The 47,740-nt window shown below is 42.6% G+C and carries 40 protein-coding genes, 7 tRNA genes, 1 other RNA gene and 1 pseudogene (1 of these 49 running past the window's edge); 24 read left to right on the forward strand and 25 right to left on the reverse strand.

The window, feature by feature from the left end:
• Nucleotides 1-753 carry the 5' portion of a LacI family DNA-binding transcriptional regulator gene (locus tag BMI76_RS01775; RefSeq protein ID WP_075345909.1) on the reverse strand. 240 nt of this gene lie to the left of the window's left edge, so only the first 753 of its 993 coding nucleotides appear in the window; its start codon is at nucleotides 751-753; its stop codon lies beyond the left edge, outside the window.
• A 245-nt stretch (nucleotides 754-998) separates the two neighbouring features.
• On the opposite strand from BMI76_RS01775, the gene BMI76_RS01780 reads away from it, so the two are divergent.
• From BMI76_RS01780 to BMI76_RS01805, 6 genes are all read left to right on the forward strand, one after another.
• The gene (locus tag BMI76_RS01780; RefSeq protein WP_075345910.1) at nucleotides 999-1,970 is read left to right on the forward strand and encodes a dihydrodipicolinate synthase family protein; all 972 of its coding nucleotides are present in this window, start codon (nucleotides 999-1,001) and stop codon (nucleotides 1,968-1,970) included.
• Nucleotides 1,971-1,996: 26 nt separating this feature from the next.
• Nucleotides 1,997-3,277: an Nramp family divalent metal transporter gene (locus BMI76_RS01785; protein WP_142355022.1), complete on the forward strand. Its 1,281-nt coding sequence runs from the start codon at nucleotides 1,997-1,999 to the stop codon at nucleotides 3,275-3,277.
• Nucleotides 3,278-3,420: 143 nt separating this feature from the next.
• Nucleotides 3,421-4,815 (forward strand): oxaloacetate decarboxylase subunit alpha, encoded by a 1,395-nt coding sequence (locus BMI76_RS01790; protein WP_075345912.1) that lies wholly within the window; start codon nucleotides 3,421-3,423, stop codon nucleotides 4,813-4,815.
• 18 nt (nucleotides 4,816-4,833) lie between these two features.
• Complete coding sequence (locus BMI76_RS01795; protein WP_075345913.1) at nucleotides 4,834-5,136, forward strand: OadG family protein; 303 nt, start codon at nucleotides 4,834-4,836, stop codon at nucleotides 5,134-5,136.
• The gene (locus BMI76_RS01800) at nucleotides 5,133-5,480 is read left to right on the forward strand and encodes a biotin/lipoyl-containing protein (protein WP_075345914.1); all 348 of its coding nucleotides are present in this window, start codon (nucleotides 5,133-5,135) and stop codon (nucleotides 5,478-5,480) included. The genes BMI76_RS01795 and BMI76_RS01800 overlap by 4 nt, the downstream gene beginning before the upstream one ends.
• Nucleotides 5,481-5,494: 14 nt before the next feature.
• Nucleotides 5,495-6,622 carry a sodium ion-translocating decarboxylase subunit beta gene (locus BMI76_RS01805; RefSeq protein ID WP_075345915.1) on the forward strand — a complete coding sequence of 376 codons (1,128 nt, stop codon included), beginning with the start codon at nucleotides 5,495-5,497 and terminating at the stop codon, nucleotides 6,620-6,622.
• A gap of 106 nt (nucleotides 6,623-6,728) precedes the next feature.
• On the opposite strand, the gene treC is transcribed toward BMI76_RS01805, so the two are convergent.
• Nucleotides 6,729-8,354 (reverse strand): alpha,alpha-phosphotrehalase, encoded by a 1,626-nt coding sequence (treC, locus tag BMI76_RS01810; RefSeq protein ID WP_075345916.1) that lies wholly within the window; start codon nucleotides 8,352-8,354, stop codon nucleotides 6,729-6,731.
• Nucleotides 8,355-8,445: 91 nt separating this feature from the next.
• Nucleotides 8,446-10,416 carry a PTS system trehalose-specific EIIBC component gene (gene treP, locus BMI76_RS01815; protein ID WP_075345917.1) on the reverse strand — a complete coding sequence of 657 codons (1,971 nt, stop codon included), beginning with the start codon at nucleotides 10,414-10,416 and terminating at the stop codon, nucleotides 8,446-8,448.
• Between the two features lie 178 nt (nucleotides 10,417-10,594).
• On the opposite strand from treP, the gene treR reads away from it, so the two are divergent.
• Complete coding sequence (treR, locus tag BMI76_RS01820; RefSeq protein WP_075345918.1) at nucleotides 10,595-11,344, forward strand: trehalose operon repressor; 750 nt, start codon at nucleotides 10,595-10,597, stop codon at nucleotides 11,342-11,344.
• 136 nt (nucleotides 11,345-11,480) lie between these two features.
• Here treR and dtd read toward each other — a convergent pair whose 3' ends face one another.
• The 5 genes from dtd to BMI76_RS01845 form a co-directional block, all read right to left on the reverse strand.
• Nucleotides 11,481-11,921: a D-aminoacyl-tRNA deacylase gene (gene dtd, locus BMI76_RS01825; RefSeq protein WP_075345919.1), complete on the reverse strand. Its 441-nt coding sequence runs from the start codon at nucleotides 11,919-11,921 to the stop codon at nucleotides 11,481-11,483.
• Nucleotides 11,922-12,061: 140 nt separating this feature from the next.
• A complete protein-coding gene (locus tag BMI76_RS01830; protein WP_075345920.1) occupies nucleotides 12,062-14,284 on the reverse strand; it encodes a bifunctional (p)ppGpp synthetase/guanosine-3',5'-bis(diphosphate) 3'-pyrophosphohydrolase in 2,223 nt (740 codons plus the stop codon).
• 127 nt (nucleotides 14,285-14,411) lie between these two features.
• Nucleotides 14,412-15,212 (reverse strand): endonuclease/exonuclease/phosphatase family protein, encoded by an 801-nt coding sequence (locus tag BMI76_RS01835; protein ID WP_180372820.1) that lies wholly within the window; start codon nucleotides 15,210-15,212, stop codon nucleotides 14,412-14,414.
• Between the two features lie 160 nt (nucleotides 15,213-15,372).
• Nucleotides 15,373-17,556: a PTS transporter subunit IIBC gene (locus BMI76_RS01840; RefSeq protein ID WP_075345922.1), complete on the reverse strand. Its 2,184-nt coding sequence runs from the start codon at nucleotides 17,554-17,556 to the stop codon at nucleotides 15,373-15,375.
• A gap of 183 nt (nucleotides 17,557-17,739) precedes the next feature.
• Nucleotides 17,740-18,753 (reverse strand): LacI family DNA-binding transcriptional regulator, encoded by a 1,014-nt coding sequence (locus BMI76_RS01845; protein ID WP_075345923.1) that lies wholly within the window; start codon nucleotides 18,751-18,753, stop codon nucleotides 17,740-17,742.
• 182 nt (nucleotides 18,754-18,935) lie between these two features.
• On the opposite strand from BMI76_RS01845, the gene BMI76_RS01850 reads away from it, so the two are divergent.
• From BMI76_RS01850 to BMI76_RS01860, 3 genes are read left to right on the forward strand one after another with little or no spacing between them, the layout of a single operon-like run.
• Nucleotides 18,936-19,511 (forward strand): DUF3796 domain-containing protein, encoded by a 576-nt coding sequence (locus BMI76_RS01850; protein ID WP_075345924.1) that lies wholly within the window; start codon nucleotides 18,936-18,938, stop codon nucleotides 19,509-19,511.
• A 1-nt stretch (nucleotide 19,512) separates the two neighbouring features.
• Nucleotides 19,513-19,728, forward strand: coding sequence for a helix-turn-helix transcriptional regulator (locus BMI76_RS01855; RefSeq protein ID WP_027975207.1), 216 nt, complete (start codon nucleotides 19,513-19,515; stop codon nucleotides 19,726-19,728).
• Nucleotides 19,725-19,913, forward strand: coding sequence for a hypothetical protein (locus BMI76_RS01860; RefSeq protein WP_075345925.1), 189 nt, complete (start codon nucleotides 19,725-19,727; stop codon nucleotides 19,911-19,913). Before BMI76_RS01855 ends, BMI76_RS01860 begins: the two co-directional genes overlap by 4 nt.
• 39 nt (nucleotides 19,914-19,952) lie before the next feature.
• Here the strand turns inward: BMI76_RS01860 and BMI76_RS01865 are convergent, their stop codons facing one another.
• The 3 genes from BMI76_RS01865 to BMI76_RS01875 form a co-directional block, all read right to left on the reverse strand.
• Nucleotides 19,953-20,696, reverse strand: a complete 744-nt coding sequence (locus BMI76_RS01865; RefSeq protein ID WP_075345926.1) for a 16S rRNA (uracil(1498)-N(3))-methyltransferase — start codon at nucleotides 20,694-20,696, stop codon at nucleotides 19,953-19,955.
• Nucleotides 20,697-21,650 (reverse strand): 50S ribosomal protein L11 methyltransferase, encoded by a 954-nt coding sequence (gene prmA, locus BMI76_RS01870; protein WP_075345927.1) that lies wholly within the window; start codon nucleotides 21,648-21,650, stop codon nucleotides 20,697-20,699.
• Between the two features lie 153 nt (nucleotides 21,651-21,803).
• The gene (locus BMI76_RS01875) at nucleotides 21,804-22,274 is read right to left on the reverse strand and encodes a DUF3013 family protein (RefSeq protein WP_075345928.1); all 471 of its coding nucleotides are present in this window, start codon (nucleotides 22,272-22,274) and stop codon (nucleotides 21,804-21,806) included.
• A gap of 203 nt (nucleotides 22,275-22,477) precedes the next feature.
• Between BMI76_RS01875 and BMI76_RS01880 the strand changes: the two genes are divergently transcribed.
• The 8 genes from BMI76_RS01880 (at nucleotide 22,478) to BMI76_RS01915 (ending at nucleotide 27,980) form a co-directional block, all read left to right on the forward strand.
• Nucleotides 22,478-22,969 carry a GNAT family N-acetyltransferase gene (locus tag BMI76_RS01880; protein WP_075345929.1) on the forward strand — a complete coding sequence of 164 codons (492 nt, stop codon included), beginning with the start codon at nucleotides 22,478-22,480 and terminating at the stop codon, nucleotides 22,967-22,969.
• 30 nt (nucleotides 22,970-22,999) lie between these two features.
• Nucleotides 23,000-24,268 (forward strand): replication-associated recombination protein A, encoded by a 1,269-nt coding sequence (locus tag BMI76_RS01885; protein ID WP_075345930.1) that lies wholly within the window; start codon nucleotides 23,000-23,002, stop codon nucleotides 24,266-24,268.
• Between the two features lie 65 nt (nucleotides 24,269-24,333).
• Nucleotides 24,334-24,528: non-coding RNA, 6S RNA (ssrS, locus tag BMI76_RS01890), on the forward strand.
• A tRNA-Lys gene (locus BMI76_RS01895) sits at nucleotides 24,528-24,600 on the forward strand. Before ssrS ends, BMI76_RS01895 begins: the two co-directional genes overlap by 1 nt.
• Nucleotides 24,601-25,026: 426 nt before the next feature.
• Nucleotides 25,027-26,133 (forward strand): helix-turn-helix domain-containing protein, encoded by a 1,107-nt coding sequence (locus BMI76_RS01900; RefSeq protein WP_075345931.1) that lies wholly within the window; start codon nucleotides 25,027-25,029, stop codon nucleotides 26,131-26,133.
• Nucleotides 26,114-26,320, forward strand: coding sequence for a PLDc N-terminal domain-containing protein (locus tag BMI76_RS01905; RefSeq protein ID WP_075345932.1), 207 nt, complete (start codon nucleotides 26,114-26,116; stop codon nucleotides 26,318-26,320). Before BMI76_RS01900 ends, BMI76_RS01905 begins: the two co-directional genes overlap by 20 nt.
• Nucleotides 26,317-27,222, forward strand: coding sequence for an ABC transporter ATP-binding protein (locus tag BMI76_RS01910; RefSeq protein ID WP_075345933.1), 906 nt, complete (start codon nucleotides 26,317-26,319; stop codon nucleotides 27,220-27,222). The genes BMI76_RS01905 and BMI76_RS01910 overlap by 4 nt, the downstream gene beginning before the upstream one ends.
• Entirely contained in the window at nucleotides 27,219-27,980 is a 762-nt protein-coding gene (locus BMI76_RS01915; protein WP_075345934.1) for an ABC transporter permease subunit, read from the forward strand. The genes BMI76_RS01910 and BMI76_RS01915 overlap by 4 nt, the downstream gene beginning before the upstream one ends.
• 61 nt (nucleotides 27,981-28,041) lie before the next feature.
• Here the strand turns inward: BMI76_RS01915 and BMI76_RS01920 are convergent, their stop codons facing one another.
• The gene (locus BMI76_RS01920) at nucleotides 28,042-29,070 is read right to left on the reverse strand and encodes a YeiH family protein (protein ID WP_075345935.1); all 1,029 of its coding nucleotides are present in this window, start codon (nucleotides 29,068-29,070) and stop codon (nucleotides 28,042-28,044) included.
• 102 nt (nucleotides 29,071-29,172) lie between these two features.
• Between BMI76_RS01920 and BMI76_RS01925 the strand changes: the two genes are divergently transcribed.
• Nucleotides 29,173-30,048, forward strand: coding sequence for a LysR family transcriptional regulator (locus BMI76_RS01925; RefSeq protein WP_075345936.1), 876 nt, complete (start codon nucleotides 29,173-29,175; stop codon nucleotides 30,046-30,048).
• 449 nt (nucleotides 30,049-30,497) lie between these two features.
• Here the strand turns inward: BMI76_RS01925 and BMI76_RS01935 are convergent, their stop codons facing one another.
• From BMI76_RS01935 to BMI76_RS01965, 7 genes are all read right to left on the reverse strand, one after another.
• Nucleotides 30,498-33,299, reverse strand: coding sequence for a YfhO family protein (locus BMI76_RS01935; RefSeq protein WP_075345938.1), 2,802 nt, complete (start codon nucleotides 33,297-33,299; stop codon nucleotides 30,498-30,500).
• 169 nt (nucleotides 33,300-33,468) lie between these two features.
• Nucleotides 33,469-34,485 carry a UDP-glucose 4-epimerase GalE gene (gene galE, locus BMI76_RS01940; RefSeq protein WP_180372821.1) on the reverse strand — a complete coding sequence of 339 codons (1,017 nt, stop codon included), beginning with the start codon at nucleotides 34,483-34,485 and terminating at the stop codon, nucleotides 33,469-33,471.
• Between the two features lie 33 nt (nucleotides 34,486-34,518).
• Nucleotides 34,519-37,443, reverse strand: coding sequence for a YfhO family protein (locus BMI76_RS01945; protein ID WP_075345940.1), 2,925 nt, complete (start codon nucleotides 37,441-37,443; stop codon nucleotides 34,519-34,521).
• Nucleotides 37,440-38,402, reverse strand: coding sequence for a glycosyltransferase family 2 protein (locus tag BMI76_RS01950; protein WP_075345941.1), 963 nt, complete (start codon nucleotides 38,400-38,402; stop codon nucleotides 37,440-37,442). The genes BMI76_RS01945 and BMI76_RS01950 overlap by 4 nt, the downstream gene beginning before the upstream one ends.
• Nucleotides 38,403-38,653: 251 nt before the next feature.
• On the reverse strand, nucleotides 38,654-40,336 hold the full coding sequence (locus tag BMI76_RS01955; RefSeq protein ID WP_075345942.1) for a collagen binding domain-containing protein: 1,683 nt from the start codon (nucleotides 40,334-40,336) through the stop codon (nucleotides 38,654-38,656).
• Nucleotides 40,337-41,017: 681 nt separating this feature from the next.
• Nucleotides 41,018-42,811 carry an AIPR family protein gene (locus BMI76_RS01960; protein ID WP_075345943.1) on the reverse strand — a complete coding sequence of 598 codons (1,794 nt, stop codon included), beginning with the start codon at nucleotides 42,809-42,811 and terminating at the stop codon, nucleotides 41,018-41,020.
• A gap of 16 nt (nucleotides 42,812-42,827) precedes the next feature.
• Complete coding sequence (locus tag BMI76_RS01965) at nucleotides 42,828-43,274, reverse strand: helix-turn-helix domain-containing protein (RefSeq protein ID WP_075345944.1); 447 nt, start codon at nucleotides 43,272-43,274, stop codon at nucleotides 42,828-42,830.
• Nucleotides 43,275-43,595: 321 nt separating this feature from the next.
• Here BMI76_RS01965 and BMI76_RS01970 point away from each other — a divergent pair, with 321 nt between their 5' ends.
• From BMI76_RS01970 to BMI76_RS01990, 5 genes and pseudogenes are all read left to right on the forward strand, one after another.
• Nucleotides 43,596-44,072, forward strand: coding sequence for a hypothetical protein (locus tag BMI76_RS01970; protein WP_075345945.1), 477 nt, complete (start codon nucleotides 43,596-43,598; stop codon nucleotides 44,070-44,072).
• Between the two features lie 40 nt (nucleotides 44,073-44,112).
• On the forward strand, nucleotides 44,113-45,309 hold the full coding sequence (locus tag BMI76_RS01975; RefSeq protein ID WP_075345946.1) for a replication initiation factor domain-containing protein: 1,197 nt from the start codon (nucleotides 44,113-44,115) through the stop codon (nucleotides 45,307-45,309).
• Nucleotides 45,310-45,311: 2 nt separating this feature from the next.
• Nucleotides 45,312-45,698 (forward strand): hypothetical protein, encoded by a 387-nt coding sequence (locus BMI76_RS01980; RefSeq protein ID WP_001096843.1) that lies wholly within the window; start codon nucleotides 45,312-45,314, stop codon nucleotides 45,696-45,698.
• 59 nt (nucleotides 45,699-45,757) lie between these two features.
• Nucleotides 45,758-45,959 (forward strand): annotated as a pseudogene (locus BMI76_RS01985) (DUF3173 domain-containing protein).
• Between the two features lie 3 nt (nucleotides 45,960-45,962).
• Nucleotides 45,963-47,096: a site-specific integrase gene (locus tag BMI76_RS01990; protein ID WP_075345947.1), complete on the forward strand. Its 1,134-nt coding sequence runs from the start codon at nucleotides 45,963-45,965 to the stop codon at nucleotides 47,094-47,096.
• A gap of 74 nt (nucleotides 47,097-47,170) precedes the next feature.
• Here BMI76_RS01990 and BMI76_RS01995 read toward each other — a convergent pair.
• The 6 genes from BMI76_RS01995 to BMI76_RS02020 form a co-directional block, all read right to left on the reverse strand.
• A tRNA-Leu gene (locus BMI76_RS01995) sits at nucleotides 47,171-47,254 on the reverse strand.
• A 15-nt stretch (nucleotides 47,255-47,269) separates the two neighbouring features.
• Nucleotides 47,270-47,341, reverse strand: a tRNA-Gln gene (locus BMI76_RS02000).
• Between the two features lie 6 nt (nucleotides 47,342-47,347).
• A tRNA-His gene (locus BMI76_RS02005) sits at nucleotides 47,348-47,420 on the reverse strand.
• 14 nt (nucleotides 47,421-47,434) lie between these two features.
• Nucleotides 47,435-47,505: transfer RNA gene (locus BMI76_RS02010), tRNA-Trp, on the reverse strand.
• 4 nt (nucleotides 47,506-47,509) lie between these two features.
• A tRNA-Tyr gene (locus BMI76_RS02015) sits at nucleotides 47,510-47,590 on the reverse strand.
• Between the two features lie 15 nt (nucleotides 47,591-47,605).
• Nucleotides 47,606-47,678, reverse strand: a tRNA-Phe gene (locus tag BMI76_RS02020).
• Nucleotides 47,679-47,740 lie beyond the last annotated feature (62 nt).

Here is a 47,740-nt window from a genome sequence, read left to right on the forward strand (position 1 = left end):
GGCTCCAATTCCTTGCGTATCAACCGCCGCCACAATAGCATCTAATGCGGGATTGCGTCTTAATAGTTCCATGGTGCAGTCATAACCGTAAGCCATTGTATTAACAGGATTGTCAAATTCAGCAGTCGTCTCACTCAGTCCCAATTCTGTCAAAGCCTTTTGATAGCCCTGATACCGCTCTTTATAAGGCGCTAATTTCATACTGCCATTGATTAAGCCGATATTTTCGCAGCCCTTAGCTGCAAAATATTTGGTTGCCTCGTAGGCACTGGTTTTATAGCCCACAGTAACGCTGCTGATTTCAGGATCCTGCTTGCGAATAATCTGTGTCACCGCAAGACCGCTGACCTGAATATCTCTCAGCAGCTTTTTATTGCTCCCTGTACCGGCAATGATAATCCCATCAACAAAACCATTTCTCAGGCGGTTCAGATATTCTTTTTCAATAGCAGGATCATCCCCGGTATTGCAAATGAGGGTGGCATAGCCCGCCTTTGTTGCCTCTTCTTCTATTCCTTGGGTAATCTCAGCAAAGGTTGTCATATGCAGATGTGGAATTACAACACCGATAGTATGGCGTTTGCCTTCTCTGAGGCCCTTGGCCAGCACATTGGGCTGGTAACTCAGCTCTTTAACTGCTTCCATGATTCGCGCCTTTGTTTCAGGATGGACATAGGCTGAATTGTTAAGAGCTCTGGAAACCGTACTGACATCAACACAGGCCAGCTTTGCTACATCTTTTAACGTTACCATCTGCTGTTTCCTTTCTGCAAACGATTGTATTTTTACTCTTATTATAAGCCTGAAAGATGGAAAACGCAAGCCGCTTCCTATTTTTAAATTCCTGATAACCATTCCAATAACGATTATAAACAAAGCCATTTTATACAATTTTTTGCAGAAATAGCTCATAATATTGACAGCGTTTTCAGTCAAGAATATAATGTGTTTTGTAAACAAACGTTTGTACAAAAATCATTTTTAAAGGAGTATTTCTCATGACTAAAGTTAAAAACTTCAAAACAATCTTCCCTGCTGTTTCTGTTCCGCTCAACGACGATTACTCTATTAATGAACCAGAATTTCGCTCTTACCTTCGCTGGATCAAAACTTTTTACGGCAAGGGAATGGATGGCCTAGTCTGTAACGGCCACACCGGTGAAATTACCGGACTGACCCGTGAAGAACGCAAGCGTGTCGTTGAAATCTGTGCAGAAGAGTGCGGTGATGTCATGACAATCGTTTCAGGTATTAACTGTGAAAATACAGCTGAAAGCATTGAAATGGCCAGCGAAGCCAAAGAAGCCGGCGCTGATGCTATCCTTTTGATGCCGCCGCACATGTGGCTGCGCTTCGGTATGCACCCTGATGCACCGTTCGAATATGTTAAAGATGTTGCCGAAGGTGCGGACATTGATATTGTTATCCACCTTTACCCCGCAACCAGCAAGGCCTTCTATCCTGTCGAAACCCTGATTAAGATGTGCAAGGAAATTGATCACGTCAAATGTATCAAGATGGGAACGCGCGTAACGTCCATCTATGAACATGATGTCCGCCTGCTGCGTCAGGAATGTCCTGATATTTCCCTCATTACCTGTCACGACGAAACGCTCTGTGTCAGCTGGTTCCCAGGCATGGATGGTGCCCTTATTGGATTTGCAGGATGCGTTCCGGAAATCATCTGCCCGGCACGGGAAGTCTTCGCAAATCCTGACAAGCATACATTGAAGGAAGCACAAGATTGGTCAGACCGTATCTTCCATATTTCACAAGCAATTTACGGCGGCGGACAGCCTTCCGGCGAAGCCCATGCCCGTTTGAAAGAAGCACTGGTACAGCGCGGTATCTTCAGCTCAGGATTAATGAGAAAACCTGTACTGCCGCTCAATCAAGAAGAAAAAGACTGGATCGCGCTCGGTTTGAAACGCAGCGACCTGCCTGCTGTTGATATGACTCCATTCAAATAATTGTATCTACAGAAATGGAGTCGCTTATGACTGATAAAGATAATCAAAATACTGACTTGTCATCTGTTAAAAAGCTCGGTTTTCGGGAAATTTTAAAACGAATCGGTCCCGGTTTGATTTTAACAGGTGTTGTTATCGGTCCTGGAAATATCACGGCGTCTGCCATGATGGGAGCAAACTATGGTTATCGGCTGATCTGGCTGGTAATCCCCATCATTTTTATGGGAGTTACCTTCATGCTGACGTCTTACCGGATTTCCATGTTAACCGGCATGCCTATCCTACACGCCATCAGGCATTATTACGGCGGAATTGCTTCGGGCTTTGTCGGCTGTGCCCTCTTTTTATCCTGTCTCTTCTTTACCTTGGGAAATATTAGCGGTACCGGCGCTGGGATGAATTTGATTTTTGGTATCAACTGGAAATTAGGTGCGCTCATCATGCTTGCTGTGCTGATGTACTGTTATTTTTCTAAGGGCGTTTACTCGAAGGTTGAAAAAGGTATTTTAATCTGTATCATTGGCATGATTCTTGCTTTTTATGCCACTCTGATTGCTTCCGGCGGACCCGATTGGGGTGCCCTTGGCAAGGGACTGGTTCTGTGGAAGGTGCCCAAGGGCAGCCTGAGCACAGCACTGGCTTATATCAGTACCAATGCTGCGGTTACAGCCGGTATCTACGGGACCTATCTGGGAGTTGAGAAAAAATGGAAAAAAGAAGATCTGTTTAACGGTGCCATGTTCTGGGATGCTATAGCGCATGTCATTACCGTTGTCTTGATTTCAGGAGCCATTATTCTGGTGGGAGCCATCGTCTTGCATCCCCAGCATATTGCTATTCAAAACCCATCACAATTAGCCGACCTGCTTGTGCCATTTTTGGGCAAGGCTGCTAAATTTGTCATGGGAGTTGCCCTGCTGGGTGCAGGGTTCTCATCGCTTCTCGGCAACACGCAGCGCGGTATGGTTCTTCTGGGAGCAGGATTTGACAAAGATGTTGCCCTTGAATCGAAATTTATTCGCTGGGGCTGTCTTATCTGTCTTGTATTTGCCTGCATCGTCTGCTTTTCTTACAATGGTTCTCCTACCCAATTGATTTTTATTGCAAATGTAGCAACTGCTATCGCAACACCTGTCGCCGGGCTCTTTGTTATGCTGATTCTGTGGAAGCCGGAAATTCATAAGGGCTATAAAATCCCCAGAATTTTACAAATCTCCATGACTATTAGCTATATTTTCGTTCTGGCAATGACTGTCTCTGCTCTGGGCGTTTATATACCGCAATTGATTGAGTCTTTAGGAGGCTAAAACCGTAAAAAAGCCGCTTGTGCTTTTAAGCATCTTAGAGCTGTATGCTCTTTATGTTTATCAGCCGGCGGCTTTTTCCTTTTACAAAGAATATAGTATAATAAAGATAACTATTTTTTAAATCACTAGATAAGGAGTATATCATGGAAAATGTCAGAAAAATCGGCATTACCGATACTGTTCTGCGGGACGCCCATCAATCCTTGATGGCTACCAGAATGCCTCTGGCTGATATGGAACCGATCATCCCTTTGCTGGATCAAGTCGGCTATGCCTCGCTTGAGTGCTGGGGCGGAGCAACCTTTGACGCCTGCATTCGCTTTTTAAATGAAGATCCTTGGGAACGCCTGCGCACCATCAAAAGACTGGCTCCCAACACCCCTTTGCAGATGCTGCTGCGCGGGCAGAACTTATTGGGCTACCGCCACTATGCCGATGATGTTGTTGAAAAATTTATTAGGCTTTCTGCTGAAAACGGGATTGATATCTTTCGGATTTTCGATGCCTTAAATGATGTCAGAAATTTAAAAACGGCTCTTCAGGCTGTTAAAAAGACCGGAAAAGAGGCTCAGCTAACCATCTGTTATACCATCAGTGATGTCCATACCGTTCCTTATTATGTTTCACTTGCTCAAAAGATGCAGGATATGGGAGCAGATTCCCTGTGTATCAAAGACATGGCCGGTATTTTAACGCCGGCAAAAGGGAAAGAGCTGGTTTCTGCTCTGACTGAAGTCATCAGCATTCCGATTGTCGTTCATACGCACTGTACCAGCGGTATTGCTCCTTTGACTTATCAGGCTGTCTTAGAAGCTGGGGCCGATCGTATTGACACGGCTATCTCGCCTTTTAGTGAAGGAACCAGCCAACCGGCTACGGAGTCTATGGCTATTGTTCTTGAAGAATTAGGATATGACCACGGCCTGAACATGGACCTGCTTAAAGAAGCTGCCGATTATTTCAGACCTTTAAAAGACCGTTATCTCAAGGAAGGGCTCTTAGACCCGAAAATGCTGACGCCTGATCCGCGCTCGCTCATTTATCAGGTGCCGGGCGGCATGCTGTCAAACATGTATTCCCAATTAAAGCAGGCTGGTGCCATTGACAAATACGAAGAGGTTCTAAAAGAAATTCCCCGTGTCCGCAGGAATCTTGGCTATCCGCCGCTGGTAACGCCGCTCAGTCAGATGGTGGGAACACAGGCAACGATGAATGTTGTAGCCGGAAGCGCCTATAAAATGGTGCCCAGCGAAATCAAGGCCTATCTTATGGGCCAATACGGCCGCTCCCCTGTGCCTATAGATGAAGATTTCCGCACTCAGCTGATTGAGGATGAAGAGGTGATTACCGACCGCCCGGCTGATCACTTGGATCCTGAATTTGACAGCTTGGCTAAGAAGGTGTCAGGCCTTGCACAATCCGATGAAGATGTCCTGATTTACGCCCTCTTTCCCAAGGTTGGAAAAGACTTTTTGACACAGAAGTACCGGCCGGCAGAACCCCAAACAGACCTTATCAAGGTGTCAGGAAGATTTTAAAAGGAAGGAAATATCATTATGACATTAACCGATATGTTTATTATAACCTTGGCATCGATGGGGTTGGTTTTTCTTATTCTGACCGGTTTGATGTATGTTATCCAGCTGACGGCTGTTCTGGTCAATGCTTCTGACAAAAGGGCAGAACCTGCGGCCTTATCAGTACCGGCGCAAGCAGCCAGACCGCTGACAGGTCAGGAGCTAGTTGACAAAGACAAGCATGCAAAGATAGCTGTTATTACAGCGCTAGCCATTGCCAGCAAAGAAGAAAATAAACAGTTTAAAATCGAAAAAGTTGAAAAAGTAGGGAGTCAAAAATGAAAACATATGAAGTAAACGTTAATGGCGATATCTATATTGTCAGCCTGAGAGAACTTGATGCGGCAGAGGCATCTGCTCCTTTGAAACAAACAGCGGCACCGACACCGGCACCGGCGGCTGCCGACAGTTCAGACGGCTACGCTATTCAGGCACCGATGGCAGGAAAAATTCTGCAAATCCATAAGGCTGTCGGAGATACCGTCAAAGCCGGAGATATGCTGTTCACCTTAGAAGCTATGAAAATGGAAACACCTATTCAGGCGCCAAGAGACGGGGTTGTTGCTGCTATTGCTGTTTCAGCCAACCAAACCGTCAATACTGATGATCTGCTGATGACCATCTAACAAGGAGAATCGCTATGCAAATCATTCATCAATTGTTAGAAACATCCGGCTTTTATAATTTAACCTATCAGAACATCATTATGATTATGATTGCCTGCATTTTCCTCTACTTGGGCATCAAAAAAGGCTATGAACCTTATCTGATGATTCCGATTTCCTTTGGAATGCTGCTGGTGAATCTGCCGCTAGCTAATTTAATGGCCGGACCGACAAAAACGGAAGCCGGCGGGCTGCTCTACTATCTTTATCAGGGAACGCACCTGGGTATCTATCCGCCCTTAATTTTTCTCTGTCTGGGAGCATCAACAGACTTTGAACCCTTGCTGGCAAATCCCAAGACGATTTTGCTGGGAGGGGCTGCCCAGTTCGGTATTTTCGCGGCTTTCTTTCTGGCAGCCAGCTGGGGTATGTCTCCTCAGGAAGCAGCTTCTGTGGGAATTATCGGCGGTGCCGACGGTCCGACAGCGCTCTTTTTAACGTCGAAACTGGCGCCCCATCTGCTGTCCGCTATTGCTCTGGCAGCCTATTCTTATATGGCGCTTATCCCCATTATCCAGCCGCCTATCATAAAACTGCTGACAACCCAAAAAGAGCGCCGCATTGTTATGAAAGTCGGCAGAAAAGTCAGCCAGCGGGAAAAAATTATCTTCCCAATCGTGGTTACCATTTTTGTCAGCCTGCTGGTTCCCAGTGCAACGACCCTGATTAGCTGCCTCATGCTGGGCAACTTGGTCAAAGAATCCGGTGTTGTGCCAAACATTACTACCGTGCTGCAAAATGCTCTCATGTATGGTATTACTATTATTCTTGGCTTGACTGTCGGAGCAAAAGCTGACGGATCCTTGTTTTTGTCCGTCACAACTTTGAAAATCACGCTCCTCGGCCTCATTGCCTTTACAGTTGGTACCGCTTCAGGCGTGTTAATGGGCAAGCTCATGTGTTACCTGTCTAAGGGTAAAATCAATCCAATGATCGGTGCAGCCGGTGTATCAGCCGTGCCAATGGCTGCGCGTGTTGTCCATAAGGAAGGGCAAAAAGAAGATCCTGAAAACTTCCTGCTCATGCATGCCATGGGACCAAACGTTGCCGGCGTTATCGGCTCAGCTATTGCAGCTGGTATTTTACTGGCCTTCTTCTCATAAAATCATTTTGCTGACTATTAAAAAAAGCGAGATTCCCATCAGAGTCCTTAAGGAATTGATGGAAATCTCGCTTTTTCAATCTATGCAGTATCAACTGATTGATTCTTTATTGCTGTAAAATCGCCAGTGTTTGATAAGGTTTCAAGGTGATTTTTTCAGAAAGTTCGACATTATCATAATTACTGATTAACACTTTTCCTGCTTGATAATTTGCTGCCAGGTCAAGCTCTGCCTCAGCTGCCGAAAAATTATTGAGCACCAGCAGTTTTTGGCCTTCGTATTCTCTTTCAAAGGCATAAACCTGACTGCTGTCCCTGTAAGCTGCCTGATAATCCCCTTGGGCTATAATCGGCAAAGTCTTACGCAGGCGGATTAATTCCTGATAGAAAGGGAAAATCTTCCCTTTCTTTTCCTTGGCAACATTAATCTGCTGATAAGTTCTGCCGACTTTGAGCCAAGGCTCCGCTGTTGAAAAGCCTGCATTGTTACTGGCATCCCACTGCATGGGCGTGCGGGAATTGTCCCGCGACTTGGCCTTAATGATGGCAAATGCTTGTTCCTGTGTCTTGCCGGAAGCCAGCAATTCCTGATAGGCATTGAGAGACTCAACATCCACATAATCGTCCATGCTGTCATAGTCTGGATCGAGCATGCCGATTTCTTCACCCATGTAAATATACGGTGTTCCGCGCGACAGATGAATGCTGGCAGCCAGCATAGTCGCTCCTTCATTGCGAAAATGCTCAATATTAATAAAACGGTTGAGTGCACGCGGCTGGTCATGGTTATTCCAAAAGAGAGCGCTCCAGCCATTTCCCTCGCTCATGCCTTCGCCCCAAGTGTGGAAAAGATTTTTTAATTCTTCAAAATCAAAGGTCTTGAGTGTCCATTTTTGCCCATTTTCGTAGTCCACCTTAAGATGGTGAAAGTTGAAAACCATAGACAGCTCATGGCTGTCAGGATTGCTGTACTGAACACAGTTTGGAATGTCTGTAAAACTCATCTCGCCGACCGTCATGCCATCGCTGTCCTTGCCAAAGGTAGCTTGGTTGAGCATTTTTAAATAATCATGGTTAATCGGACGGTCCGTATATTCCGGCTTGCCGTCAAAGGCCGGATTGTCCTTTAATTCTTCATCCTTGCCAATCAGATTGATGACATCAAAACGAAAGCCCTTGACACCTTTGCTGCGCCAAAAATTAACTACCTTGAACAATTCTTCACGCACGTGCGGATTGCGCCAGTTAAGATCAGCCTGTGTCACGTCAAAGAGGTGGAGATAATACTTGCCGGTATTGCCAAAAGGCGCCCAGGCGCTGCCGCTAAACTTAGAAACCCAGTCTGTCGGTTTATCGCGTAAAATAAAGAAATCTTGATAGTAAGCATCACCGGCCAGAGCCTTTTGAAACCACTCATGGTCAGTCGAGCAGTGATTGAGCACCATATCCAGCATGATTTCAATGCCGTGCTCCTTGCCTTTGCGGGACAGTTCCTCAAAATCGTCCATAGTGCCAAACAGGGGGTTTACAGCCGTATAATCAGAAACATCATAACCATTATCCCGCTGCGGACTTGGGTAGAAAGGATTGAGCCAGATGACACCCACACCCAATTCTTCCAGATAGGGGAGCTTTTCAATAATCCCTCTTAAATCACCAATCCCATTGCCAGTTGTATCCTTATAAGACTTTGGATAAATTTGATAGACAACCTTTCTCTTGTCCAATGTCATACTATGCTCCTCACTAATAATAAGAGAGCAGGATAAAGGCTGCTTTCTCACGTCTAATATCCTACTCTGTTATCCATTATATCAATTTTTTCTAAATTTTACTTGCTGTCATCAATTCATCTCCCCGCTCGATATCATGCGGCAGCACTCCGACAGCATCCGGCTGATAATCATTTTGGTTTGTTACAATAACCGGTGTTTCAGTGACATAACCCGCTTTTTTAATCACATCCATATCAAAGCTGATGAGTTGATCCCCTGTTTTAACGCGGTCTCCTTGTTTAACAAAGGCTTTAAAACCTTTTCCTTCAAGGTTGACAGTATCCATACCGATATGCATGAGCAGCTCCAGCCCTTGGTCGGTCACAAGACCGACAGCATGGTTGGTTGGGAAAAGCACAGAGACAACACCGTCAACCGGCGATACGAGAAGACCTTCGCTTGGTTCAATCAAGACGCCTTGCCCCATGACTCCCTGAGCAAAGACAGGGTCTGTCGCTTCAGACAAAGGTTTAACCACTCCGGTTAAGGGGCTTTTAACGTTAACAAGAGTTCCTTTTTCAGCGACTGTGCTTTCTTCTGCTTCAGCAATGGCAGCCACTTGCGGAGCCTTTACTGTTTCATCTTCTGTTTTGGTAAAATAACCTGCTTTTCTAAAGAAAATGGTAACAGCAAACGGAATCACGATAGCTGCTGCCATACAGAGGAAGAAAGGCATCATGTATTTAACATTGATTGCCATAAAGCCTGGCAGGCCGCCAACACCGATGGAATTGGCCTGAACATTGAATGTTGTTGAGAGAAGACCGGCAACACTTGACCCGATCATTCCGGCTACAAATGGGTAAACGTATTTAAGGTTGACCCCAAAGAGAGCCGGTTCTGTTACACCCAGATAAGCTGAAATGGTTGCAGGCAGAGCAATCTGCGCTTCGCGTTCATTATGACGGTTCATCCAGTAGTAAGCAAATACGGCTGACCCCTGAGCGATATTAGACAGGGCAATCATTGGCCAAAGTCCCGTTGTCCGGCTGGCCGTATCCGCGATAAGCTGTGTATCAATGGCATTGGTCATGTGGTGCAGACCAGTGATAACAAGCGGTGCATAAAGAGCACCAAAGATTGCGCCAAAGAGCCATTTGACAGGTCCTGTCAAACCAGCAAGCACAACAAATGAGATTCCCTTACCAATGGTCCAGCCGATTGGTCCAAGAACGGTATGTGCCAAAATCAGAGCCGGCACCAAGGACAGGAATGGTACAAAAATCATGGACACGACTTCAGGAATAACCTTGCGCCAGAAGCGTTCAAGATAGGCCAGCGACAGCCCTGATAAAAGAGCTGGAATGACCTGTGCCTGATAGCCGATACGTCTAACAGTAAAGAAACCAAAGTCCCACACCCAGTTTTTAGCAATTTCAGCTGATGATGTACTGGCAACATTGTAAGCATTGAGGAGCTGCGGCGATACTAAGCAGATACCAAGAACGATCCCCAAAATTTGGCTGGTGCCCATTTTACGAGAAACCGACCAAACAATTCCTACAGGCAGGAAGTGGAAAATAGCTTCGCCGGGCAGCCATAGAAAGGCATTGACACCGCTCCAGAACTGAGAAACTTCTACAATGGTTTTGCCTCCCAGATTGGCAAACTCCACACCTTCCAGAATATTGCGGAAACCTAAAATAAGCCCTCCGACAATAATCGCTGGAATAATTGGCGTAAATATCTCTGCTAAGAGTGTCATCACGCGCTGAATTGGATTTTGATTTCCTTTAGCTGCTGATTTTGCTGCTTCTTTAGAAACCCCTTCAATGCCTGAGACAGCTGTAAAATCATTGTAGAAAATCGGTACGTCGTTTCCGATAATGACTTGGAACTGTCCTGCATTGGTAAAGGTTCCTTTGACAGCAGGAATTCCTTCAATTGTTTTGATGTCTGCTTTCTTGTCATCATTTAAGACAAAACGCATGCGCGTGGCACAGTGCGTCACAGCAGAAACATTCTCTTTACCGCCGATGGCATCCAGCAATACCTGGGCATCTTTTTCAAATTTTCCCATAGCTTTCTTCTAGGTCGCCCTAGACCTCCTTATTATGATAAAAACAAATATGTTTACAGTTTTATTGTAAACGGTAACAAATTTGTTTGCAAGTTGTTTGTGGAAAAAAGAAGATATTTTTGGTAAAATAAGAGAAGTTGTATGTCTTTTTTTAGACAAGTGAGGTGAAAACAAGGTCATGAAAAAATATGAAGTCATTTTCCAAGAACTGCAAAAGGCCATTGCTGACGGAAAATATCAGATTGGCGACTACCTGCCGACTGAGACCCAGCTCTGCCAAAACTACGCCTGCAGCCGCGATACCGTCAGAAAAGCTCTGCAGCTGCTGGTTAAGGCAGGACTTATCAATACACAGCAGGGGCGCGGCTCGCAAGTTATCAAGCATGAGCAGATTGACTTTCCCGTCTCTCAGCTGACCAGCTATCAAGAATTGGTTCAGCAGCTCCATATGAATTCTAAAACCAATGTTATCGCTATCGACAAGCTGATTGTTGATTCCAAGTTAGCCAAGCTGACCGGCTTTGCACCGCGCTGCCTTCTCTGGCGTATTACCAGACAGCGCGTGGTGGATGGCGTGGCCTCCGTTCTCGACACCGATTATCTGGATAAATCTCTAGTTCCTGATATGACTAGGGAAATTGCCGAGTACTCTATTTACAATTATCTTGAAAACAATCTTAAGTTAGATATCGCCTATGCCAAAAAAGAAATCACGATTGACCAGATTACAGAAAAAGATAAAATTTTGCTGGATATTGACTCAGAAAGCCATGTCGTTTCGGTCAAATCTAAAGTCTATCTGAGCGATGAGCGGCAGCTGCAGTTTACCGAAAGCCGGCACAAGCTTGAAAAATTCAAGTTTGTCGATTTTGCCAGACGCAAAAAAGCAACCGACAGCTATGTCGCTATTTATCCCACAGATGTTTAATTCCAAAACAAAAAGGCTTGCGATACGCTTAAGTGCAGGACTGTCATCCTTACTTAAGAAACGCAAGCCTTTTCCCCTTGCTTCACGCTGAGCGAGGTGCTGCAGCAATCAGCTGTATCACAGAGGGTGTTGTCTGTTATTTTTTGCTATCTAAAATAATGGTCACCGGTCCGTCATTCACCAAAGACACCTGCATGTCAGCTCCAAACACACCAGTTTCCACCGGAACAAACTGAGCCAGTTCCCTATTAAAACGCTGATAAAAGGCCTCAGCCATGTCCGGCGGAGCAGCTTTGGTAAAAGCAGGCCGATTGCCCTTTTTAGTATCAGCAAAAAGCGTAAACTGCGAAACAGAAAGAACGGAACCTTTAATATCCTGCACAGACAAATTCATCTTGCCTTCTGCATCAGAAAAAATCCGCATGTTGATAATTTTTCGGACAGCATACTCCAAATCTTTTTGGGTGTCATCCGGTCCGACTCCAACCAGTAACAGCAGCCCCGGACCAATGGCTGCTTTTGTTTGCTTTTCAATAGCCACACTGGCTTTTAAAACACGCTGTAGAACGATTCTCACGCTAAGCTCCTTTATAAACAGTTTATTTTTTGGGTCTTGAAAAGCACCTCTTTCAAGCAGAGCAAGCCCAGCATAGCCTGAGGGGTTTTCTCAGCTGCTCAATGAGCAGCAGCCCTATGAAAGAAGTGTCAATAATAGTATCATCCGTTGGTTCTCTTAACAGAATAAACATCCGGGATGATCTTAATTTTGTCAACGACAGCTGTCAAAAGTGCTAAATTAGGAATGCCAAAAGTGACATGAATATTAGCAAACTTCATATCCTTGGTCGGCTGGGCGTTGACTGTTGAGATGTTCTTGGTCTGATTGGACAGAATCTGCAGGACATCATTCAGCAGCCCTGAACGGTTGAGACCGTAAATATCAATCTCAGCCATGTATTCTTTTGTGGAATGTTCATCATCCCACTCAACCTCAATGAGGCGCTCTTCATAACCTTCCTGACTTTTGATGTTGTTGCAGTCAGCGCGGTGGATGGCTACCCCACGTCCTTTGGTCACATAGCCTTCAATCGGATCTCCCGGTACGGGATTGCAGCACTTGGCAATCCGCATGAGAAGATCAGACGAGCCCTGAATGATAACGCCGCCTTCGCTTTTGACCTTAAGCACTTCTTTTTTGTTGTCGTGCTTGACTTCGCCGCCCTTCATCAGTTCCTCGGCCTCTGCTTTGGCCTTAGCCCGCTCTTCTTCGCGGCGTTCTTTTTCAGTCAGTTTATTAAAAACATTGGCCGGTGAAATTTCCCCAAAACCGACAGCAGCGTAGAGAGCCTCTTCATTGCGGTAGTTGAGGCGGCTTAAAACAGCTTCAAGGTGTTTTTTATCTAGGTATTTATTGGCGACATAGCCATGCTCCTGAAAATAATCAATCAGCAGGTCACGCCCCTTGGTAATGGATAATTCCTTATCCTGATTTTTAAAGAACTGGCGGATTTTATTGCGGGCCTTGTTGGTCTTGACAATATTAATCCAGTCGCGGCTGGGACCAAAAGAATTTGAATTGGTGATGATTTCAACCACATCGCCGGTTTTCAGCTTAGCGGTTAGGGGAACCATACGGCCGTTAACCTTGGCTCCGGTGGCCTTTTCCCCCACCTGCGTGTGAATGGCATAGGCAAAATCAATAGGCCCAGAATCCTTGGGCAGCTCTTGAACGGCACCGTTCGGTGTAAAGACATAGATGCGCTCAGCGAAAATATCTTCCTTGACAGAATCCACAAAGTCTACTGCATTGCCGTTAGAAGCAGCCTGCAGCTCAACCAGCTCTTTAATCCAGTTCATACCCAGAGCAGACTCTTGGCTGTTGACCTTGCCCTTGATCCCCTTTTTGTAGGCCCAGTGAGCTGCAACCCCGTATTCAGCAACTTGATGCATTTCGTGTGTGCGAATCTGCACTTCGATCGGTCCCTTGGGACCATAGACCGTCGTGTGAATGGACTGGTAGCCGTTAGCCTTAGGATTGGCAATGTAATCCTTAAAGCGGCCGGGCATGGGGCGCCAAAGTTCGTGAATATAGCCCAGCATGGCATAAACATCGCTTTGGGTATCTAAAATACAGCGAATGGCAATCAAATCATAGATCTGGTCAAAACGTTTTTTCTTGTCGCGCATCTTGCGATAGATAGAATAGATATGCTTAGGACGGCCGTAAATATCGCCGTGCAGTCCCTGTTCTTCCGTATATGCTTTAATTTTATCGACAATGTCATTGACCAGCGCTTCACGTTCGCGGCGCTTTTCATTCATCAGGTGGGAAATCTTGTAAAACTCAACTTCATTCAGATAGCGAAAGGCCAAATCTTCCAATTCCCACTTAATGCGGCTGATCCCCAAGCGGTGCGCCAAAGGAGCGTAAATCTCCATCGTTTCCCGGGAAATACGCTCTTGCTTGTCTTTGCGCAGGTGTCTTAAGGTTCGCATATTGTGCAGACGGTCGGCCAGCTTAACCAGAATAACCCGAATATCCTTGGACATGGCCATGAGCATCTTGCGGTGATTCTCAGCCAGCTGTTCTTCGTGCGATTTGTATTCGACCTTACCCAGCTTTGTCACCCCATCAACAATGTTTTTGACATCGCTGCCAAACTTGTTTTCCAAATTATCTAGGGTTGCTTCAGTATCTTCAATGACATCATGCAAAAAACCGCAGGAAACCGTGATAGCGTCCAGATGTAAGTCCGCTAAAATCCCTGCAACCTGAATAGGATGAATAATGTAGGGCTCTCCCGACTTACGAAATTGGCCGTTATGGCATTCTACTGCGTAGTCCAAAGCTTTTTGAACAAGGGCCACATCTGCCTCATTCATATAAGCAGAGCATATATCAATAACTTCCTGACCTGTTAAATTTGCATCTTTTGCCATGTTTGTCCTCTCTAAAAATATCTTATTCTTATTCTAACACTTTAAGACCAAAAGAAAAAGAAGATTGTCGCTCTCAAGCCCAATCTTCCTTCTTATTTATATACATGTTTTACATCCCATAGAAGAATCACTGCTCCTCAACAGCCTCGTCCAGATAGGCTTCACAGGCCAGACCGCAGTGATCACTGATCGAAGGGTACTGCTCCCCGTCAAGAACGACTGCTGATTTTTCTGTTCGCCATTGAGGACTCAGAAAAATATGGTCAACCTTGAGGGCTTCCTGATTGCCCTGCCAGCCATCAATCTCTTTTTGAATAGTTGCTGAACCATAAGCATCCTTAGCTGCTTTATGGCTGTCCTTAAGCTGAAGTCGGCTCTTTAAAATCAGATTGTAGCCGGGTCCATCTGTCGGATTGTTGAAATCACCCATGAGCAGCAAAGGACATTCTAGGGCTGATAAGGCAGTTGCCAGCTTTTCCCATTCTTCTTCAAACCCCTTATTCCACCAAGACAGATGCACACTGGCAACAGCCACTGTTTTCCCTTCAAAGGCAGTCCTTGCCAAAAGCACCCGCCTGGTATGATAATCCCTTTCATCATCTGTTTGGGATACTAAGAGCGTCTCGCTCCGAAGCGGCTCTTTTGATAAAATGGCAACACCTTCCTGAAAACGCCCATAACCAATATGGTTGTAAGCCCATGACCAGTAATAAGACTGCCCTTGAGCTGATAAAAGTTTGACCAGCTCAAGAGCATAATTATCCTCATGAATAGCAGGCGTTCCGGGTGCCTGACAATAGTTAAACAAAGCTTGTGAGGGCTGTGAAGTCACAAGCTGATTGACTTCCTGCAGACAGATGATATCATACTGCTCTTTAAGAATGGCTTGCGCTAAAATTTTTAATTTTTCTCGCGGATTTTCTTCCATCCAGCTGTGGGTATTGATGGTCAATAATTTCACTGGGATTCTCCTTTGTCACATAAGAAAGCCTAAAAATGGCAGCACTGTCTTTTTTAGTTAACCATAAAAAATAGAAAGAGGCAAGAGGGTCTGGTAAATAACCGCCTCTTCCTCTTTCCTTCAACTGCTACAGTTCTACTTTAGCAACCACTGTTTTGGCAGCTTGACGTCCTGTTTTGTCAAGACTGACAGCTTTTAGTTCTGCTGTGTTGGTAAAGGCAACAATAACGGTTGTTTCCCGGTCAGCAGATTTTATAGCTTCTAAGTCAGCAACCAAGAGCAAGTCGCCGGCTTCAACACGCTGACCGTCTTTTACCTTGGCTGAGAATGGCGCGCCGTTTAAGGCAACCGTATCTAAGCCCACGTGAATGAGCACTTCCAGACCTTGATCCGTTAAAAGTCCCAGAGCGTGTTTTGTTGGAAAGACGCTGGTAACTAAGCCCGATACAGGAGCATAGATATTGCCGTTTTCCGGTTCAACCGCAAAACCATCTCCCATCATCTTTTGTGAAAAGACTGGGTCGTGAACTTCCGTAATTGCTATGACTTCCCCGTCAGCAACAGTTGCTACTTCTTCTGTGACACCTTTAAAGACTGCTTCTGCCGGCTGTTCTTCTTCCAAAGCAGCCAGATCCGTTTTAGGAATTTCTGCACCTGAATCCAGTAAATCCTGAATATCAGATTTCAAGACATCAGCCTTAGGGCCGTAAACAGCCTGAACACCATTGCCCTTGACAATCAGTCCCATAGCACCGGCTTTCTTCCAGCTGGCTTCATCGCCCACTTTAGCAACATCAGCTACCGTAATCCGCAGGCGGGTCATGCAAGCGTCGACATCAGCAATATTTTCCTTGCCGCCTAAGAGGTTGATGATTTTGACAATTTGTGAATTGGCATCAGCAGCTCCTGCTTTGGCGCTGCCGCTTTCAGGCGCATCATCGCTGTCATCGTAGTTACCGTTGCGGCCCGAGGTGGCAAGATTGAATTTCTTAATCATGAAATTAGCAATAAAGTACATGGCACAGCCAAAGACAACAGACACCCAAACAAAGTTGATCAAATCAATAGCCAGACCTGCTTTGATAGCCATTGGTGTTCTGGTCAAAAGCTCGATATTACCAAATGAATGAATCCGTAAAGGAACCAGGTCTGCCATAGCAAAAGCAAGACCTTGCATCACAGCATAAACAAGATAAAGAGGCAGCGCTGCAAACATAAACATGTATTCAAGCGGTTCGGTGACCCCTGTCAAAAAGACTGCCACAGCTGCAGAGATGAACATCCCTTTGTATTTTTCTTTTTTATCCGGATCAACATTGCGGTACATGGCAAAAGTAAGTCCCATGAGAATACCGCTGGCACCAATCATTTGCCCAACCTTGAAACGAGCCGGCGTTACTGTTGAGAGCAAGTGACGGTACTGTTCCATATGACCGGCACCTTTAAGGTTAATCAGATCAGTCACCCAAGCCAGCCAGAGCGGATCCTGTCCAAATACCTGAGCTCCCTTGCTGGCACCTGTCAGAACAACATAGGTACCGCCCAGTGAAGTATAGTTCATTGGAATAGTCAGCATGTGGTGCAGACCAAACGGCAAGAGCAGACGCTCCAAAGTACCATAAAGGAAAGGAGCTAAAAACGGTGCTGAATTTTGCGAAGATGCAATCCACATACCAAAGCCGTTGATACCAGACTGAATAACCGGCCAAACAACTGACAGGATCAGAGCTACAATGGTTGAGCGAACAATAACAACAAAAGGCACAAAACGTTTCCCGTTGAAGAAAGATAAAACGTCGGGCAGTTTGCGGAAATTGTAGTATTTATTATAGGCTGTCGCGCCGACAAAACCGGAAATAATACCGACAAAGACACCCATGTTCAAGGCAGGCTGGCCGAGAACATTGATAAAGTAGTCAGACACGTGCATTTTCCCGCCAAAGATATTGTGAACATAGCTGGATTTATCAGCAATCATATCTAAGGAAACTCCGTAAAAATTCCCTGTGATAAGATTGATCAGGATAAAAGCAATAGCTGCGGCAAAAGCACCGCCGGCACGTTCCTTAGCCCAGCTGCCGCCGATTGCCAGCGCAAATAAGATATGAAGGTTATTGATAACGCCCCAGCCGATTTGAGCAATGATATTTGCAACCGTCACCAAGATAGTTGATTTGGGATCGATCAAGGCTAAAGAATTACCAATCGAAACCATTAAACCTGCAGCAGGCATAACAGCAATAACAACCATTAAACATTTTCCGAACTTTTGCCAGAATTCAAAAGTGAAAAGCTGTTTATAATTTTTCATTTTTACCTCCCACGCAAACGTTTTATGCAAACGTTTGCAAATTGATACTATTATTATATCATGAAATATTTTTTTGTAAAGACCTTTTTAAAAATTAAGCAAAAAAAGAAAGCCTGCTTAGCAGCCAATTACTTGCCAAAGCTAAGCAGACGTCTTGGATTAATTCTCACGAACGGAGAACATTCACTCTTTACGATTGGACCGGGTTGAGTCCCTTTCAATAATCTGATGGGGAATCGTCAGCGAGCTTTCCCCTTCTGCCTTACCCAAAATCAGCTCTGCGGCCTTGCTTCCCAACTGATAAGGAAAGATATCAACCGAGGTCAGCGCAGGCGTCGCCAGTTCACTGACGATGGAGTTGTTAAAGCTGATCATGGCAAAGGAATCCCCAGGAAGATCCAGCTTTTTAAACAGGCGCTGCAGCCGGATGGCCATAATATCATCACAGGCCACAAAAGCTTCCAGACAGGGATTTTTTGCTAAAAAGGAACTTAAAACCGCAAGATTGGCGCTGTCATCAATTCTTGACAGGTGCAGCTTCCTGGTTTTTTGCCCCTGCTCTTTCATGACCTTGGCATAGCCCAGATAACGGCTGGCCTGCACCAGCTCATCCATGTCCGTATAGGCATAAGCAATGTTATGATACCCCTTATCAACAAGAAACCGGGCAGCATCCTGACCTGCTAAAGTATTGTTATTATCCACAAATTGAATGCCCTTTTGCGCAGCATTATAAGATTCCCCCACAACCACACAGGATACTTGGACTTTTTGCACAAATTGAAAAACCTTATCATTGGCCTTTGAATAGAGAAAGATGAATTTAGCAATATTGCCGCTGCGAATCAGAGTTTCGATATTGGCAATTAATTCATCTTCTGTCCGCCCTGTTGCCAAGCTGACCATGTAATGGTTATCTGTACAGACTCCTGATATGCCTTGAATAATCTGCATGAAGAAGGGATTGTTGCCCAGCGATTCTTGGCTTTCGCGAACAGGCAGAACAACTCCGATTGTGTTGGAGCGCCGTTTAACCAAATTTTGGGCTGAGTAATTGGGAGAATAATTCAGCTCTTTCATCGCCCTGCGGACACGTTCCTTGGTTGCCTGACTGATCATATCATTGTCATGCATGGCACGGGATGCTGTCGAAGCTGAAACGCCTGCTAATTTTGCGACATCTTTAATAGTTGCCATAGGTCTTCTTTCTAATCTTTTTGTTAATTCTAGAATAGTCATTTTTCAGTGGCGTGTCAAGAGAAAGTGAGATGTTAAAAATTATTCACTTTTTAATTGACAAAGGCCTTCGATAGTGATATATTTATAACAGAAACAGTTATAAATAATTAACATTTCGATAAAGAAAGAAGGTCTGTTTTATGAAAAACCGTGTCTGCAAATGGATTATTCTCATTTGGCTGATGACAATGTTCGGGCTTTGGTTTTTAACGCCGTCGACTGAAAACCCTTGGCTAAAAAATACCGTCTTTCTCATCACCCTAGCTGTCCAAGCAATCGTCTTTCTAGCCGTAAGCAAAATACCTCAAACCAAAAAAGAAGACCGCTATTTCGGGCTGACTGAAAAACTTTACAGCCTGACCATCTTTGCAGCTATGGGCATTTATATAAAGGGCGTTTGGGCCATTACCCCCAATACCACTCCCGTCTGGATAAAGCATGTCTTTTTAGGCTTGGTTCTGTTGGTTCTAGCTATTTTCTTTCTCTACTTTATTTTCAAAAAAGTGGAGGAAAAACCTGATGAACGTTTCTATGCTGACTTAGCCAAGGCTGCCTGCCTTACCTTAAGTTTGATCTTAGCCTGCTTGATGATTTTGAGCATCGTCACCTTCTTTTTCCCATTTACCCTAACAGCCGGTATGATCCTAATCTTCGGAGCAGCTATGATTTTGGCTTTTGATATTGCTTTTTTCCTCTTTGAGAAAAGGGGTGCTTAGTATGGCTAATATTACGACTAAGCTCAAAGAACTGCGCAAGGCCAAAAAAATGAGCCAGCAGGAACTGGCACAATTAGTCGGCGTGCGCCGCGAAACCATTGTTCACCTGGAAAACAACCGTTATAATCCCTCTCTTGAAATGGCTCTCAAAATCGCCGAGATTTTCCAGCTGCCCGTGGAAGATATTTTTCAACTGAATAAGGAGGAAGACTCATGAACACACAAACCTGCCCTTACTGTGGGGAAAATCAATTTGTCACAGCCAAGCAAAATAAAGGCTATGCTGGCATTTCACGTTCAGGCAATGCCTCTGGTCTGGGGCAATCGCTCTGCCTAGAAATCTGCAAAAACTGTGGAACGGTTGTTCGATTTTTTGTGGAAAATCCTGAAAAATTAAGTTAGATTACACAAAGAAGCTGTCCAGTACAAACAGCTTCTTTTTTACTTCATCAATTCTAAGGCGTAAGACACTGCACTTAAAGCATACAGCGGAGCGGTTTCTGTCCGCATGATACGGGGACCAAGTCCAACTTTGACAGCCCCTGCTTGCTCAAAGGCTTGGATTTCAGCAGGTGAAATGCCGCCCTCTGGACCAAAGATGAAAAGAAATTTCTGCCCCTCTTCAGCAAGCGCCAATTCACGCGCCAAGGCAGCAGTTTCCCCTTCTTTGGCAGATTCTTCATAGGCAAGCAGAATTTTATCAAAATGGGCCAGCTGAGCCAGAAAATCAGCTTTCTTCTCGAAGAGTTTAACCTGAGGAATGGCATTGCGTTTGGATTGCTCAGCTGCTCCTTGAACAATCTTGGCCAATTTATCAGCTTTCTTAGCCAGTTTTTTGCTGTCCCATTTGGCCACAGACCAGTCAGCCGGAAAGGCCCAGAGAGCATGCGTCCCCAGTTCGGTCGTCTTTTGCGCCAGAAATTCTAATTTATCCCCCTTGGGAAAACCTGAAGCGATAGTCACTTGCACCGGCATTTCCACATTGTCTGACAGCTCCTCTGTGATTTCAAACCTGTGTGCCTGGGCATCGGTCACACGCGCTAACCGTTTGATTCCATCATCAAAAACCAGCACCGCCTCATCACCCTCGGTCAAACGCATGACCTGAAACATGTGCTTGATGGTATCCTTATCGGTAATGGTCACAAACTTATCCGCTCTGCCATTTACAAAATACTGCTGCATCTAGCCTCCTATTATACCTAAAATATCGTCTGTCTTCCTAAACACCAAAGCGTTCCACTCCCCCTGAACCATGTGGGTCTCAAGGAAAAAGCCTGCGCTGTAAGCCGCTTCGAGCACCATATCCAACTTCTCGCTAATAATGCCGGACATAATGAGGTAGCCTTCATCCTTGATTAGACGGTAGGCATCCTCTGTCAGATTGACCAGAATATCTGCCAAAATATTAGCCACAATGACATCCGCCTCCTGAGTCACGCCTTTCAGTAAATCGCCCGCTGCCACATGGATATTGCCCGTCCCAGCATTGAGATCAATATTTTCCTGAGCCACACGCACCGCCACATCATCGAGGTCGTAAGCGTAAATGTCCTTGGCGCCCAGAAGAGAGCTGGCTATGGAGAGTACTCCTGACCCTGTGCCCACATCAAGCACCGTCTCGCCGCCGCGCAGAACCTGCTCCAGCGCAAAGAGACTCATCTTGGTTGTTGGGTGTGTTCCAGTCCCAAAGGCCATACCAGGATCCAAGCGAATAATCTTTTCTTCGCCGGCTGCTTCATAGACCGTCCAAGACGGTACGATAGTCAAATCATGGGTGATGCGGGCAGGCTCATAGTATTTCTTCCAGTTTTCTGCCCAGTCTTCCTCAGCTAGTTCCTGAGTGAAGAGCTCCACCCGACCTGTCTCCAGACCAAAATCAGAAAGCTTGGCCAAGCGCTGGCTGACGTCTCTTTCGATGTCTTCCATATTGACCGTCTCAGGATAATAGGCAGTGATTTTGACCGTTTCAACCTGCTCAACTTCCGGAAAAAGCTCGCCGTATTTGCCGACGCCGCCAAGATAGTCCGCACTGTCATCAATCGCAACCCCTTGGCTGCCGGATTCGATTAAAATATTAGAGGCCGCTTCTTCTGCCTCACGATTCACACGAATAGTTAGTTCTTGCCAGTTGTTCATAATTTAAGATACCAAGCCCGTAAAACACAAAGTCAAAATAGGAAGCCTCCGACCATGCTGGCATCTAGGAGAGCTTTATTTTTTGGCTCAGTGCTTAGGGCGGGTTCAGTTAGCCCTGCTAACCAAACTTCCTTTCTATGTATTTTTCCTTGTCTAATACCTCGGATAAGGGTAAAATTCCCTTTCTTTGAGTTCTGCTCTGCCCTGGTCAAAAGCTGCGCTGTCCCAAGCAATAGCAAAGTCTTCTGCCTCATCATCTGCCAGAAAATCCATCAAATCACTCAAGCCCTCTGAAGCAGTTTCATTTAAAAATTGGGCAAAATAGGCCAAGAATTCGCGCGATAAGCCCTTCTTGGGCTCATAGGGAATGCTCACCAAGTAATCTTCCGCAGTAAACTGCGATTTTTCGGGATTGTAAAAGAGGACATAATCCTCAAAAACAATATCTTCACTGGAAACCTCGCCCCTGTCGTCAATAGTTTCCACGCTGTCAGCGTTCTGCGCCTCCAAAATAAAGGTGACCTCTACTGCATGATTTTTCTTTTGCCAATCCATAGCAAAGTCAAAATCCAAATGTTTGTCTAACTCTTCTTCCAGCACTGATAAAAAGCCGTATTTCGCCATCAGTTTCTCCATCTAATGTCATTTTCTTCCATTATAACATATAAGATTTTCATAAGAGCTCCGAGAACAAATTTTTGCACCGGCAGCAAGTTTGCAAACCATCAGCAGCAAACAGTTTGTAAGTTCAAGCATACCCGCTGTCCTGCAAAAACATCTTTTTGACAAAATGTGTTACAATAGTGCTAAAAAGCCGAGGTGTCAACATGCTGATTAAACCTATGGAACTAATGGAACTTGACCAAGTTATTGCACTGGAAAATGCGGTTTGGTCAAGCGAAAATACGCCTGTTTCCTTACCTCTTGCCAGTAAGGATAAACTGATTAAAAGTTTTGAAAAGGGCAGGCATTTCTTAGTGGCTAAAGAAAAGGACCGCATTCTGGCTGTCCTTGATTACGGTTCGCTCTATTCCTTTCCAAGCGGCAGCCATGTTGTTAGCTTTGGTATCGCAGTTGATAGCAGCCAGCGCAGAAAAGGTATTGGCAAGAAACTGATTCAGGCTTTTCTAGACACTGTCAAAAATGATTATCAAATCGTTATCATTCATGTGCTGTCTACTAATTGCCCTGCTATTGCTTTTTATGAAAGCTTGGGCTTTTGCCTAGAAGCACGTTTAAAGCGGCAGTTCTTTCTTCGCAGTCAGTATGTTGACGATCTTATTTTTAGTTTTGACCTGAAAGAACGCCCTGCAGCCTAACTGCTGTAAAAAAACAAAGAAAGGAAATTCATGATTAATAATCTAGCTTTGCGCATGCGTCCGCGGGATATTGCTGAAGTAATCGGGCAGCAGCATTTGGTCGGTGAGGGGAAAATCATTTCGCGCATGGTCGCAGCCAATCGCCTGTCATCAATGATTCTTTACGGACCGCCCGGTATCGGCAAAACATCTATCGCTGCTGCTATTGCCGGAACCACAAAATATGCTTTTCGTACATTCAACGCGACGACAGATACCAAAAAACGTCTGCAGGAAATTGCCGAAGAGGCTAAATTCTCAGGCGGTCTGGTGCTTCTTTTAGATGAAATCCATCGTCTGGACAAAACGAAACAGGACTTTTTGCTACCGCTTTTAGAAAACGGCCAAATCATTATGATTGGGGCAACAACTGAGAATCCCTTCTTTTCAGTGACACCTGCCATCAGAAGCCGGGTTCAGATTTTCGAGCTGGAACCACTGGCCGCTGATGACATCAAACAAGCCCTCAAATCTGCCCTTGCTGACAAAGAACGGGGCTTTGATTTTGAGGTAAAGCTGGATGAGGATGCCCTTGATTTTATTGCTCTGGCAACCAACGGCGATTTGCGTTCGGCTTATAACTCACTTGACTTAGCCGTCATGTCTACCCGGCCTGATGACAGCGGCTTGCGCCATATCACCTTAGATACTGTCGAAAACAGTCTGCAGCGCAGCTATATTACCATGGATAAAGACGGAGACGGTCATTACGACGTCCTGTCTGCCCTGCAAAAGTCCATTCGCGGTTCAGACGTCAATGCCAGCCTGCACTATGCAGCCCGACTGATTGAGGCGGGAGATCTGCCCAGCTTAGCCAGACGGCTGATTGTCATTGCTTATGAAGATATCGGGCTGGCTAATCCCGACGCCCAAATTCATACCGTAACAGCACTTGAAGCTGCCAAACAGATTGGTTTTCCTGAGGCCAGAATCCTAATTGCCAATGTCGTGATTGATCTGGCTTTGTCTCCCAAGTCCAATTCTGCCTATGAAGCTATTGATGCGGCTCTGGCTGACCTTAGGCAAAATGGAAATCTTCCCATACCCCGCCATCTGCGTGACGGACATTACGCGGGCAGCAAGGAACTGGGCAATGCCCAAGGTTATAAATACCCGCATGCCTATCCTGAAAAATGGGTCAAACAGCAATACCTCCCCGATAAAATCAAAGGAGCTGACTATTTCACAGCCAATCAAACCGGCAAATATGAACGAGCTCTGGGAGCTAACAAGGACAAAATCGATGAACTCCTAAAGTAAGGCGACCAGAAAAAATTAAATTTTTAGCTTGAAATTTTTGAACAATATGGTATCATAATTAGAGAAGATTGCTGTGGCATACGAATTCACATCCAAGTGTTGACCGACTATTTTTTTGTATTATCGGGAAACAGAAGTCATTCTCCAGTATGCAGGCCGTTCCACGCGGAAGCAACTAAAGGAGAAGCGAGTTGCCCACCTGCTTTAAGTGTGCGGGTTCAATACAAAACGTGAATCATCGGTGCCAATACAGCATTTTGCCTCCTTAGCTCAGTTGGTAGAGCAGTGGACTCTTAATCCATGGGTCACAGGTTCGAGCCCTGTAGGGGGTATCTAACTCAACAGAGAAAAGCCTGTCATATCGGGCTTTTCTTTATGCTTTTTTGGCTCTGGCTCATGCTTTGGTCCATGCTCTTTTCTCGCTCAAACCATTCATCCCGTATCTCCTCCAACAAATGGAAATAGGCTTTTCGCAATGTCGTCATATCCTTAAAAAGTTCTATCAAAAATAAACAAAAATTGACAAAATCAATATAAACAGATACAGTGATGGGGCGAATGAGGAAGTTCGTACCTATAAGAAAAGCCCTAGCTTGGCAGAGCTAAGGCTTTTTTTGACCAGCTTTTTCATAACAGCTGCTTTTCTTAAGCTTTGCATCAGGAGTTTCCAAACGGGAAATTCCTTTTACTATATGTATCTAGATTGGAACTTTAATTTCTATAGAAGATACCATATAATTAAAGGCAAGGAGGGCCTTATGAACATTGGTCAAAATATCTATTTAAACCGGACTAGGATCAATTTTACACAGGAACAGCTGAGTGAATACTTACATTTAACAAAGGCAACCATTTCTAAGTGGGAAAACAATCAGGCTACCCCTGATATTCACTATCTTGTCTTAATGGCTAATTTATTTAATATCAGTGTCGATGATTTAATTGGCCACAAAAAGATCCTTTCATCACAGGAACGCAGTCAACTGTTTAATGATTTGAAAAATAACAAAAAGAAATTCACAGCTGATCAAAGCCTGGCCAATATTGAAAAGCTGTCTAAGCAGTATTTAAATGATTACAAGACTCTGCTCATGCTCGTTCAGTTTATGGTCAACTCTTTTTTAGACAATAAAGGCTTAAAAGACCGGACTGCACAACTGGCTTTGGCTCTGCTGAACAAGATTATCAGCCATGCTTCGGCAGAAACTGAAATTCAGTCGGCAATCATGCTAAAAGTGATTATCCTCTTCCAAAATGAAAAATACGATGACATTATAGAAATCTATCATAACAGGCCTTATAAACTTGGCGAGGAACTGATACTGGCTAACAGTTATGCCCTAAAAGGTGATATTGAAAAAGCTAAGGAAGTCCTGCAGGTAGAGCTTTATCAGCAAATTTTATTAATGGTTGAGTCTCTGTCCACTTTAATCAGTTATGAGACCAAGGAAAACAGCCATGAAATCATCAGGCGAATGACTGGTCTCATAGAGCTTTTTAAACTGGAAGAGCTGCATCCTAACTCTGCCATCAAATGCTACTATACTCTAGCCCTTTATTACATTGATTCGGAGGAAGAAAAAGCAATAACTTTTTTAGGTAAGCTGCTGCAGTGCTGCAAAAATCTGCTCAAGCAATTTCAGCTGCATGGGGATTCCTTCTTTTATACGATAGACGACTGGCTGGAATCTCTGCCAATGGGAACCCTTCCGCCTACCAATAAAAAACTGCTGATTAATCAAATGGAAGAGACCTTTAATACACCAGTCTTTGCTAAACTAAACAGCCATCCACAATTCCAATCTTTTATCAAAGACATTCAAGAACTGAAAAAGGAGCTGCAGCATGAACCTTACGATTCCTAGTACCTATCTTCCCTTCCTCATTCCTCTTTTTGCACTGCAGCTGATTTTAATCATCATAGCATTTGTAAAACTGAAAAGAATCAAACAGACAAATTACCTCAGTAAAGCAGCTTGGATGGTAATCATCTTATGTGCCAATATTCTGGGACCAATCCTATTTATCACGATTGAAGGAAAGAAACAATGAAGGCCATAACATTTGAGAAAGTCAGTAAATCTTTTAAAGATAAGCACATTTTAAATCAGGTGTCTTTAGAACTGACTGACAATAAAATCTATGGATTTGTCGGTCCAAACGGCTCAGGAAAAACAACTACCCTCAAAATGATGCTTGGACTGACCAAGATTGATAGCGGTAATATCCAGATTTTTAATGAAAAAGTTACCTTTGGCAGCACCCCTACCAATAAACTCATCGGCTATCTGCCTGATGTGCCTGAATTTTACGACTATATGACTGCTGCAGAATACCTTAAATTATGCTCAGGATTTTCTCAGGGTAGACAGCCTCAGCGGGTGGAGGCTTTGCTGGAAGAGGTTGGTTTAAAAGACAGCAAGCAGCTGATCGCCACTTATTCCCGGGGTATGAAACAGCGCTTAGGCTTGGCTCAGGCTCTTATTCACAATCCTAAAATACTCATCTGCGATGAACCGACAAGCGCCCTTGATCCAAAAGGCAGACAGGATATTTTAAAACTCATTTCACATCTAAGAGGAAAAAAGACGGTTATCTTTTCAACGCATATACTGTCCGATGTTGAAAAAATCTGCGACGATGTGCTGGTGCTGAGCAAACATACGATTCAAAATCTCAGCCAATTAAAAGCTCGCAGCGCAGAAAAGGAGAAAGTCCTTTATACTGTTGTGCTGAAAGTCAAAAAAGAAGACCGCCCAATTTTGGAGCAGCACTTCCAGCTTGAAGAGGATGAAAACAAGATAAAAATTTATCTCCCTGCTAAAAAGAACGCCGCTAGCAGTGACATTTTAAAGGATTTCTATCAAAAACTGATGGAGCTAGGAGTCTTCCCTACCTTTATAGAGGCAGCAGATGAGTCCTTAGAACAGCTGTATTTAGAGGTTATATCATGAACTATTTATCAGTCATGCTCAAAAAAGAATGGTTGGAAAATATAAGAACTCACAAAAGCGCTGCAATGCTTATCTGCGGCATCTTTTTTGGAATTCTGGGACCCTTTACTGCTCTTATGATGCCGGATCTTATGGCCGGTCTGTTGCCCAAAAATTTGAGGCCAATCATTCCCGAGCCAACTTACATAGACTCCTATACCCAATACTTTAAGAATATCAACCAATTAGGACTTGTTATTCTCGTTTTCTTGTTTAGCGGGACACTTACTCAGGAACTAGCAAAAGGCACATTGATTAATTTGATCACCAAGGGACTGTCTAAAACATCAGTCATTGCAGCTAAGTTTAGTGTCCTGTCTTTCATCTGGAGCCTTACCTATCTTGCAGGGTCCGCTGTCCACTATGGCTATACCTTGTATTATTTTAATAATAAGGGGCTGCACAAAATAACCGCCTATCTGGGAAGCTGGCTATTTGGCCTTCTCTTGATTAGTTTGATTCTCTTATTTTCTTCTCTGCTCAAGAAAAACAGCGCTGTCCTGCTGGGAATTTTCACTGTAATCGTAGCTTTTTTCTTAATCAATGTCATGAAACCCATCAAAGATTTCAGTCCCCTGCTGCTTATCCAAAAGCAGTCAGACCTTTTGCTGGGACATTTTTCCCTACACCGTTACCAGCTGCTGTTCTTGCTGGTAATAGCTTTGATTCTGATGAACTTGGCAGCGGCAAATCTTGCCTTCAAAAGAAGCGAAATATAAAATCAAAGCGGAACGGCCCTTTAAAGGCACAGTCCCGCTTTTCTTATTCCATAAAAATCCTTTACCAGATGCCTAAAAAGTACTGCATGGCAAGACTGACTAAGGTAATGACTGCCCAGCAGGAAGCCCCCAGAGCAATCGCCTGTCCGCCTGTTTTAATCAGCTTGACAATATTTGTATTGAGCCCTATCGCACTCATGGCCATGACAATGCAGAATTTAGAGAGAGTTTTAAGCGATTCAAAGACAAGAGGATTAAAGCCCAGCCCCGTCAAAAGGGTTGTCAAAACAGAAGCCAAAATGAAATAAAGGATGAACATGGGAAAGACCTTCTTGATGGCGACAGTGTGCTCTTGAGTTTGTCCGCTTTTTTTAGCCTTGTAAACTTGGTAAAAAGACAGCCCCAAAGTGATGGGAATAATGGCCAAGGTTCGCGTCAGCTTAACAATTGTTGCGCCGTCCAGCGTATTGGAATGGTGCAGACCGTCCCAGGCTGCTGCCGTTGCTGTCACAGATGAAGTATCATTAACTGCTGTTCCTGCAAAAAGCGCAAAGCCGTGATTCGACAGTCCCAGCATATCTCCCAAGGTTGGAAAAATCAGAGCCGCCAAAATGTTAAAAAGAAAAATAACGGAAATAGATTTGGCGATTTCTTCATCATCAGCCTTGATAACAGGTGCTGTCGCGGCAATAGCAGAGCCTCCGCAAATGGAAGAGCCAACACCTACCAAGGTCGCTGTTCGCACATCCAGCTTAAACCACTTTTGTAAAAGAAAAGCCAGCAGCAAAGATGAGCTTATGGTTGCCAAAATAATGGGCAGCGAGGTCCTGCCGACTGACAGCACCTGCGATAAATTTAAACCGAAGCCCAGTAGAACAACTGCAAATTGTAAAATGTATTTAGAAGTAAAAGCAATTCCAGCTTCTGTCTTTTCTCGTCTGTGATAAAAAGCAGCCAGCAGCATGCCCAGAAAGATAGCAAATACAGGCGCCCCAACGATTGGAAAGAGCTGCCCCAGCCACCAGGCTGGCAAAGCAATGACCAGGCAAAGGACAATTCCTGGTAATTTAAGCATGAAACGATTCGTCATAAAATCTCCTTATCAGTATTTGATTGCTTTCATTATAACGATTTCTAATCATGATGTAAAATTATGATTTATTATGTTATAATAACAAAAAGGAATGATAAAATGTTAGATTACCGTGTTAAAACCTTTATTACTGTCTGCCAAACCTTAAATTTCACCAAAGCTGCAAACGAATTGCACATCACACAGCCGGCAGTAAGCAAACATATCAAAGCTTTAGAAGCGGAATACGGCTGCACTTTATTTGTTTTTAAGGGCAAGCAGTGCCGGATGACCGCTGAAGCCGAAAAGCTTTTTTTGATGCTCACTTCCATGGCTCACGATATTAAACACTTTAAAAAATCGGTTCATGAAACACCGACACAGCTTTATTTCGGTGCTACAATGACCATCGGTGAGTACGTTTTGCCCGAGCCGCTGTCACAGCTGATGAAGGCTCGGCCTCGGCTGGAATTAAAAATGACTATCGGCAATACGCAAAAACTGCTGAAAGAGCTTGATAAAGGAACTATTGACTTTGCCATTATCGAGGGATTCTTTTCCCAAGAACGCTATGATAGTTCTGTTTACAGGCATGAACCCTTTATCGCAGCAGCTTCACCTTCCTATCCTTTAACAGCAAAAAGGCCAAAGCTGACCGATTTGCTGCAGGAATCTTTGATTGTCAGGGAAGAGGGCTCCGGCACGCGCGAAGTTTTAGATACCGTGTTAAAAGCGAAAAATTTGGCCATAAGCGATTTTCAGAAGGTCAGTGAAATCAGCAACCTCAACACCATCAAACAGCTGGTCATGCGCAGGCGCGGCATTTCTTTTTTCTACCGCAGTGTCGTTGACAAAGAACTAAAAAACGGAAAACTGATCGAAATACCGCTGGAAGATTTCCCAGTCTACCATGATTTTACCTTTGTTTGGAACAAAAACAGCTTTTTCCAAGAGCAGTACAAAGAGATTTTAAACTTTATCAAAACGCATTCTTAGCTATTTTATTGCCTTATTAGGAGACCTCACCAGTGTCTTGTTTTCACATTCCTTCTACTGTTCCAGCTTTTATTTTAAGTGCCTGTCAGCTCAAGGCAGAAATTGCCAAAAAGGCTGCTGAATTGGGCGGAACCATGAAACTTACCTCTGCTCATATATTCTTACTTTATCTTCATAACTTAATTTCATCAAAAAGCACCCCAATCGTTAGATTTTCTGTCTAACTTTTGGAGTGCAGTTTATGATGGCTGCCAGCGTATAGGCTTTTTCTTTCCAAAATGCATTTGCCAAGGATTTCATGCCAGCTGCCTAGCTTTCTTAGGCCAGCTGCTGGCGCAGCGTCTCCCAGCCTCCCTGCTGACTTTTCAAGATGAGCAAAGAAGCTGCTACAGCCGTTAGATTTTTACTAATAGGCTTAGCAGCAAGCCTTACAGAAGAGACAGAATTTCTCAGTCAAATTCTTCATCAAAGTCCTCTTCTTCCGCCAGTTTCTTTTGACGGCGGCTTTTTTGCAGGATACTGATGGATAAAACAGCTGAGAACAGGGTTACAAGTCCGCCTAAGATTAATCCTTGCGGAACATAGTAGAGGTCGATGCGGTGCTTGCCTGCAGGTAATTTAAAGGCCAGCATGGCATTCCAAACTTCTTGACTTTTGACGCGTTTGCCATCAACTTTCACGCGCCAGCCGGAATTATAAGGAATAGAGGTCAGTAAATAATCCTTGCCCTCAGCTTGTGTCACTGTCCCAGAAAGCGATTTTGACGTCACCTTGCTGGGGTTCCACTTAGCAATTTTTTTCTGATTTACAAAGGTCTGAAAACTGTCATCATTAAAGCGGTAAAGCTTCAAATCAGCAATATCCAGCGGATTATTATCTGTCAGCTGAATTTCAAAAGTCTGCTCCTGACCTTTGCTGTCAGCTGCCAAATTCCACAGCTGAGGATGGCGGTAACGGTCAAAGACTGTATAGGCCCGTCCATTTACAGACAGTTTGATGTGAGACAGGTTGCCTGAGCTGATCCTCGCAGAATACAGGTAATAGGCATTGCTGTCCGCAGGAGTCCACTTGAAACGGATAATCCCAGGACGTTCAGACGACTGGCGTCTGTAGATTTGCTGACCATTTTCGCCGTTGATTAAGGTGACATTATCCAGTGTCATATCCGTCCGATAAGGCTCTAAAAGGTTTTCCATACTGTCCGAAAGACCGTGGTAAATCTTATTTTGATTAGCCGCGACATCTTTATCGTCCAGTTTGGTTTTGAGCATAGCCGCATCACCTGAAAAGCCTAAACCAAACACTGTTTTATTCTCTAACAAGCTTGCATTTTTAAGATGCTGAACAGGCTGATAATACTTGCCCAAGTCTTTTCGGGCTGAATAGCTCCAGATGCCGTTATCCACAAAATAACGCAGATTAAACAGCGCATCTGTCAGCGGTGTGCCACCCGCATACATCGCAATAGCCGTTGAGGAAGGGAGTCCCAGATTTCCTAAAAATTCCAGATTTTTGTATTCGACACTGGACGTAAAATGATTGATACCGTAATAATTATAGGTCAGTGAATCATTCCAGGTATTGGCACTGCTTTTCTCCATACGTACCAATGTTGATTTAGGCAGTTTTAGCTTGTGATAGAAAGCTTCCTGCTTGCTTTCTGCCTGCAAAACCGAGCTGGGACTGTGCCATAGATTTCTCTCGATTGTAAACTTAGCATTAATGCCCATATCAGCCATACTTAAAAGCAGCAGCAGACAAAGCTGCCAATTCTTAGCAGAACGCCATGAAAAGAGCAGGACAATCAGAACTGCAAGCACAAGCATAGCAAGTTGCTGCCAAATAGTGACCAAAGTATAGGATTTCTCCTGCACTGCAAAATACACATAAACATTAGCCAAAAGCACCAAAACAAGGGTGAGCGACAGCTGCAGGCGGCTCCACGAGCTGATCTTTTGAAAAGCTTGGTAGGTGATAAGCAGGAAAACAAAGCTCAACAGCCAGGCATTGCGGTAATAAAAGCCGACCGGCATCTGCCCCATGTGCCAAAGCCGAATGGCAGCAGCATTGGAAAAGGCAAGCAGTAAAAAGGCCAGCAAGACAAAACTGCTGATTTTCTTTCGCAAATCGATGGTCTTTGTCCAAAAGAAATTAAACAGACCGATAAAGCCAAGCACACCAACGTAGAAATTGGGCAGGGTATTGAAATCTCCCCACTCTTCTCCGCTGGCAGCACCCGGAACAAATTTGATGAGCAGTTTGAGAGGATTGTAGAGAAAGGTGAAGACCCAAGGATACTGCTCCCCTCCTGCTACTTTGGTATCCAGCAAACCATAAAAAACCGGCAGCAGCCAGACGGCACTCAGGCCAACTCCCAAAAGGGAATACAGGAAAAGCCGAAAGAGCTGTTTGATCTTGAAAATAAAGGCAGCTTTCTTGGCCAAGAGATAGTAAAAGCTATAAAAGACAACAAAGAGCGCTGCCATATAAGCCGTGTAGAACTGGGTGATAAACATGGCAGCCAAGACCAAAGAATACTTAAGACTGCCCTTCCCATCGAGAATCTTTTCTAATCCAATAATTAACAGCGGCAGTAAGATGAGATTGTCCAAAAAGTTAGGATTGACCTGATGCACAATCAAAAAACCGCTCAAGCCATAAACCGCAGCAATACAGACGGAGAGTAACCGATTGCCATAAGCCTCATAGCGCTTGTGAAGGAAATAATAGAAACTAAGGCCCGCAAATCCCTGACGCAGCACGGTTACCAGAAAAACAGCCAGATTAAGGAATTTAGCCGGAGTCAAACCAATGGCCAAACTAAAGAGACTGAGGCTGTTAAATCCCCAGACAGGCGGCATCACACCGCCCATTCCCTTATGCCAGGACCAGAAAAGAGCGCCGATATCGAGGTGTTTAAAAGCATGTCCCAAGGCACGGTAAAGCGGAATGTACTGCAAGGTGTAATCACCGCTCATGATCGTCTTTGTGCCAAAAGGATAGAGCTTCATCACAGCAAAAACAATCACCATCACCAAAATCGGCAGACTAAAGGCTGCTAAAAAGCTCAGCGTATCTTTAAGAGGGGACTTCTCCGCGGGTTCTTTGCCATCATCATGCCGGCTGAGCTCTTTTTGCTGCCTGGATCTGCGCTGCGAGCGGCTGAAGGTTTTCGATAGCTGCTGCGGGGACTCCTGAGAAATTTCGGTTCCCTGAACCATCTTTGTATCTTCTTCTTTTCTTGCTACCATCGTATCTCCATTTTTACTTTTCACTCATTATTCTCATTGTATCATAATTCAAAATCATTGTTAACGCTTCTTTTAAGGCTCATCAGGCTTTAAAAAGAAGAGCATGGGTGTTGTCCCACGCCTCCTAATTAATTACCTCTAAACAGCGAGAATGGCAGACCTCAGACTGTTATTCTGCAAAGCCGTTAGGATGCTTAGTCTGCCAGCGCCAAGCATCTTGACACATACGTTTGAGATCATATTCTGCCTGCCAGTTGAGCTCCTGTTTAGCCTTTGTGACGTCAGCATAAGAAACTGCAATATCCCCAGGGCGTCTGTCAGCAATTTCATAAGATATGGGGTGACCGACAGCTCCTTCCATTTCCTTAATTACCTCTAAGACAGATGAGCCTTTTCCAGTTCCCAAATTGTAGACGGAAAGACCCGAGTGAGGTTTCAGTTTCTGGATGGCGGCAGCATGGCCGCGCGCCAAATCAACAACATGAATGTAATCACGAACCCCGGTTCCGTCCTTGGTATCATAATGACTGCCAAAGACTTGAACCTTCTCCAGCTTTCCCAGTGCAACCTGAGTCACATAAGGCATCAGGTTGTTGGGTCTGCCTTTAGGATCCTCTCCCAAATCACCCGAAGGGTGAGCACCGACAGGATTGAAATACCGCAGAATAACAATATTCCAGGCAGCATCTGAAGCCGCCAAATCCGTCAGCACATCTTCAATAATCAATTTTGTCCGTCCATAAGGCGTCAGGCTTGAACGCGGCGAATCCTCGGGCACCGGTACCGGAGCATCATTACCGTAAACACTGGCAGACGATGAAAAAATCAGATTTTTGCAGCCAAAAGTCTTCATCACCTGCAAAAGTGTCACCGTTCCTGAAACATTATTATCATAATAATCCAAAGGCATGCTGCTGGATTCATTGACGACCTTGAGACCGGCAAAATGAATAACAGCATCAACCTTTTCTGCTTCAAAAATGGCAGTCAGTTTTTCTTGATCTCTGATATCAGCCTGATAAAAGCTGAGCGGCTTGCCGGTAATAGCCTCAATAACCTTCAGGCTCTTGGAATTTGAACGGAGTAAATTATCAACAACAACAAGGTCATAACCTTGATTCAGTAATTCAACACAGGTGTGAGAGCCGATAAAGCCGGCTCCCCCAGTCACCAAAATCTTTTTAATCAGCATAATTCTTCCTAACCAGACAAATTATTGTTAAAATAACTCATTGTTTCCTGTTCTGTTATCGTACCACTTTAAGAAACCAATGAGAGCCAGAGAGAAGATGGAGACGGCAATTCCTGTCAGCAGTCCCTGCGGCAGGAAGGTCATTTCAATTTGATGTTTCCCGCTTGTAATCGGGAAGGACAGCAGGCTTTCCCAAGCTTCACTGGTCTGTACTTTCTTGCCGTCTACTTTGACTGTCCAGCCCGGATTGTAAGGAATGCTTGTCATCATGACATTGCTCTTATCTGTAATCGTGACATGCCCCTTAACCAAGGTATTCGTCCACTTAGTAACCGTCATATTTTGCTTCAGGCGTTCCTTGATAACCTTCCTGATAGCCTTTTGGTCGGCCCGGACCAGTGCCATGTTGGTCAAATCAATCTGATCATCCTGAGAGGTTTGCAGCTGCAGAACCATTTCCTGACCCGGTGTTCTATCCGTCAGATTCCAAAGCTGAACTTGGTCATAGCTTTGCGAATAGTGATACCACTGGTTATTGAGCATGATGGAAATATTTCCCATGGACTTGCGCAGGCTGTAAGGCGCTTGGAAATAGTAGGTAAAGTCAGTCTGAGGCGTAAAGATGATTCTAACCGTGCCGGGCTGCTTCTTATCAATGCGTTTGAAAATCCGTTGGCCGTTTTCATTGACTTCCTGCATATTGAACAGTTCAATTTTAGGAATGCCGACATATTCAAAATATTTCTGCTCAACACCAGACATTGATGAGAGGATAATATTTTGGTTGGACACAGGGTTATTAAGGCCAAACTTAATATTTCGCGTCAGCGTATTGGTTCCAAAAGCCGCAGAAAAGACATCGGGGTTTTCATAAATGATAAATCGCTTATTTTCATAGATCGGTTTGTAGTAAGCTGTAAGGTCTGAACGCGTAGAATTACGGTTAAAGAACTGCCAGTTAGGATGCCGCTCCATATCTGTCACCGTGTATTCCTTGCGGTCAATATAGTAGCGAACGCCATAAAGAGCGTCTGTCAAAGCCGTTCCGTTGGCATAGAAAGTTGCCGCATTGCCCCCGACATCTCCCATCGAATTGAAAAGATTGATGGTTGATTTTTCCATGTTGGAACTAAAGCTGCTTAAACCGGGGTAAGAAACGAGGAAAGGATCATTTTTGGAATAAAGAAAACTTGATCCTACCCGATAGAAGCCAGCCTTATTTTTCTTTTTGATAACATCGACCAGCTCTTTCATATTCTTAGTAACGTCTGTAAACTTATACGCATCGGCGTAGGCCATGGTAACCTGTGAAAGATAGGCATTGTAGCCCAATTCAAGCGCAGTAATCAGCGCCAAGGCAGACCAAACGAGCTTGCTCTTTGGACGCAGAGCAAAATACATCAAGATTAAAAGCCAGCTGATAAGGGTCAAAGATACCTGAGTCAGCAAGAAACCCTTGCTCAGCAGGAAAAAGGACACAACCATAGCAAAGAGGCTGGCTGCAACAGCGCACAGTCTGGCTTCTTTGTAACGGCTGAGACGTTGCCAAGAAAGAGCCGCCAAACCGCCAAACACAGCCACTATCAACAGTCCTGTCAATATACTGTGATGGTTGACAAAACTTGTAACAGCCTTGGGCTGACTTTTAGCAATGTAAGTATAACTATGATTAATGACATAATAAGCCGAAGCAAAACTCAGGACAAGGCCTGTCACCAGTCCCTTCCAGCCCAGATACTTGTCTTCTCTGATGGCCTGATAAGCAAGGAGCACCATAAAGAAAGAAACAATCCATGAAAACCGATAGAAGAAACCGGCCGGATTTTGCCCCATGTGCCAGATCTTGCTGGCAAATTCATTAACGATAGAAACAAAGAAAATGAAACTGATAAGGCCGGCTGCAATCTTGCGAAACTTATGAGCCTTGGCCTGTACAAAGTAAAGAAAGAAGCCGACCAGAGCCAAAGCCCCCACGTAAATATTAGGCAGATTAGGCCCGGCTGCCCAAGAAGATTCATTGTCAAAACCGCCAATCATCAGCTTTGATAAAATATCCAAAGGATTGATCTGCAGGGCAAAGCTAAAGGTCATCGGGCTGTCATAAGCCCCTTTACTGCGCAGAAGGTTTAAAAAGATGGGATAAAGCAGAAAGAAGACCGACGCTATTCCCAGAACAGACGCATAAACAACGCGCCAGACAGGCATAAAGAAGGCTCCCAATTTCACCTTCCAGTCCCCTTTTTCTGCCAAGCGGGGCGCTGCATAATAGCAGGTATAAAGGGCAATAAAGAGACAGATCATGTAGCCCATGTAAAAATGCAGCAGCATGGTCAAAGCCAAGAGAAAGATGTATTTAAAAGGCTTCTTGCCGTCAATCACTTCTTCCAGACATACGATCAGCAAGGGCAGCATGATCATGGCATCGTAAAAGATCGGATTCATCTGATAAGAAACGATCATGCCTGACAGAGCGTAGGCGGCAGCCATAAGAGGCGGCAGCCACAGATTATAATCCATGGCCTTGTAACGCTTGATCAAAAGATAGGCAAAACTCAGTCCCATCGCTCCGTAGCGCAGCCAAATGGTCAGAAAGACAGCCCACTTGAATTGGGTCAGCGGCAGCAAAATGTACAAAAGATTAAAAGGACTGATGAGATTGAAACCCCAGACCCCAATCATAGCTCCGCCAATAGACTTGGAAAAGGAATAGAAAAGCCCCGACCAGTCTCCACTTAAAACAGTGGTCTTTAAGAAGCCATACAAGCCAATATACTGCTGGCCAAAGTCAACAGCCATCAAGGTATTTCTGCCAAAAGGAAAAACCCCCATGAAAAACCAGACCACAAGCATAATCAGCATGGGAAGAAGCGCGCTCAAAAGGAGCACCTGCGCCTTTTTATTTGCTTTGAAAGGCAGTCTTTGCTTTTTTTCTTTACGTGTTGCGTGACTCATCCGACTAGATCCTCTTTTGCTTTCTCAATATTAGTCTCATCCACAATATAATGCGGACGCCGTTTCACTTCATAGTAAATCTTACCAATGTATTCGCCCAGAATGCCTATCGAAATCAGCTGTACGCCGCTAAAAAGAATGATGGCTGCCAAAGTCGTAAAATAACCGCTGACGAGAATCTCCGGTTTGACAAAATAAGCAATAAACATCACCAGCAAATACAGCAAAGCAAAACCAATGCAGGCAAAACCAAACTGAATGCAGATACGCAAAGGTTTATCATTAAAGGAGATAATGCCCTGAAAGGCATAGTTCATGGAACGTCTGAAACCAAACTTACTCTCACCGGCTTCTCGGATATGATTTTTGTAAGGAATAACCTTTTCTTTAAAGCCAATCCACGAGAAGATTCCCTTGGAAAAACGATTGTACTCCGGCAAGGACAAAATAGTATTGACAGCTTTCCGGCTGAACAGTTTAAATTCTGAAATCCCGTCGGTCAGCTGTACATCCATCAGATGATTAGAGAAACGGTAAAACAGTCTGGCAAAAAAGGTACTCTGTCTTGATTCTCCCTGACGGTCTCGCTGCCCGCTGACTACATCGTAACCTTCTTTAAAGGCCGCTACAAAATCCGGAATCAGTGCGGGCGGGTGCTGCAAATCACCATCCATAAGCATGACAGCTTCGCCAGTTGCATACCTCAAGCCGGATAAAATAGCACCCTCACGTCCAAAATTGCGGCTGAAGCTGATAAATCTGACCCGCTGATCCTGATCTGCAATTCTCCTCATCAAGGTTAAGGTCTTATCTTTGCTGCCATCGTTGACATAAACCAATTCATAGTCATCAATACTAGCTTGTGCCAGCATCTCCTGCAGCTGCTTGGAAATCTCGCTATGTGTTTTTTCAATCATTTTTTCTTCATTGTAAAAAGCAACGACGATTGATAATTTCATACAAACCCTTCCTCGTTAATCTTGCTGTTTTTGTCCAAAAACAGCATTATACCAATTGTATTCTATCATAATTCAAAAGACTTTTCGAGGTCTTTTATTCCCATCCTCAAATCGTCCGTCTCAAAAAACGTTCTTTTTCTCAGCTGAAAAGCCTTATTTAGGGTGAACAGAACCTGTTCTAAACTATTTTTAAGAACACAAAGAGGCAAAGACTGTTGTCCCTGCCTCTTTCATCCTATTTTTAATCAATATCAATTATGATGTTTACGGTAATAGAATAGACCAGTCATTGAGACAGCTGCAAGACCGAGAAGTGACAAAACAGTGCCGCTTTCTTCGCCTGTGCTTGGAAGTCCCTTAGCACCAGCATTTTGTTTGCCTGATGGCTTATTAGGTTTGTTTGAAGTTTTACCTGCTGGAGCTGTTGTCGTTGTTTTTTCCGGTTCCTTAACTTCAGTAGTCTTTTCTTCAGCTTTTGTTGTTTCTGAAGATGCTTCTGTCGTTGCTGGAGCCTCTGTAGTTGTTGGAGCTTCCGTCGTCGTTGGAGCCTCTGTAGTTGGCTCTTCTGTTGTCGGTGCTTCCGTAGTGGTTGGAGCTTCCGTTGTCGGTGCTTCCGTAGTAGTTGGAGCTTCCGTTGTAGTCGTTGGCTCTTCCGTTACCGGAGCTTCTGTGGTTGTTTCCCCTTCAGTCGTTGGAGCTTCTGTTGTGGTTGGAGCCTCTGTAGTTGTTGGAGCTTCCGTTGTGGTTGGAGCCTCAGTTGTAGTCGTCGGCTCTTCCGTAGTAGTTGTTGGTTCCTCAGTTGTAGTCGTCGGCTCTTCTGTAGTGGTTGTTGGTTCCTCAGTTGTAGTCGTCGGCTCTTCCGTAGTAGTTGTTGGTTCCTCAGTTGTAGTCGTCGGCTCTTCTGTAGTGGTTGTTGGTTCTTCAGTTGTAGTCGTTGGCTCTTCTGTAGTGGTTGTATTTCCATCTACACCGCCGGCCGCATTAACATTAGCTACAGAATGGTTAAATTCTTTACCCTCAACAGCTTCTTTCCCATTTTCCTTGTACCAAGCTTTACTGTTGTTTTCAAAAGTTTTTTGCTTAGGATTATCAACTTTAGTCAAGTACATGATGCTAAAGCTGTTCAAAGAAGCATAGCCTCGAGGAATGTTAACACTGATATGACCGCTAGCCGGATCCGCTGAAATGGTTGCTCCATATCTTTGGGTAAGCTGATTAATACCTTCTTGGCCGCGGTAAGATTCACTGCCATTTACAGTAATCTCAAAACTGTCCATATCCAATGTCTGACCTGACTGAATATCATCTTCAATACGAACATCAGTATCTACATAGGCTCTTTCATTGTTGATATTCAAGAACCAGCGCACGTGATCAGTGTCATCTGTCTGCATATCCCCAGTCTTGTAGTAGAAAACGCCGGTAGTTCCCGCAGCAGATTTAACGACGCTGACTTCAGCTGTCTGGCCGCCGCTGGTAACTCTGAAGCTGCCAGTATGTGCTTCGGTGGTGTCCGTTAAATTCCGGCCTTCGATTTCAAATTCACCCCAGCCGGTGATGTTGTGCAAGCCAGTGATCCCGTCATTGAAGGTAACGACCGCTTTGTCTTGCGTCACTACCAAATCACCGACATACTGGCCTTGAACTGTCAGCTGAACGGTTTTACTATAACCAGATCCTTTGATTGTTCCTGAATTCTCCCAGTTAACAGTTATGGTATCGCCAGCCTTAATCTTTTGAGCATGCTCATCAAATTCAAAGCGAACAGTGGTTTTGCCGCCGTCATTGATTTGAGTCGGTGATACCGTCAACGATGAAATGTTACTGCTGACATCACTTGCCTGAGCCTTAGTTAGGGCTATAAAAAACATTGGCAAAATGATGGCAACGGTTCCAAAAAACTTTAATAGTTTTAATAAACCTTTTCTTTTCATTTTTTTAGTCCTTTCTGCAACAAAATTGTTACAAGGACATTATAGACGTTTTTCACTTTTTTGTCAATAATAAATTTTCGATTAAAAACAAATAATAAAAAAGAAGATCTTTTCCAATCTTCTTTTTTAATTATTAGGCTTTATCCTATTTGCAGCGGAGAAATCCACCGCAGGGCTTACAGAAATTTTTCTAGACTCAAAAGTCCCATATGACCTACAATAATAAGAGACCAAACCATCATTAGAAAGCGTCATATGGAACATATTTATAATACCACAAAATCGGTCAGAATTAAAGATAAAAATGTCATATTGCTGCTTTCTCTTGTTTCATACTATCATTTTTTTTAAGAGAAAAACAAAAAATATAGGATAAATTTATCCTATAAATTATTAGAATATTTTATAGCAATTGAAATTAAATAGTATTATATCTAAAACCCCAACAGAAATCTTATTCTGCTGGGTCTTTTTCTATACCGGCGGCCGGGGTCGAACCGGCACGTCCTTGCGGACACTGGATTTTGAGTTCTATGAATACATTTTTTTAATCTTATAACCTTGATATAATAGAGTTTTAAAACTTTTAAATCTTGCAAAATGGACTCATTTTTCAAATTTTAGTAACTTTTTGGTAACTCAGTCATAGCATTATTAAAAAAAATATTTATTCCAAGTATTCTATCTTTTAAATAGACCACCAAAGTACTTAATTAAATCCTGTAAGTTATCACGTTTTTTCAAATCACTTATATACTTAACTAAAATCGTTTGAGTATAATTTTTATCTGTTTTTAAAAAATTACTAATACTAGTAGTATTCCCTTTTTCAAATTCTGTTTTATATGTTTCTGTTAAAAATTCAACCAATTCAAAAATTAATTTTTCAATCAATTTATCGACATCATCATCAACATAGTTTGAAATAAATTTACCATATTCAAAAAATTCGAGATCTTCCTCGACTTTTTGAGTGTCAAGTTTAAAATCTTGGTTAACAAGTCTGTATATAAAACCCATTAAAGCAAAAATGGCTAATTTAGAATTATTTAGAACATTTAGTTGTTCTATATTTAAATTAGAATAAGCTTCATTATTCTTAAATTTAGAAATGGAATTATCTACTCTCTTATTCAATTGAATTAAATCAACTAAAAAGTCGACCTGATTTGGATTCTTTCCATATTTTTGACGAAAAATTTGTTTATAATGAGTATTATTTGAAAATAGTGATTTTTTATTTGATCTAGCTGTTCCAGGTTTTTGGGAAACAAAGGAATATATTAGCTGAGCTAGCTCCTCATTTTTGATCTTGTTATCCCCATATTTTCTTGGAGCTACAACCCCTCTCTTTATTTCTAAGAAATATCCTTTTTCATCTAATAGTCTTTGAAGCTGAAGCATCTCTGGTGCGTTTGATTTCAGATCTCGAGGTTGTATTGGCTTTTGCGAATTTGTTGCTTCTGCGATTTCATTGAAAAAATTCATAGTTTCCGAGCTCCCAAGCTCTTCAACGCTTTTAATAATTTTTGCCATCACATAAAAATCATCTGATACTGATTTTAGATGTTTAGCTATCAATGTAGTAGTTTGTCCACCGTTTACGATTGAAAAATCATATATCTTTACAGTATTCCCATCTAGTATATAATCCTTACAAGCTATCGTAAGACCATTATTTCTGAACCAAAAGTCATCTTTATCATGATTTATTGTATTAATTATTCCATCATCGACACTTTTCGATTTAATATATCTCCTAATATTCAAATTAAATAGACCTTTGCTCTCATATTTATCATAGGCTTTCTTTAAACTGTTTGCGCTAATGTTCAAAACACTGCCTTCAAAATTATTAGAGCGATACTCTAGAACATTTTTAGATTGATCTATATCAAATTTAAATTCCTCAACAACATTAAGTGCTGTTTGTAAATCTTCGATAATTTTTTCAATTTCATTCTCACTATAAAATAATAGCTCTGAATATTGAGAGTTATGTTCAACTCTTGATTCAACTTTAGCTATATTAAACGAGGATAAGGATGCAAATACTATTTCTATATTTCCCTCATTTTCGTCATTTAAACGATCAATAACATTAAGATATCTTTCCTTTAAAATTTTACTATAGTTGGATGTATTATTATTTTTAAAGTTTCTTATAGTGGAGTTGATTTTATCAATTTCTGACACCACTCCGTTGACATCACAATTCTTAGAATATTTATTTTGACCTATTATAACTTTAGAGTTTTCATCATCATAAAATACAAAATCAATACCACCATCATTTGCCCCATCAGTTATATTTTGGTTTATTATTTCATACCAATATTTACTGTAGTCCAAAGAATTATAACATGTCAATGCACATACTAGAAAATCAAAAGCTCTTTCTTCAGTAAGCTCTTCCCCTCTAATTTTAGCTAATTCCATAATTTTCTTTATTTCGTTTTCAATAATTGCACTCATTTGAATTTCCCCCAAATTAATTTTCCCAATATGTTTTTACTTCTTCAAAAATAGTATCTAAAAGCTCTTTATCCTTTCCTGATAAATCATATTTTTCAATTATACTATCTTTTAATTTCAACGACTTAATTTTATTTTTTGTCACCTCAACTGCTATAGAATGTTTTAAAATATCAAATTCTTTTTTTGAAAAATTAGCAATATTAGAAATATCTATCTGCTCTAACGGTATACTGTCAATTACTGAATAAGGTGTTTGTCCTAGTAAATAATCAGTCGTAGTCTCAAATAAATTAGCTAATTTTACTACATATTCTAATCCAGGTTCTAGAGTACCATTCTCCCAACGAGAATAAGTTCCTTGTTGAACACCGATTAATTCTGAAATTTGTACTTGAGTTAGTTTCTTTGATTTTCTTAGACTTTTTAATCTATCTGAAAAACTATAATCCTTTAAATACATAAACCCCTCTTTAAAATATTCTAATTCGAATATTTTTTCTTGACAAAATATTCTAAACGGTATAAAATAGAATTATTCCATAAGGAATATTTCTTTTGAGATTAAATATTCCATTGAGAATATTATAGCATAAAAGGAGGTAAAAGCGTATGTAATTAGTAGTCGATTTAAAAAATTTTAATAAAGGAGGTAAGATTCGACAAAATAAAAAAATCTTGAAACAAATGTGCCGTTCGTTCCAAGATCAAAACATATTATGTAACAATTATACCACAGAAAACTCCTCAGTTGCACAAAAAATTTCGGAGGTTTCACAAAAAAATGACCAATAAAGAGTTAGTCAATCAAATTTCTGGCCTAAACTCTACCTCTACTCTTAAAAATTGGATTGAACTGATTAAAGAGATAAGTGGCAAGGAATTTAAGAAAATTAAAATTCCTATCAGTAGAAATTCCAGAACTCATCAATTAAGTTACACAGTTGCCTATGACTTTACAGACGAAGACCTTAGACAATTTCAAAAGTTAGCTAATCTAAAACTTGAAATAGGTCTAAAAGAGGCTATACAAAAAGTATTTGGGAGTCTAGCAGACAATGAGCAAGAACTCCTAAACCACCAAGTAATAGATGAGCTCTATGATGAACTGAGCGCCTTAAAACAGGAATTTAAGCGAGAAATACGACTGATAAAAAATGATAATACCAATCTAAAAAAGAAAATCCAAGATATTGAAGAGTCGATGCAAACCGGTTTATTAGGGTTTGTTCAGAAGAGGTCAAAAAATAGGTTCGGCTAATAGCGAGTTTTCGGCTGAGCCATGAGGCAGAAAGCCGAAAATGAGCGTAGATGCGGACGGACCATTTTTGACCGTTAGGGTGTGTAGTAACACCACCCTCTGCAAGTTAGGTGTACCATCGAAAGAATTCAGTATTTCCAAGGGTTTCGGAGATTTTAAGGGTGGCAAAATTAGGCAAAAAGTTGAATCAAAATCTATGGCAAAAAATGAACATTTACGTTCTGTATTTGACTGGATTCAAATTCAGTTTGATAAGACTGAATTTTCGCCAAGAGAAATAATCGAAGATATTCTATTTCTTGACTATGACCTATTTATTGAGAATAAAGGGAGCCTTAAATACTATAACTATAATAGCCAGCTTCATTATGGGAATATCCGTATCTACTATGGAGTGAAAGAGTCGTCCTACATGCTTGTCATGTCAGGACAGGCACTCGAGTTCTATAGAGATATGGTATTAGATCCAAATAGTCTGTCCGAAAGACAGTTTCTGAACAACCTCTACTACAATTACAATCAATTTTCAGTAAGACGAATTGATATTGCAATAGATGATTTTAATGAAACACCCTATTTCACTCCTAATCAGCTTCTAAAAATTTGTCAGAAAAAACGCTTTATATATGGAAAAAGCACCTACTACAATACCTACGGAGATGAAACAATCGGCCAGACCTTATATTTAAGAAAACCCAATGATAATGAAAGACTTAGAATTTACGATAAACGCTTAGAACGAGCTGAGAAGCTCGGTATCAGCAAGCGATATATAGAAAATTGGATAAGAACTGAGTTAGAACTTAGGAAAGAAAAAGCTCACTACTTCATTCAAGAATGGTTGCATTCAGAAATAGATCTTCTCAACTTTACCAAGGGATATCTCAAAGAAAAAGTGAGGTTCTATAGTGATAGTCACTTCTCAAAACCTTTGAGATCTTGGGAAAAGTTTTTAGGTTACTCAAAACCTGTCTCTATCATTATTTCAAAACCAAAAACAGAACTAGAACAAAAATTAGAATGGTTTACCTATAAAGGTTCTGGAGCTATTCTAAAAGCGTATAAATTTCTATACGACAATAACTTACTGCATGAGTATGAGAAATATAACTATCTCGCACTCAACAATATGGAATATCCACCAGATTTAGCAAGTGGATTAATAGAAAGGGCACTTCTCTTTAAAAGAGAAGATTTGATCCCTATAATCAAAGAAAATATCAAAAGGAGAAATTAATTATGGCAAAAATGCTTTCACAAAATGACTGGAATTTTAATAACATTGGAACAAAATTTGAATTGGATGAAGTCATTCCAAAATTTGAAACGGAAGTCCGAGCAGATGCAAACGGAGAAATTATCAAAAACCGAGATGGTAGCGAAAGACGTTTTAATACCGATAAAATCATAGGTTGGAAATACAATGTAACGATCAAGGATGGACAATTCAAAAAGAAATCAACCCAAGTCTCAGTAGACAATCCAGATGCCTTGGTTGATAATGACTATATCCAAGCAATGGACGAGGTACCAGTTACATTTGACAATTTACAAGCTACTATGATTAGCACGACAATGTATTACAAGGCGGATGCTATCCATTTAGTAGATGTAAAACAAAAATAAGTATCAGACAAGGGGAGTTAATCCTCCCCTTACTTAATCTAATTAGAAAAGGAGATAACATGATTAAAACTGTAACAAAAGATGACCTTATCGAACTTGGATTTGCTCCAGGAACTGCAAGAAAGATTATCCACACCGGCAAATTACTATTTACTATTAGTAAATCGTGGTTTTAACATCTACGATAACAAACGGATTGGTACAATTCCAGCCAGTGTCGCTGAAGAACTATTAGGAATTCAACTCCAGAAAGAAGCATAATGAATGACTATTCGTAAAACTAAAAGTGGTAAATGGACCGTTGATGTTTCTAATGGTTTCCACCCAGTCACACAAAAAAGAATACGTATCATTCGAAAAGGATTAAAATCTAAAAAGGAAGCCCTAGAACTAGAACAACATATTCGAGTTGTAGAATTAAAAGAAAAACAATTTGACTTTGTAGTAACAACAGATATGTTATTCCAGTTGCTTGAAGAAGACGATTTGAAAAATGGCAGAAAAATAAGCTATACAAGTACACAAAGAAACAATTATGAGCGTCATATTAAACCATATTTTAAAAATACAAATTTAAATAAATTAACGTATGACCATATATTTGAATTTCGTGAATACCTAAAAACAAAACCTAAAAAACAAAATGAAAGAGAGACTTTAAGTTATAATACAATTAATAAAGTTCTAATTCTACTTAAAAAAATTTTTGATACTGGTATAAGAAAATCCCTCATTGATAAAAATCCTGTTGAGAATCTGAGAAAATTACCAATTAGGAAGCCCAATATCAAATTTTGGAGTATAGAAGAGTTCACGAGATTTAGAGAACTTATTCGAGATGATGAAATAAGCTATGACCTGTTTTTCGTAATTGCTTTCTTTACAGGGATGAGAATGGGAGAAATCCTCGCATTGAACTGGAATGATATAAATCTTTTAACAAATACGATTTACGTTACCAAAACGGTATACTTTGTCAATAATACAAGCTACATTAATATAACAAAAACACGATCAGGAACTAGAAATATAACAATCAATCAGAAATTAGCAGAAATGCTAAAAGAATGGAAGGTAAAACAAAAAGAAAAACTTGAGGAATTTACGAAAAATACAGACGAACTACAAATAATACAGAATACACCAATAACAATTACAAAAAATATGATTGATAAGAAGTTTAAGCAAATACTAGAAAGGGATAAAGATTTAAATAAAATAAGAATTCATGATTTGAGACACTCTCATGCATCATTACTAATAAATCAAGGAGAAGATTATCTTGTTGTTAAAGAAAGATTAGGACACGTATCAATAACAACAACAATAGATACTTATTCTCATTTGTACCCAAGCAAACAGAAATCATTGGCTAATAAACTTGACGATTTATTTTAAATTGGAAAAAAATGGTAACTCAACATACAACAGAGAAAAAAAGACAAGGTCCTAAAACCTTGTCTTTAATACTATACCGGCGGCCGGGGTCGAACCGGCACGTCCTTGCGGACACTGGATTTTGAGTCCAGCGCGTCTGCCAATTCCGCCACGCCGGCTAGTATCATTAAGAACTGGGGTAGCTGGATTCGAACCAGCGCGTCAGGGAGTCAAAGTCCCTTGCCTTACCGCTTGGCTATACCCCAATAATAGGCGAGTGATGGGGATCGAACCCACGCATGCCAGAGCCACAATCTGGTGTGTTAACCACTTCACCACACCCGCCAAAATACTATAAACACGGGCAGTAGGAATTGAACCCACACTGAAGGTTTTGGAGACCTTAGTTCTACCTTTAAACTATGCCCGTAATATGGAAGGGGAGGGATTCGAACCCCCGAACCCGAAGGAGCGGATTTACAGTCCGCCGCGTTTAGCCTCTTCGCTACCCTTCCTAAAATTATATACTATGGCGCGGGACGGAATCGAACCGCCGACACATGGAGCTTCAATCCATTGCTCTACCAACTGAGCTACCGAGCCTTTCTATTGCGGGAGCAGGATTTGAACCTACGACCTTCGGGTTATGAGCCCGACGAGCTACC

The organism is Streptococcus sp. 'caviae' (genome assembly GCF_001937065.1).
In the GTDB taxonomy this organism is placed as follows: Bacteria; Bacillota; Bacilli; order Lactobacillales; family Streptococcaceae; genus Streptococcus.

Excerpts from the sequence above, each read along its gene's own strand:
- BMI76_RS01780 (WP_075345910.1), top strand. The coding sequence starts at position 999 with ATGACTAAAGTTAAAAACTTCAAAACAATCTTCCCTGCTGTTTCTGTT.
- BMI76_RS01785 (WP_142355022.1), top strand. The coding sequence starts at position 1,997 with ATGACTGATAAAGATAATCAAAATACTGACTTGTCATCTGTTAAAAAG.
- BMI76_RS01790 (WP_075345912.1), top strand. The coding sequence starts at position 3,421 with ATGGAAAATGTCAGAAAAATCGGCATTACCGATACTGTTCTGCGGGAC.
- BMI76_RS01795 (WP_075345913.1), top strand. The coding sequence starts at position 4,834 with ATGACATTAACCGATATGTTTATTATAACCTTGGCATCGATGGGGTTG.
- BMI76_RS01800 (WP_075345914.1), top strand. The coding sequence starts at position 5,133 with ATGAAAACATATGAAGTAAACGTTAATGGCGATATCTATATTGTCAGC.
- BMI76_RS01805 (WP_075345915.1), top strand. The coding sequence starts at position 5,495 with ATGCAAATCATTCATCAATTGTTAGAAACATCCGGCTTTTATAATTTA.
- treC (WP_075345916.1), bottom strand. The coding sequence starts at position 8,354 with ATGACATTGGACAAGAGAAAGGTTGTCTATCAAATTTATCCAAAGTCT.
- treP (WP_075345917.1), bottom strand. The coding sequence starts at position 10,416 with ATGGGAAAATTTGAAAAAGATGCCCAGGTATTGCTGGATGCCATCGGC.
- treR (WP_075345918.1), top strand. The coding sequence starts at position 10,595 with ATGAAAAAATATGAAGTCATTTTCCAAGAACTGCAAAAGGCCATTGCT.
- BMI76_RS01830 (WP_075345920.1), bottom strand. The coding sequence starts at position 14,284 with ATGGCAAAAGATGCAAATTTAACAGGTCAGGAAGTTATTGATATATGC.
- BMI76_RS01835 (WP_180372820.1), bottom strand. The coding sequence starts at position 15,212 with ATGGAAGAAAATCCGCGAGAAAAATTAAAAATTTTAGCGCAAGCCATT.
- BMI76_RS01840 (WP_075345922.1), bottom strand. The coding sequence starts at position 17,556 with ATGAAAAATTATAAACAGCTTTTCACTTTTGAATTCTGGCAAAAGTTC.
- BMI76_RS01845 (WP_075345923.1), bottom strand. The coding sequence starts at position 18,753 with ATGGCAACTATTAAAGATGTCGCAAAATTAGCAGGCGTTTCAGCTTCG.
- BMI76_RS01850 (WP_075345924.1), top strand. The coding sequence starts at position 18,936 with ATGAAAAACCGTGTCTGCAAATGGATTATTCTCATTTGGCTGATGACA.
- BMI76_RS01855 (WP_027975207.1), top strand. The coding sequence starts at position 19,513 with ATGGCTAATATTACGACTAAGCTCAAAGAACTGCGCAAGGCCAAAAAA.
- BMI76_RS01860 (WP_075345925.1), top strand. The coding sequence starts at position 19,725 with ATGAACACACAAACCTGCCCTTACTGTGGGGAAAATCAATTTGTCACA.
- BMI76_RS01865 (WP_075345926.1), bottom strand. The coding sequence starts at position 20,696 with ATGCAGCAGTATTTTGTAAATGGCAGAGCGGATAAGTTTGTGACCATT.
- prmA (WP_075345927.1), bottom strand. The coding sequence starts at position 21,650 with ATGAACAACTGGCAAGAACTAACTATTCGTGTGAATCGTGAGGCAGAA.
- BMI76_RS01875 (WP_075345928.1), bottom strand. The coding sequence starts at position 22,274 with ATGGCGAAATACGGCTTTTTATCAGTGCTGGAAGAAGAGTTAGACAAA.
- BMI76_RS01880 (WP_075345929.1), top strand. The coding sequence starts at position 22,478 with ATGCTGATTAAACCTATGGAACTAATGGAACTTGACCAAGTTATTGCA.
- BMI76_RS01885 (WP_075345930.1), top strand. The coding sequence starts at position 23,000 with ATGATTAATAATCTAGCTTTGCGCATGCGTCCGCGGGATATTGCTGAA.
- BMI76_RS01900 (WP_075345931.1), top strand. The coding sequence starts at position 25,027 with ATGAACATTGGTCAAAATATCTATTTAAACCGGACTAGGATCAATTTT.
- BMI76_RS01905 (WP_075345932.1), top strand. The coding sequence starts at position 26,114 with ATGAACCTTACGATTCCTAGTACCTATCTTCCCTTCCTCATTCCTCTT.
- BMI76_RS01910 (WP_075345933.1), top strand. The coding sequence starts at position 26,317 with ATGAAGGCCATAACATTTGAGAAAGTCAGTAAATCTTTTAAAGATAAG.
- BMI76_RS01915 (WP_075345934.1), top strand. The coding sequence starts at position 27,219 with ATGAACTATTTATCAGTCATGCTCAAAAAAGAATGGTTGGAAAATATA.
- BMI76_RS01920 (WP_075345935.1), bottom strand. The coding sequence starts at position 29,070 with ATGACGAATCGTTTCATGCTTAAATTACCAGGAATTGTCCTTTGCCTG.
- BMI76_RS01925 (WP_075345936.1), top strand. The coding sequence starts at position 29,173 with ATGTTAGATTACCGTGTTAAAACCTTTATTACTGTCTGCCAAACCTTA.
- BMI76_RS01935 (WP_075345938.1), bottom strand. The coding sequence starts at position 33,299 with ATGGTAGCAAGAAAAGAAGAAGATACAAAGATGGTTCAGGGAACCGAA.
- BMI76_RS01945 (WP_075345940.1), bottom strand. The coding sequence starts at position 37,443 with ATGAGTCACGCAACACGTAAAGAAAAAAAGCAAAGACTGCCTTTCAAA.
- BMI76_RS01950 (WP_075345941.1), bottom strand. The coding sequence starts at position 38,402 with ATGAAATTATCAATCGTCGTTGCTTTTTACAATGAAGAAAAAATGATT.
- BMI76_RS01955 (WP_075345942.1), bottom strand. The coding sequence starts at position 40,336 with ATGAAAAGAAAAGGTTTATTAAAACTATTAAAGTTTTTTGGAACCGTT.
- BMI76_RS01960 (WP_075345943.1), bottom strand. The coding sequence starts at position 42,811 with ATGAGTGCAATTATTGAAAACGAAATAAAGAAAATTATGGAATTAGCT.
- BMI76_RS01965 (WP_075345944.1), bottom strand. The coding sequence starts at position 43,274 with ATGTATTTAAAGGATTATAGTTTTTCAGATAGATTAAAAAGTCTAAGA.
- BMI76_RS01970 (WP_075345945.1), top strand. The coding sequence starts at position 43,596 with ATGACCAATAAAGAGTTAGTCAATCAAATTTCTGGCCTAAACTCTACC.
- BMI76_RS01975 (WP_075345946.1), top strand. The coding sequence starts at position 44,113 with ATGAGCGTAGATGCGGACGGACCATTTTTGACCGTTAGGGTGTGTAGT.
- BMI76_RS01980 (WP_001096843.1), top strand. The coding sequence starts at position 45,312 with ATGGCAAAAATGCTTTCACAAAATGACTGGAATTTTAATAACATTGGA.
- BMI76_RS01990 (WP_075345947.1), top strand. The coding sequence starts at position 45,963 with ATGACTATTCGTAAAACTAAAAGTGGTAAATGGACCGTTGATGTTTCT.